At 36.6% G+C, this 47506-nt stretch carries 42 protein-coding genes; 14 read left to right on the top strand and 28 right to left on the bottom strand.

Going from position 1 to position 47506, the window contains the following annotated elements; all coding sequences use genetic code 11:
* The first annotated feature begins 117 nt into the window (after positions 1–117).
* Positions 118–702: a sensor histidine kinase gene (locus EKM66_RS09545; RefSeq protein WP_125763998.1), complete on the top strand. Its 585-nt coding sequence runs from the start codon at positions 118–120 to the stop codon at positions 700–702.
* 1 nt (position 703) lies between these two features.
* Positions 704–1309 (top strand): response regulator transcription factor, encoded by a 606-nt coding sequence (locus EKM66_RS09540; RefSeq protein WP_125763996.1) that lies wholly within the window; start codon positions 704–706, stop codon positions 1307–1309.
* 44 nt (positions 1310–1353) lie between these two features.
* Here the strand turns inward: EKM66_RS09540 and EKM66_RS09535 are convergent, their stop codons facing one another.
* The 4 genes from EKM66_RS09535 to dnaE form a co-directional block, all read right to left on the bottom strand.
* Positions 1354–2151, bottom strand: coding sequence for a DUF4931 domain-containing protein (locus tag EKM66_RS09535; RefSeq protein ID WP_125763994.1), 798 nt, complete (start codon positions 2149–2151; stop codon positions 1354–1356).
* A 104-nt stretch (positions 2152–2255) separates the two neighbouring features.
* Complete coding sequence (gene pyk, locus EKM66_RS09530) at positions 2256–4025, bottom strand: pyruvate kinase (RefSeq protein ID WP_125763992.1); 1770 nt, start codon at positions 4023–4025, stop codon at positions 2256–2258.
* A 46-nt stretch (positions 4026–4071) separates the two neighbouring features.
* Positions 4072–5031, bottom strand: a complete 960-nt coding sequence (gene pfkA, locus EKM66_RS09525) for a 6-phosphofructokinase (protein WP_125763990.1) — start codon at positions 5029–5031, stop codon at positions 4072–4074.
* Positions 5032–5131: 100 nt separating this feature from the next.
* A complete protein-coding gene (gene dnaE / locus EKM66_RS09520; protein WP_125763988.1) occupies positions 5132–8458 on the bottom strand; it encodes a DNA polymerase III subunit alpha in 3327 nt (1108 codons plus the stop codon).
* A gap of 93 nt (positions 8459–8551) precedes the next feature.
* Here dnaE and EKM66_RS09515 point away from each other — a divergent pair, with 93 nt between their 5' ends.
* Together EKM66_RS09515 and EKM66_RS09510 are read left to right on the top strand one after the other, a co-directional pair.
* Positions 8552–8743, top strand: a complete 192-nt coding sequence (locus EKM66_RS09515; protein WP_125763985.1) for a YjzD family protein — start codon at positions 8552–8554, stop codon at positions 8741–8743.
* Positions 8744–8788: 45 nt separating this feature from the next.
* Positions 8789–9175 (top strand): VOC family protein, encoded by a 387-nt coding sequence (locus tag EKM66_RS09510; protein WP_125763983.1) that lies wholly within the window; start codon positions 8789–8791, stop codon positions 9173–9175.
* Positions 9176–9217: 42 nt separating this feature from the next.
* Here the strand turns inward: EKM66_RS09510 and EKM66_RS09505 are convergent, their stop codons facing one another.
* From EKM66_RS09505 to obgE, 7 genes are all read right to left on the bottom strand, one after another.
* Entirely contained in the window at positions 9218–9952 is a 735-nt protein-coding gene (locus EKM66_RS09505; RefSeq protein WP_125763982.1) for a hypothetical protein, read from the bottom strand.
* 51 nt (positions 9953–10003) lie between these two features.
* The gene (rpmF, locus tag EKM66_RS09500) at positions 10004–10186 is read right to left on the bottom strand and encodes a 50S ribosomal protein L32 (protein ID WP_125763980.1); all 183 of its coding nucleotides are present in this window, start codon (positions 10184–10186) and stop codon (positions 10004–10006) included.
* 87 nt (positions 10187–10273) lie between these two features.
* Complete coding sequence (locus EKM66_RS09495; protein WP_125763978.1) at positions 10274–10594, bottom strand: LapA family protein; 321 nt, start codon at positions 10592–10594, stop codon at positions 10274–10276.
* A gap of 12 nt (positions 10595–10606) precedes the next feature.
* Positions 10607–11404: an SDR family NAD(P)-dependent oxidoreductase gene (locus EKM66_RS09490; protein ID WP_125763976.1), complete on the bottom strand. Its 798-nt coding sequence runs from the start codon at positions 11402–11404 to the stop codon at positions 10607–10609.
* A gap of 33 nt (positions 11405–11437) precedes the next feature.
* Complete coding sequence (rnz, locus tag EKM66_RS09485) at positions 11438–12367, bottom strand: ribonuclease Z (protein WP_125763974.1); 930 nt, start codon at positions 12365–12367, stop codon at positions 11438–11440.
* A gap of 14 nt (positions 12368–12381) precedes the next feature.
* Positions 12382–14304, bottom strand: coding sequence for an acyltransferase family protein (locus EKM66_RS09480; RefSeq protein WP_125763972.1), 1923 nt, complete (start codon positions 14302–14304; stop codon positions 12382–12384).
* 15 nt (positions 14305–14319) lie between these two features.
* On the bottom strand, positions 14320–15594 hold the full coding sequence (obgE, locus tag EKM66_RS09475) for a GTPase ObgE (RefSeq protein WP_125763970.1): 1275 nt from the start codon (positions 15592–15594) through the stop codon (positions 14320–14322).
* Between the two features lie 212 nt (positions 15595–15806).
* On the opposite strand from obgE, the gene EKM66_RS09470 reads away from it, so the two are divergent.
* The 4 genes from EKM66_RS09470 to EKM66_RS09455 all read left to right on the top strand — a co-directional run bounded on the left by EKM66_RS09470 (position 15807) and on the right by EKM66_RS09455 (position 20235).
* Positions 15807–16559 carry a DeoR/GlpR family DNA-binding transcription regulator gene (locus EKM66_RS09470; protein ID WP_125764000.1) on the top strand — a complete coding sequence of 251 codons (753 nt, stop codon included), beginning with the start codon at positions 15807–15809 and terminating at the stop codon, positions 16557–16559.
* Positions 16560–17483 (top strand): 1-phosphofructokinase, encoded by a 924-nt coding sequence (pfkB, locus tag EKM66_RS09465; protein ID WP_125763968.1) that lies wholly within the window; start codon positions 16560–16562, stop codon positions 17481–17483. It abuts the gene before it with no gap.
* A gap of 15 nt (positions 17484–17498) precedes the next feature.
* Positions 17499–19451, top strand: coding sequence for a PTS fructose transporter subunit IIABC (locus EKM66_RS09460; RefSeq protein WP_125763966.1), 1953 nt, complete (start codon positions 17499–17501; stop codon positions 19449–19451).
* A 112-nt stretch (positions 19452–19563) separates the two neighbouring features.
* Positions 19564–20235 carry a DUF3862 domain-containing protein gene (locus EKM66_RS09455; protein ID WP_125763964.1) on the top strand — a complete coding sequence of 224 codons (672 nt, stop codon included), beginning with the start codon at positions 19564–19566 and terminating at the stop codon, positions 20233–20235.
* Positions 20236–20404: 169 nt separating this feature from the next.
* On the opposite strand, the gene uvrC is transcribed toward EKM66_RS09455, so the two are convergent.
* Complete coding sequence (gene uvrC, locus EKM66_RS09450) at positions 20405–22222, bottom strand: excinuclease ABC subunit UvrC (protein WP_125763962.1); 1818 nt, start codon at positions 22220–22222, stop codon at positions 20405–20407.
* Between the two features lie 216 nt (positions 22223–22438).
* On the opposite strand from uvrC, the gene EKM66_RS12580 reads away from it, so the two are divergent.
* Positions 22439–22591 carry an SPJ_0845 family protein gene (locus EKM66_RS12580; protein ID WP_155832091.1) on the top strand — a complete coding sequence of 51 codons (153 nt, stop codon included), beginning with the start codon at positions 22439–22441 and terminating at the stop codon, positions 22589–22591.
* Positions 22592–22737: 146 nt separating this feature from the next.
* Here EKM66_RS12580 and EKM66_RS09445 read toward each other — a convergent pair whose 3' ends face one another.
* The 3 genes from EKM66_RS09445 to EKM66_RS09435 all read right to left on the bottom strand — a co-directional run bounded on the left by EKM66_RS09445 (position 22738) and on the right by EKM66_RS09435 (position 24816).
* Positions 22738–23217 carry a hypothetical protein gene (locus tag EKM66_RS09445; RefSeq protein ID WP_125763960.1) on the bottom strand — a complete coding sequence of 160 codons (480 nt, stop codon included), beginning with the start codon at positions 23215–23217 and terminating at the stop codon, positions 22738–22740.
* Between the two features lie 135 nt (positions 23218–23352).
* Positions 23353–24063 carry an MgtC/SapB family protein gene (locus tag EKM66_RS09440; protein WP_125763958.1) on the bottom strand — a complete coding sequence of 237 codons (711 nt, stop codon included), beginning with the start codon at positions 24061–24063 and terminating at the stop codon, positions 23353–23355.
* A 33-nt stretch (positions 24064–24096) separates the two neighbouring features.
* Positions 24097–24816 carry a GntR family transcriptional regulator gene (locus EKM66_RS09435; protein WP_125763956.1) on the bottom strand — a complete coding sequence of 240 codons (720 nt, stop codon included), beginning with the start codon at positions 24814–24816 and terminating at the stop codon, positions 24097–24099.
* 160 nt (positions 24817–24976) lie between these two features.
* Between EKM66_RS09435 and EKM66_RS09430 the strand changes: the two genes are divergently transcribed.
* On the top strand, positions 24977–26317 hold the full coding sequence (locus EKM66_RS09430; RefSeq protein WP_125763954.1) for a PTS sugar transporter subunit IIC: 1341 nt from the start codon (positions 24977–24979) through the stop codon (positions 26315–26317).
* Positions 26318–26340: 23 nt separating this feature from the next.
* A complete protein-coding gene (locus tag EKM66_RS09425) occupies positions 26341–28962 on the top strand; it encodes a glycoside hydrolase family 38 N-terminal domain-containing protein (protein ID WP_125763952.1) in 2622 nt (873 codons plus the stop codon).
* 123 nt (positions 28963–29085) lie between these two features.
* Here the strand turns inward: EKM66_RS09425 and ltrA are convergent, their stop codons facing one another.
* Complete coding sequence (gene ltrA / locus EKM66_RS09420) at positions 29086–30468, bottom strand: group II intron reverse transcriptase/maturase (protein ID WP_125763950.1); 1383 nt, start codon at positions 30466–30468, stop codon at positions 29086–29088.
* Between the two features lie 564 nt (positions 30469–31032).
* Between ltrA and EKM66_RS09415 the strand changes: the two genes are divergently transcribed.
* Positions 31033–32220 carry an MFS transporter gene (locus EKM66_RS09415; RefSeq protein ID WP_125763948.1) on the top strand — a complete coding sequence of 396 codons (1188 nt, stop codon included), beginning with the start codon at positions 31033–31035 and terminating at the stop codon, positions 32218–32220.
* Between the two features lie 21 nt (positions 32221–32241).
* Here EKM66_RS09415 and EKM66_RS09410 read toward each other — a convergent pair whose 3' ends face one another.
* The 10 genes from EKM66_RS09410 to EKM66_RS09365 all read right to left on the bottom strand — a co-directional run bounded on the left by EKM66_RS09410 (position 32242) and on the right by EKM66_RS09365 (position 42802).
* A complete protein-coding gene (locus EKM66_RS09410) occupies positions 32242–33522 on the bottom strand; it encodes a glycoside hydrolase family 125 protein (RefSeq protein WP_125763947.1) in 1281 nt (426 codons plus the stop codon).
* A gap of 130 nt (positions 33523–33652) precedes the next feature.
* Positions 33653–34357, bottom strand: coding sequence for an MgtC/SapB family protein (locus EKM66_RS09405; protein WP_125763945.1), 705 nt, complete (start codon positions 34355–34357; stop codon positions 33653–33655).
* Complete coding sequence (locus EKM66_RS09400) at positions 34358–35185, bottom strand: PTS system mannose/fructose/sorbose family transporter subunit IID (protein ID WP_125763943.1); 828 nt, start codon at positions 35183–35185, stop codon at positions 34358–34360. It lies immediately after the preceding gene.
* Positions 35182–36027, bottom strand: a complete 846-nt coding sequence (locus EKM66_RS09395) for a PTS mannose/fructose/sorbose/N-acetylgalactosamine transporter subunit IIC (RefSeq protein WP_125763941.1) — start codon at positions 36025–36027, stop codon at positions 35182–35184. Before EKM66_RS09395 ends, EKM66_RS09400 begins: the two co-directional genes overlap by 4 nt.
* A gap of 18 nt (positions 36028–36045) precedes the next feature.
* Complete coding sequence (locus tag EKM66_RS09390) at positions 36046–36540, bottom strand: PTS system mannose/fructose/N-acetylgalactosamine-transporter subunit IIB (RefSeq protein ID WP_125763939.1); 495 nt, start codon at positions 36538–36540, stop codon at positions 36046–36048.
* A 17-nt stretch (positions 36541–36557) separates the two neighbouring features.
* Entirely contained in the window at positions 36558–36971 is a 414-nt protein-coding gene (locus EKM66_RS09385) for a PTS sugar transporter subunit IIA (protein WP_125763937.1), read from the bottom strand.
* A gap of 135 nt (positions 36972–37106) precedes the next feature.
* Positions 37107–39689 carry a sigma 54-interacting transcriptional regulator gene (locus EKM66_RS09380; RefSeq protein ID WP_125763935.1) on the bottom strand — a complete coding sequence of 861 codons (2583 nt, stop codon included), beginning with the start codon at positions 39687–39689 and terminating at the stop codon, positions 37107–37109.
* Positions 39690–39806: 117 nt separating this feature from the next.
* Positions 39807–40733: a 1-phosphofructokinase gene (gene pfkB, locus EKM66_RS09375; RefSeq protein WP_125763933.1), complete on the bottom strand. Its 927-nt coding sequence runs from the start codon at positions 40731–40733 to the stop codon at positions 39807–39809.
* A gap of 75 nt (positions 40734–40808) precedes the next feature.
* Complete coding sequence (locus EKM66_RS09370) at positions 40809–41099, bottom strand: helix-turn-helix domain-containing protein (RefSeq protein WP_125763931.1); 291 nt, start codon at positions 41097–41099, stop codon at positions 40809–40811.
* An 821-nt stretch (positions 41100–41920) separates the two neighbouring features.
* Positions 41921–42802, bottom strand: a complete 882-nt coding sequence (locus EKM66_RS09365) for a LysR family transcriptional regulator (protein WP_125763929.1) — start codon at positions 42800–42802, stop codon at positions 41921–41923.
* Between the two features lie 112 nt (positions 42803–42914).
* On the opposite strand from EKM66_RS09365, the gene EKM66_RS09360 reads away from it, so the two are divergent.
* Together EKM66_RS09360 and EKM66_RS09355 are read left to right on the top strand one after the other, a co-directional pair.
* Positions 42915–44540: a malolactic enzyme gene (locus tag EKM66_RS09360; RefSeq protein WP_125763928.1), complete on the top strand. Its 1626-nt coding sequence runs from the start codon at positions 42915–42917 to the stop codon at positions 44538–44540.
* 41 nt (positions 44541–44581) lie between these two features.
* Positions 44582–45544 carry an AEC family transporter gene (locus EKM66_RS09355; RefSeq protein WP_125763926.1) on the top strand — a complete coding sequence of 321 codons (963 nt, stop codon included), beginning with the start codon at positions 44582–44584 and terminating at the stop codon, positions 45542–45544.
* Positions 45545–45652: 108 nt separating this feature from the next.
* On the opposite strand, the gene EKM66_RS09350 is transcribed toward EKM66_RS09355, so the two are convergent.
* Both EKM66_RS09350 and EKM66_RS09345 read right to left on the bottom strand, forming a co-directional pair.
* Positions 45653–46117 (bottom strand): DUF7679 family protein, encoded by a 465-nt coding sequence (locus EKM66_RS09350; RefSeq protein ID WP_125763924.1) that lies wholly within the window; start codon positions 46115–46117, stop codon positions 45653–45655.
* A gap of 423 nt (positions 46118–46540) precedes the next feature.
* On the bottom strand, positions 46541–47350 hold the full coding sequence (locus EKM66_RS09345; RefSeq protein ID WP_125763922.1) for an HAD family hydrolase: 810 nt from the start codon (positions 47348–47350) through the stop codon (positions 46541–46543).
* Between the last annotated feature and the right edge of the window lie 156 nt (positions 47351–47506).

Genomic DNA, 47506 nt, shown 5'->3' with positions numbered 1-47506 from the left:
TGGCACCACGGTGATACTGTGTTAAAGTAGATATGCTCATAGTAAATGTCTTCTTTCATGGTCTGTTTAGTCACTACCATTGTAAAACATTTACTATGGGTATTTTTTTTTGATTAGGTGTTCGGATTAATTTTACAATTCACGATTGCCAAAGATTTACACGATAATCTCGGACAATCATTTTCACTGATAACCTTGAAAGCTGAGTTAGCTGACAAGCTAATAGACAAGAATACTGAACAGGCACGTCAAGAAATCAGGGATATCGCTACCACTTCTAGAGAAGACTTAACTTTAGTCCGACAAATAGTTAGTGGCTTAAACCAAAAATCAATTGCGGAAGCGATGATTGAAGAAGAAGAAAACTTGCGAATCGTAAATATCATTCAACAATCAAACAATGAAAAAATATCCGTTGCTTGGCCAATCAAAGTTCAAAACGTTTTGGCAGCAATTATTAAAGAAGCATCAACGAATATCATCAAATACAGTAAAGCACACTTAACCACCTTTGACTTTGATGAAGACGACGATTGCTACACTTTGAACATTAGTGACGACGGTGTCGGATATAAAAAAATTAGAAAAGATTCATTTGGATTAACGGGAATGTCACAACGCTTATCTGATATTAATGGAACTATTGATATTAGTTCAGATCACGGAACTATTTTAAAAATAAAAGTAAAAAAGGCAGATTAAAATGACTACAATTTATTTAGCAGAAGATCAGGAAATGTTAAACACTGCTTTAGCAACTTTATTAGGACTTGAAGATGATCTTGAAGTAATTGGAACAGCACCCGATGGTCAGACCGCTCTATCAGAAATCATTTCCAAGAAGCCACAAATTGCTATCTTAGACATTGAAATGCCAAAATTATCTGGGCTTGATATGGCTGAACAAATCAATCTACTGGGCCTTCCAACTAAGGTAATAATTCTAACAACTTTTGCCAGAGCAACCTATTTTGAACAAGCGGTAAAAGCCAACGTTAATGGTTACTTGTTAAAAGACAACCCGACAGATCAGTTAGTCAGAACGATTCATGAAGTATTAGATGGCAAAACAATTTTCTCACCAGAATTAGTCACGACAATCATATCGGCCGAAAAGAACCCATTAACTAAACGAGAATTAGACGTATTAAGAGAAATTAAAACTGGTAAAAATAGTAAAGAAATTGCTAAATCAGTTTTTCTATCTGACGGAACAGTTCGTAATTATATTTCATCCATTTTAAGTAAGACTGGAACTTCTTCTAGAATAGAAGCCTTAAACATTGCTGAAAAAAATAAATGGATCTAAAAAGAAGCTGAATCTCACTTATTATTAGTGAGATTCAGCTTCTTTTATTTGAGCTCGTCACAATCAGCTTCATTTTTAAGCTTATTCAAAACATCAGTCGCAAAACTCTCCAACGTATCCCGGTTATCACGTTGTGGTAACTTATAGCCCACAAAATATGGAGATGCCACAAATCTAGGTACGATCTTGCAGATAATGTCACCATCTTCATCGTAAAAGAAAATATTATACGATTCACACGTGCCATTATGAAATTCATTCAATAAGTATCGAACAGTGATTCTTGCGAATTCAGCCAGATCATTTAAGTGCTTTGCATCTTTGATTCTTATATTAAATTCAACAAACCCCATAATTGGTTCCTGAGATAAATTGAAATCAATATTATCTGATTTCCAAATTTCATACCCCGTAAAATTATGTTTACTGATATATTGATAACCATCAACATTGTCCAATCCAACGATTTGAAAATGAGGGTGTCTAAGACTTCCTCCAGACATCGGTCCGAAGTTCTTGTACATCAATACACTTTTATATTTTTTTGTTTTTAATAATTCATTCCAGCAATCAAAAATAAATTGAAAAACTTCAGAATTCTTCTTAACAGAATAAGTTGAAATATCAGCATCGTGTTGGCTTGATTCAATTAATACTGTTTGATAGGTATCCTTTAAGGTCCTAAATTTATTTTCAAGCCAAATCATGTCACCCTTCTGTCTAATAATATTAGTCAAATTATCAGTATCACAGAATGGACAAACCGCTGCCTTCTTCTTTGTATCTCTTGGTTTTCCTTTCGCCACATCTAGTTGGAAAATCAGTAAATCTTTTTCATCCAAGATAATACTCCTTTATTGCGAGTATACAAAAATACTGAAAAGGACTTGATCAGAATCCCCTTCAGTATTTTTTAATACTTATTAATTAATAATTTATTTGTATATTATAGTGAGCGTGAAGCACCCTTGTAAACAACACCACGTCTTGAATCAACTGTGACTGTTTCGCCATCATTGATCAAGTTTGTAGCATCCTTAGCACCAACAACAACTGGTAGACCCATAGCAATACCAACTACGGCTGCGTGTGAAGTCAAACCACCGTTTTCAACAACTACGGCACTAGCTTTTTCAAGAGCTGGAAGGTAATCCTTGTCAGTCATTTCTGTAACAAGAATGTCTCCTTCTTTAACCTTGTCATTAGCTTCTTTAGCTGAATGAGCAACTACAGTGTTACCAACAACAGATTCTTCACCAACGCCTTGGCCCTTAACTAACTTTGAACCAATTAGTTGAACCTTCATAACGTTTGTTGTACCACTTTCACCAACTGGAACACCAGCAACGATAAGAATTAAGTCTCCCTCTTTAGCAAAGCCAAGTTCTTGAGCTTTCTTAGCAGCAAGGTCGAACATTTCATCTGTATTAGCAGGCTTGTCAGCAACGATAGGTTGTACACCCCAGTTAACTGTTAGTCCACGTTGTGTTGTTTCATCAAATGTGATAGCAAGAATATCAGCACTTGGACGATACTTAGAAATCATACGTGCTGTGTAACCTGACTTAGTAGCTGCAACAATTGTGTTAATGTTCAATTCTTCAGCAGTTCTAACAACAGATTCACCGATTGATTCTGTAACATTTGAGCCTTTGTATTCTTCAAATCTTTGAATAGCCAATTGGTTACTCTTGTCTAATTCTTTTTCTGTACGTTCGTCAATCTTAGCCATAGCTGCAACTGATTCAACAGGGTAATCACCGTTAGCACTTTCACCAGAAAGCATAGTTGCATCTGTACCATCAAGAACAGAGTTAGCAACATCAGTAACTTCGGCACGTGTAGGACGTGGGTTTTCTTGCATTGAATCAAGCATTTGTGTAGCTGTGATAACTGGCTTGCCAAGTGCATTACACTTTTGGATCAAGCTCTTTTGAACGAATGGTACGTTTTCAAATGGAATTTCAACACCCATGTCACCACGAGCAACCATCAAACCATCTGAAACCTTCAAGATAGAATCGATGTTGTCGATACCTTCTTGTGATTCGATCTTAGGGAAGATTTGTACTTGTTCCATATGTTTTTCTTCAAGGATTTCACGGATATCAAGAACATCTTGTGCTTTACGAACAAATGAAGCTGAGATGAAGTTAATATCATTGTCACAACCAAAACGAATATCGCTGGCATCTTTTTCTGTGATACCTGGTAGGCGAATTTCAACACCAGGTGCGTTAACACCCTTACGTGAACCGATCATACCATCGTTTTGTACTTCTGTAACTAATTCACGGTTCTTGTCATCTTTTTCAGTAATCTTAAGATCAACAAGACCATCATCGATCAATACGTGACCACCAACATGTGTATCATCGTACAAACCAGGATAAGTAACAGCAATCTTTTCTGGGTTACCTGTTAATGAGTCATCCATTGAAATACGGATAACATCACCGATTTTAGCTTCAAACTTGCCGCCATCTTGAACAGTTGTACGGATTTCAGCACCCTTTGTATCAAGAACGATACCAACTGTCTTACCTGTAATCTTTTCAGCTTCGTGAACCATGTTCATACGTGCTAAATGTTCTTCATGATCACCATGTGAGAAGTTGAAACGAAAAATGTTTGCGCCTGCTTCAATTAATTTTGTAATTGTTTCAACATCATTAGATGCAGGTCCAAGTGTACTTACGATTTTTGTTCTTTTCATCGAAAAATCTCCCTTTTCTTTATGTGTTCGTCTTTATTGTAACAAACTATCTGCTTAATGATTGATTTAAATCATATAAGTCCAAATCAGGTTTGTGCTTATTATCAAATAGATCAAGCATATTGTGGTATGTCAACTTGTTGTCTTCGATACCAATAGCTACTCCACCCTTGCCTTCTTCAAGAAGGTCAACAGCATAAGCACCCATTTTACTTGCTAGAACACGATCTCTAGCTGTAGGTGAACCACCACGTTGTACATGTCCTAAAACAGTACTACGTACTTGGAAGTCACCATAAGAATTAAGCTTATCGGCAAATTCTTGAGCATGCATAACACCTTCAGCAAGAACAACAAGCATATGCTTCTTGCCCTTCTCACGGCCTTCTTTGATACGTTGTGCAATTTCTGCAATATCAAAGTCACGTTCAGGAACGACGATTTCTTCAGCACCACCAGCAACACCAGACCATAAGGCGATATCACCAGCACCTCTACCCATTACTTCAATAACGAAAGTTCTTTCATGGGAAGTAGCTGTATCTCTGATCTTATCAATTGATTCGATAACTGTACTTACAGCTGTATCGAAACCAATTGTGAAATCAGTATAAGGAATATCATTATCAATTGTACCTGGTAGTCCAACAGCATTATATCCATGCTCCGTTAAACGCAAAGCACCGTGATATGAACCATCACCACCGATAACAACCAATGCATCAATTCCAAATTTCTTAAGTTGTTCAATACCCTTAAGTTGACCTTCTTCTTTGGCGAATTCAGGATATCTTGCAGAATACAAGAAAGTTCCACCACGTTGAATACGGTCAGATACATCGGAAGCTGTTAGTGGGAAAATGTCCCCAGCAACCAATCCTGCATATCCATAATTGATACCAAACACTTCAAGTCCTTTATCTAGGGCTCTACGTGTGACTGCTCTAATAGCAGCGTTCATTCCAGGGGCATCTCCACCACTGGTTAAAATACCAATCCGCTTCATTTGTTCACACTCCAAATTTATTTGTTTCAAAAACAAAACCTAATAAAATATAACATTTTTATAGAATACTTTGTAGGGCTGAAAACGTTTTATGGTGAAATTAGTCACTATTTTTAATAAAAACGTTCTTCTCACCTAATAAATCTTCCAAATCGTGCTTAATTTTGTCAGAAAAGTCGATCCATCGATTTGACTTCAAAATAACTGCTTGCTTAGTTTTTTCTCGATAAAGTATCACTGGTATCTTACCAGGCGAACTTTCGATCAATCGATATAAAACGGACAAATTGTCTTCAGTGTCAAACGAAGTCTTTAACCTCAAATACAATTTTTGCTTGGGCAGCTTAACCGTATACTGTTTTGGATCATTGAATTTGTCAGCAATAAATTCCAAATCGCCTCTCATTCCGTTGTCAGCATGACCAACTATCAAGAAGATTTTTCCTTCAAGTTCAGAATTTTCTAATTTTTGGAATAGCTTTGGGAAAATCGTCACTGAAATCGAACCAGTTTCATCCTCAGCTGTCGCAAAACACATTCTTTGACCCTTCTTTGTTCTAATAACACGCGGTCTTTTGATTAAGCCAAGTATAGCGACATTTTGTTTTTTATAGTTTTTCAGGTTAGATATTTTTACGGTGTTCGTATTCAATAATCTTTCCCGATACTTCTCAACTGGATGTCCTGAAACATAAATTCCCAAGAATTCTTTTTCCTGATTCAATTTTTCTGTTAGTGAATAATCATCTACTACGTGTTTTTTTGGATCTAATACATCAAATAATGACAAATTACTTCCTGCCAGCTGCATACTTTCAATTAGATCCTTAAAATCTAATACCAGTTCATGCCTATTTTTATTGAAAGAATCAAAAGCTCCCGACAAAATCAATGGATTGATGTAATCATCTTTGACGAAGCGAATATCAATTCTTTGCAAAAAATTCAAAGCACTAGTAAATTCACCATTCTTCTTACGTTCGTCAATAATCTCGGCAACAAGATCACGTCGCATCCCTTTGACACTCAAAAATCCAAATCGAATGCCCTCGCCATCAACTTCAAAGGAAGCATTACTTTTATTAATATCAACATTTTTAATCGCAATACGCTGATCTTTGGCAGCTTGTACATATAAAGAGATTTTATTTTCACTATTCAAATTTGCATTCATCAAACAAGTAAAGAATATTTGTGGAAAATGTACTTTGATATACGCCAGCCAAAAGGCAATCATTGAATACGCTACAGAATGAGACTTATTAAAACCATAATTACCGAAAGTTTCTATATATTCATATACTTTTTCAGCTGAATCACGATTGTGACCCTGTTTAACAGCACCTTCAACAAACTTCTTATGATTGGCATCCATCAAAGCCTCATTCTTCTTGCTAATTGCACGACGCAAAATATCAGCGTCAGCCAATGAGAATCCGGCCATTTCTGACGAAGCCTGCATAACTTGCTCCTGATAGACCAAAACACCATAAGTTGGCTTCAAAATCTTCTCCAGAGATGCATCGGGATAAGTTACTGGCTCTTCGCCATGCTTTCTAGCAATGAAAGTAGAAATATTTTGCATCGGACCTGGACGATAAAGAGCATTCGTCGCAACAACATCGTTAAATCCAGTAGGCTTCAGCCGTCTCAACACGCTTCTAATACCATCAGACTCAAATTGGAAAATACCATCAGTATCGCCTCTTTGAAATAACTCCAAGGTCTTTTGATCATTCAAAGGAATCTTCTCAGGTAGGAACTCTCGTTGGTACTTTTGAGAAATCAACTTAATGGCTTGATCCAAGATAGTCAAATTTCTAAGTCCCAAGAAATCCATCTTAAGTAATCCGACGCTCTCAACATTATTCTTAGTTTGCTGAGTCAAGTTGATTCCATCATCCTCAAGTTGAACGGCAACAATATCAGTCATCGGCTGACCACTCAAAACAATCCCAGCTGCGTGAGTTGAGTAATGTCTAGGAATACCTTCAATTCTCCTTGCAACCTTAAAAATCAAACGATTTTCTTGAGAACTCTCAATCAGTTCTTTTAGTGTGTTAGATTCTTTGACTGCCTCTTCCAAAGTAATGTTGAACTTACGAGGAATGGCATTCGACCATTGTGTCAGTTGAAATGATGTTTGACTAAAAGTTCTAGAAATATCACGTAGAGCCATCTTTGTCGCAAGCGTACCAAAGGTAATGATCTGTGCCATATGATCTGAGCCATACTTGTCATGCATGTACATCACCATTTCGTCTCTTCGGTCATCTGGGAGATCCAAATCGATATCGGGCATATTGACACGTTGAGGGTTCAAAAAGCGCTCAAACAGCAAATCATACTTAATTGGGTCTACTTGAGTGATCCCAAGGGTATATGAAACAAGTGAACCAGCAGCTGACCCACGACCAGGACCAGTCTTGATCCCAACTTCATGTGCATGTTTAATAACATCCCAAACGATTAAGAAATAATCAGAGAATCCCATTTTGTCGATAACGCCAAGTTCATATTTCAATCGCTTAACGTAATCCTGTGATACATCACCATTCAATCTCTTATTCAATCCACGAGTTGTAAGATCTCGTAAAAAGTCCACAGAACTCAATCCATCAGGAGTTTCAAATTTAGGAAGCTCAGTATCTTTGAATTCAATTTCAACATTGCATTGATCAGCAATCTTATTAGACATCTCGACTGCATCCTGCATATCTACTCTAGCAAAGTCACTAGCGAACACATCAGCATCACGCAAATAATGATCACCATTCTCAACTACTTGATTGATACTTTCAAATTTCTGACCAGTCCGCAAGTAATTCAAAACTTGAAATGGCAGATGATCATCTTCATTAATATATTGAACATCCCCCAATGCTGCCATGGGAATGTCATTACTATTTGAAATCTCTTTGACACGTCTAACATTGTCAATCTGTCCGGAATACAATCCCACGCCTAAGAATATAGAATCTGGATCAGTAACTTCTTTAATTTGTTCGAAATAATCTTGCGTATTTTCTGAAACAAATACTTCTGATTCAGTTGCTGGAGTTATAACAAAAATATTTGTCATAAAGTTTTTTATAGATTCAAATTCAATCGGATCCTTTGACGACATGATTGCTGAAGATATTTTGATCAGATTATGATACCCCTGATCATTCTTTGCCAACAATATCAGTGAATACGAACTGGCACTATCTTGAATGCCCGCAATCGAAGCAACCATCCCAATGATTGGTTTAATTCCGGATTTTTTGGCATATTTATAAAAATCGATCGAACCATATAAATTGTCTATATCTGTTAAAGCGATTGAAGAATAGCCACGCTTACTAGCCTCATCAACCAACTCAGGAAGTTTTATGGGACTGTGCAACAAACTAAAACTGCTCATAACTTGTAATTGTGTTTGCATTTTGTCGCCCCCTTTGGTTAAAATTATATCAAAATCAGACGGAACTTTATTGGGCAAAGTCTATTTTTGTGCTAAACTACTGAAGAAAGTGAGATGGAAGAAATGAGATATGTTGCTGTAATTTTTTGGGCCGTTTGTTTAGGTCAAGTTGCCGGATTTATCGGTGGTGCTTTGAACCAACAAACATTTAGTCCATCACAAACAATGATTGTAACAGTAGTATTTGCAATTATCTTCAGCATAATTCCATTGCTGCTAGATAGTGATAAGAAGAATCGCGCTTAGATATTAAGCGCTTTTTTTGTGCTCTTTATATTGGAGGAATTAAAATTGAAAATAAAAAATATTGATCATTTAGTATTAACTGTACACGATATCTTTGTAAGTTGTGACTTTTATTCGGAAATACTTGGTATGACGGTTATAACATTTGGTGAAAATCGAAAGGCATTGCGTTTTGGCAATCAAAAAATCAATCTTCATCAGCTTGGTCACGAATTTGAACCTAAAGCTAACACACCTACACCTGGATCAGCTGATCTATGTTTGATCGTTGAGGATAGTATTCCTGATATCATCAAACAGCTAAATAAATATTCAATTGAGATTGAACAAGGTCCCATTGAAAAAAATGGTGCTGAAGGTAAAATTGAATCAGTTTATATACGTGACCCTGATATGAACCTAATAGAATTATCTAACTACAAACAAAAATGAGACTACATCATCGATGATTAAAATCGATGAATAGTCTCATTTTTATTTGGTGATATACATATAGAAATCACTAGTTGCTAAATTAACATTGTAATGAACACCTTTAGAAGTTATTTGCTTCATAGTAGTTGTACCACCCTGAGCGTCTTTAACTTCCTTACCAAGGTCTTTAACGACTTGCTTGCCATCTGCACCTACAAACTGTGAAATCAGCACTAGATCAGTACCAAAGGCTCTCATACCCCTTTTAGACTTCATAGTCTTATAAGTAATATTCAAAGCAATACCCATCAGTTGTCCATCTTGAACATTGATTCTTAACTTAGTTCCATTAGAAGTTGTATATTTTAAAATACCATTTTTGGCAATTAAAGGTAGTTGGTCTGTCTGATTACCCATTTTCAAGTTCATAAAATTATACTGTTGAGCAAAAGTCGTGTAATCGATCAATGCATTGGACTTCTTAACTTTGACAATTGAAGTCTTAGTATCGTCACCCTTTACTGCTTTGATTTTGACATTTTGCGACTTTGTTGCAACAGGAACTGAAATAGCAAAGTGGTCATCACTAACAGTAACCTTCTTAGTTACTCCACCCACTGTATAAGTAAGTTTGTCATAATCAGTTGCTTTACCTTTAACAACAGCAACTAGACCATTTGCGGAATATTCGCTTTTAGTCGTTGAAAGACTTAACTTGGAACATCCGGTCAATAGTATGAAGAATACAGGAACTAACATTAAAAATAAATATTTTAACTTTTTCTTCATCATCATGGTTTCCCCGTTTATTAAAAAAAAGCCAAGCATAATTTACTTGGCTTTTAATTAAGCTTCTTTCTTTTCGTCGATAACTTTTTCACCCTTGTACATACCTGATGGTGATACATGGTGACTGATACGATATTCACCAGTAGCAACGTCGAATTGCATGTTTGGTGTATCTAATTTAATGTGTCCACGTCTTTGACGTTTTCTTTGTTTTGATGTTTTTCTCTTTGGAACAGCCATATTTAAAAACTCCTTTATTTATATTACTTAATCAAATCTAACGTTTAATATAATACTATCATAAAAACGTTTGAGCAAGCAAAATTACTATTTTGTTTGTTTTTTCGTCTGATTTTCCTTTAAAGCATCAGCAATTTGACTATCATTTGATACTTTTACATTAGAAATTTGTTTCTTAGCACTTCTAGATAATTTGTCATTATCCTTCTTACTCTTACCCGAACCAGCCAAAAGCATCGTAATAACTGCTCCCAATAATAATGAAACAATTATTAGAACGATCAATGGCAATTGAACGTGCGTGAATCCAAAGCTAACTGTAACTGGATTAACATTTAAAACCGCAAAAATAACAACAATCAATGTGATTACTAATCCAATTACAAATTTTGCTTGTTTACTACTCATAAAAGTCATCCCCTACTTTCGATTTCCAAGAGTCGCTGCAAAATAATCCCCAAGACTTGGTGCAAGCTTGTAAAGAACTGCTCCCAATTCCATAAGACGTGGTCGATTGATCTCGCGCTTATTCGTATTGAAGGAATTAACAATTTCCCAAGCTAATTTATCTGGATCAAGAACAAATGCCCTGACTGAATCCAAATAACCGCCCTTATGATCAGCAATATTGAAAAAGTTGGTTGCCACTGGTCCAGGATTGATAGTTGTAACTTTAACAGCAAATGGTTTAAGTTCCAACCTCAATGCGTCAGAAAATGCGATAACTGCTGCTTTTGTTGCAGAATATGCAGCAGATTTTGGTGTAGGCATCTTGCCAGCCATAGAGCCAACATTAAGAATATGTCCGTGACCGTTAACAATCATTTCACTCGCAACTAATCTTGTCATTAACATCAATCCTAAGACATTGACACGGAACATTTTTTCAACTGTATCGAAATCAGTTTCCAAATAATTTGAAAAATCACCAAATCCAGCTGCATTAACTAATATATCAATATCTGGGGAAATTTCAAATGCTTGGTCAACACCCTTGCTGATTTGATCAGGATCACTCATATCAATCAAGATATATTCGTGATGTGATGATTCAGCACCGACACGAATACATTCATTCTTAACCTTGATGAGCTTATCTTCACTACGAGCCACCAAAATCAAGTTTGCACCTAATTTTGCGGCATTGATTGCAACATCCTTACCAATTCCAGATGATGCACCAGTGACCATAACTGTTGGATTCAATAAATTACTCATTAATTTGCCCTCTCTTCAAAAATATTTCCGACTCTATATTTTAAATGGTACATCATAAATATCGAAATCGTTGACTACTTTCGTATTTTTAAAAACTTTTTGAGCTTCTTTTTGTAAGATCAATGATCCCTTACCAGTATAACGAGCAGAAATATGTGTCAACAGCAGGCCCTTAGCGTTACATTTCTTTGCAACTTCAGCGGCTCTAGTGGCCGTTGAATGATAGTAATTATAAGCAAGTTGTCTCTCATCATTAGAAAAGGTAGACTCATGAACAATAACATCAGCATCTTGCGATAGTTTGTCAATTTCAGGTGTATAACGTGTATCTGAAATTATCGTAACGACCTTGCTTGGTTTATCAGGACCAATAAAGTCCTTGCCATTCAATACCGTCCCATCGTCCAAAGTTACCGTCTTACCAGATTTTAATTGGCCAAAAATAGGGCCATTTGGAATGTTGTATTTTTTCAACTCATCAACTAAAAGTTCCCCAGTACGAGGCTTCTCAGTTACACGATAACCGAAACAAGTAATTCTATGCTTTAATTTTCCAGCAACTACACGGAAAGTCTTGTCATTGAATATTTCTCCGCCATCTTTTAACTCGATATATTTGATTCGATAATTAAGTTTGCTTCCAGTAACTCTAAGAGAAGTTTCAACAAACTCCTTAATACCGACTGGTCCGTATATTTCAAGAGGTGATAATCCCCCTTGATTGGCACGACTAGCAAGTAATCCAGGCAACCCAAAAATATGATCACCATGTAAATGAGTGATAAATATCTTTGTGATCTTCCTTGGTCGAATCGTTGTTCTCAAAATTTGATGCTGTGTGGCCTCGCCCACATCAAAAAGCCAAACTTCGTTTCTTTCATCCAGCATCTTCAACGCTGTACTAGAAACGTTACGACCCTTTGATGGAACACCGGCACCTGTTCCTAAAAATTCTAATTCCATATATAAATCCTATTCTACTTTTTATCTAAGTCTTTTAATATTTCCTTTGCTACAAATGAAGTGTAGTACATTGAACCATCAGGATTTGGATGAACATTATCATCATAGAACCAATCAGTATGTCCATTTGAATAACTATTCCAATCAATAACCGTCAAGTTCTTATACTTGTCACTAGCTTGGCTCAAGACACCATTAACTGTCTTCTCCCAAGGACGAGTTGGAACATGTACATTGATCCAGAATACTTGTCTTTGAGATCCAACCAATTTCATAATTTGATCAACTTGTTGCATATTGAAAGGACCATTTGTACCCAATCCAATCAATACATTGGGAGCAAGTACGCCTTGATCTTTATAATTTTGCAAAATTGTAATACTTGCATCTAATTGACGACTAACTGCGGCATCGACAACAACTTTTTTATCATCAAATAATTTCAAGAAGTTATCTGAACCATCAGCCATAACTGAATCACCAACAGCCGTTAATGGAACATCCTTTAATCTTTGAAGCTGAATTTGTGTCAATCCATATTTCTCAAAATCCTGGTTGATTGGTGCATCTTTGGCTTGTTTCTTATATCTAGCCATATCTGCTGCACTAACTTTGCCATTAGCTTGAGACTTCTTGTTTTTCTTCAAATTCTTAATAGCTTCTTGGTTCTTTTTCTTAGTAGCTTTTTCATTCTTATTAATCTTATTTGCCAATTGACTGTGGTTAATATTTGGGTTTGGTGCATCTACGGCTTTAACAACACTGTAGCAACCAGTAATTGTAATCATTGCAACTAACAGAGCAATAACTTTTTGATAACCAAGTGAATTCTTAAAGAAATTCTTGATAGAATTCCAATTTGCATGTGCCAATGGTTGTTCCACATATCTAAATGAAAATTCAGTTACTAGAACGATCAATATAACCTCTATCACTGGATAAAGGATCGGATGGTCGGCAATATTCTTGAACTTTGATTCAAAGAAAATCATAACTGGAAATTGATACAAATATAATCCGTAACTTCTACTACCAATGTAATGGAAGACTTTATTGGACAATACTTTATTCCAGAAGGCATCCGGGTGAGCCACTACTGCAATCAAAATACATGTAACAACGGTGAAAATGAACATTCCGCCACGATACAGGAACGGATCATTATCCTTAACCGTGAAAATCATCAAAATCATTAATGCAATTGACAAAGCCCCAATAAGGTTAAGTTTAAGTTTGTCACCTTTCTCTAGTCCTGCTTTTAATCTTTCAGCGGGCCAAATCAAAGCTAGTCCACATCCCATTAAAATAGAAAATAGACGTGTGTCAGTACCATAATAGATTCTACTTGGATCAACACCTGGCTTAAATAATATTGCCATCCAAATAGCGGATGCAACCGAAAGTACTAGTGTGAAGCCAAAAATGCGGCTCTTTTTAACACCAAACTTAATAAATAATAGCAATAACAAAGGCCAGACAATGTAGAACTGACCTTCGATTGATAATGTCCACAAATGTGTAAATGGTGATTCATTGTTCGCAAATCTTTCAAAATAAGATTGACCATTAAATATTTGCCACCAATTATAGACATTCAAAACATTAGTTAAAACAATTTGATCCAAGTGATACAGCAAATTCTTCAAGAAGAAGAAAATGTATGCACCAGATGCTAATAATACGAATAGCATCCCTGGATATAATCTTTTCAAACGTTTCCAATAGAAATTCTTCAAATCAAACTTCCCACCAAAATCAGTAGTGTTGAAAAAATGGTCAGTTATCAAATATCCTGAAATTAAGAAAAAAATTGGAACTCCTAAATATCCACCGGAAAAGACGTTAGGATTCAAGTGATACATTATGACACCTATAACCCCTAAAGTACGTAATCCGTCAAATCCGCTTATATATCTTCTTTTCGGTGATTTATTCATTATGTTTATTTACCCCTAAATGAAATCAAAAGTGAAGTCAAGAATTGTTACAGAATCTCCTGATTGTGCGCCAGCCTTCATCAGACCATCTTCAATGCCCATACTCTTAAGTTGACGAGCAAAACGCATAATACCATCTTGGTGATCAAGATTACTTCGTTTAAGAAGCAATTCAACATCATGTCCTTTAACAATAAAGCTGTGTTCATCTTCTTTTTCAATAGTAAACTTATCAGCTTTTGTCTCGTAATTGTATTCTTTAGTTTCATCTGACTGAACATCAAAATGAATTGGTTCCGCCTTAGCAAGAACCTCACTTGTATGATTCATCAAATCTTTAATACCTGTGTGTTGAATACTTGAAATTGCAAATATATCAGCATCTTCTGGAAGTTGTTTCTTAAACTCTTCCAATCTTTCTTCAGAACCAGGAATATCCAACTTAGTTGGTACGATTACTTCTGGTCTGCTCAATACGTTCTCATCATAGTTACCTAATTCTTTACGAATTGATAAGTAATCTTCGTATGGATCACGTCCATTCTCTGGATCCATATCAACAAGATGAAGAATTACTCGTGTACGCTCAACGTGGCGTAAGAATTGAATACCAAGTCCAACACCATTTGAAGCACCCTCAATAAGTCCAGGTAAATCGGCGATAACGAAATCTTGTCCATTATCAAGTCTAACCATACCTAGATTAGGTGAAAGCGTCGTAAATTGATATGCAGCAATCTTAGGCTTAGCTGAAGTTGCTACAGATAATAATGTAGACTTACCAACTGATGGGAATCCAACAAGTCCAACATCGGCAATCAACTTCAATTCAAGACGTAAATGAATCTCCTGACCAGGTTCACCGTTTTCGGCAACTTCTGGTGCACGGTTCTTAGAGTTAGCAAAGTGGATATTGCCTCGTCCACCGTCTCCACCTTTAGCAACAACTAATTCTTGATCATGTTCAATCAAGTCACCGATTAATTTGCCGGAATCTTCATCATATACAGAAGTTCCAGCAGGTACTGCAATATATACGGGATCAGCTTTATGCCCATACATACCCTTTATTTGGCCGTTTTGACCGGGTTGTGCCTTAAAAATACGTTTGTATCTGAAATCCATCAAAGTATTCATACCTTCATGGGCTTTCAAAATAATGTCGCCTCCGCGACCGCCGTCTCCTCCAGCTGGTCCGCCTAAGGGAACATATTTTTCATGGCGAAAGGCTACTGCTCCATCTCCACCTTTACCAGATCTAACGGTGATTTTAACGTTATCTACAAACATTAAAACTCCCCTTTCTACTCATAGTTATCATTTTTAAATTTTAGCACAAAAATTGACATCATAATACTTAGAATATAAACAATTTGTTTAAGCAAATTGAAATCACAATGATACAGTTTAACCGTTTTTGAAGTTTTTTGAAAGAATTTGAACGAATTTGGTTGATTTTGAATGAATTTGATGTATTATAGTTCTCGTGAGGTGATATGAAAGTGCTTACTGAAGAGAGACAACAAATTATACTCGAACAATTAAAAATTCATAATATTGTTAAATTGCATGATTTGATCCCCCTGACAGGGGCATCTGAATCCACTTTAAGACGTGATTTACAAGATTTAGAGAATTGCCATAAGTTATTACGAATTCATGGTGGAGCTCAAAACGCAATTTCTTTACATGAAGAACCGGCACTTTCCCAAAAAGCTACTGTTCACTTAGATGAAAAGAAAGCAATTGGACGAACAGCTGCTGGCCAAGTAAGAAATCAAGAAGTCATATTCTTAGATTCAGGAACCACGATTCAGTTTATGATTCCTTATCTAATCGAACATAAAGACTTACTTGTTATCACCAATAGCGTGGATAACGCCTCAATGTTGGCTGATTACGACATTGAAACCTTCCTGCCTGGTGGAAAATTAAAATCATCTACCAAAGCATTAATTGGTTCAACCATGATTCAAACGCTAGAAACATATCATTTTGATAAAGCGTTCTTAGGAACGAATGGATTCTCAATGGATTCTGGATATACAACTCCGGATCCAGAAGAAGCTGCAATCAAGACGCTAGCAATGAAACGATCAAATCAGACCTTCGTACTTTCTGATAGTTCCAAGTATTGTCAAGTCAGCTTTAGTAAATTTGCCGACCTACAAGATGCTACCTTAATTACGGACAAACTACCAGAAAAAGAATCGGGATTATTAAATAAGAAGACAAAAATCATGGAGGTAAACTAATTGATTTATACAATCACTGCTAACCCTTCAATTGACTATGCACTACAATTGAAGACTTTAACAACTGGTGAAGTTAACCGAACAACTAGCGACGTGAAACTTCCTGGAGGAAAGGGAATCAACGTTTCTAGAATTCTCAAAGAATTGAATATTGATTCTACTGCTTTAGGATTTGTTGGCGGAGCCACTGGTGAAATGTTTAAGAGTTTGTTAGCTCAACACGACTTAAAAACTAATTTCACTAATGTTTCTGAGGATACTCGTATCAACGTCAAAGTTAATGCGGTCAAACAAGATGAGGAAACAGAGATCAACGGTACTGGTCCTGCTATTTCAGAAGACGAAAAATCTTTATTTATGAAACAACTTGGATCTGTAGGAAATGGTGATGTCGTTATCATGTCAGGCAGTCTTCCAAAGAAACTTCCTGATACATTCTACTTAGACATTGCCAAGATGATCCAAGCTCAAGGTGCTGATTTTGTCATTGATACAACTGGTCAAGCATTGTTGGATACATTACCATTGCATCCCCTAGTTGTTAAACCAAATCACCACGAATTGGCAGAACTGTTCAATACAACATTCAACTCTGACCAAGAAATTATCGATCATGCTAGAAAGTTATTGGACCAAGGTGCTAAACATGTATTAGTTTCAATGGCTGGAGATGGTGCATTATTAGTTACAAAGGATCACGCATACAAAGCTAATGCACCAAAAGGAACTGTCATTAACTCTGTTGGTGCTGGTGACTCAATGATCGCTGGATTTGCTGGAACATTCATGAAGACAAATGATCCGATTGAAAGCTTCCATATCGGTGCTGCCTGTGGGTCAGCCACTGCATTCAGTCAAGATATTGCCATCAAAGCAAAGATTGACGAAGTTTATAACGCCATTAGTATTTCGGAATTAAGTTAAGGGAGGGACTTATTGATGGATCTTAAACAATTACTACTTAAAGACGCTATGATCATGGACCTTAAAGCTACTACTAAAGAAGAAGCTATTGAGGAAATGGTCGACAAGTATTATCAAGTCGGCGTCATTAATGACAAGGATTTATATAAATCTGATATTTTAAAACGTGAAGCTCAAACAAGTACTGGTATTGGTGAAGGAATTGCTATGCCACATGCTCGTGATAAGGCTGTACAACGTGCTACTGTACTTTTTGCTAAGAGTGCCAAGGGTATCGATTATCAATCACTAGACGGACAACCAGCATACCTATTCTTCATGATTGCTGCTCCAGACGGTGCTGACAATCTTCACTTACAAGCACTTGCTGCTCTTTCATCACTGCTTATCAACCCAGATTTGGTAGCAAACTTGAAAAAAGCTACAACTGCTGACGAGGTTCAAAAATTATTTGATGATGCAATGGCTGCTAAAGAAGCCAAAGATAAAGCTGACGAAGAAAAACAAGCTAAAAAGGCTGCCGCAGCAAAAGCTGCTGCTGATAACGGAACAACAGAAGACGAAAAGCCTTTCGTTGTTGCTGTAACTGCTTGCCCTACTGGTATTGCACATACATACATGGCTGAAGCTGCTCTTAAAGAACAAGCCGAAAAGATGGGTGTAGATATCAAAGTTGAAACAAACGGTTCTGAAGGTGTTAAGCACAAGTTAACATCGGACGAAATCAAACGTTCTGTCGGTGTTATCGTTGCTGCTGATAAGAAAGTTGATATGCCTCGTTTTGATGGTAAGCACTTGGTCAATCGTCCTGTTTCAGATGGTATCAACAAAGCTGAAGAATTGATCAACCTAGCCACAGAACAAAAAGCACCTGTTTTCCATTCTGAAGGCGGAGCTGTTTCTGACGATGAAGATTCAGCCGAAACTAAGTCACTTTGGTCAAAGATCTACGCTGACTTAATGAATGGTATCTCAAATATGCTTCCATTCGTTGTTGGTGGTGGTATTTTGATGGCCATCTCATTCTTACTTGAAAACTCAGTTGGAGCACATTCACAATGGTTCTTGTTCTTCAACAACGTCGGTAACTATGCATTCAGCTTCTTGATTCCTGTTTTAGCAGCATACATTGCCGTTTCAATCGGTGATCGTCCTGCCTTGCTACCTGGTTTTGTTGGTGGTTATATGGCATCACAAGCTACTGCATCAGTTGTTTCATCTAAGAGTCCTGCCGGATTTATCGGTGGTTTACTTGCTGGTTTCATCGCTGGTTGGACTGTCATCTACTTAAAGAAGGCTCTAAAGAACCTTCCTAAATCACTAGATGGCTTGAAACCAATCTTGCTCTACCCTGTTCTAAGTCTTCTGATCGTCGGTGCAATCATGTACTTCGCTGTCGACCCAGTCTTCGCCGTTGTTAACCATGCTATTACCGCATTCCTTGAAACTATGGGTACTGGTAATGCCGTTGTTCTTGGTACATTGCTTGGTGGAATGATGGCTATCGATATGGGTGGCCCATTCAACAAAGCTGCTTATACATTCGCTATTGGTACATTTACTGCTACACAAGATGGTGCTTTGATGGCTGCTGTTATGGTTGGTGGTATGGTACCACCTCTAGCAATTGCCATTGCTACAACATTCTGGAAGAACAAGTTTACTGAACAAGAAAGACAAGCTGGTCTATCTAACTACGTTCTAGGACTTTCATTCATTACTGAAGGTGCCATTCCATTTGCTGCCGGAGATCCACTTCACGTTATCGTATCAAGTGTTATTGGTTCAGCAATTGGTGGTGGTTTGACACAACTTTGGGGCGTTAACGTACCTGCTCCTCATGGTGGTATCTTCGTTACACCATTAGCCAACAAACCTTTGATGTACTTATTAGCTGTTATTATCGGTGCTGTAATTTCCGGAGTCATTTACGGAATTTGGAAGCCTGCTAAAAAAGCTGCAAAATAAATATTAATTCTATAAAAATAGGGAATGTAATCCAAAATCGGATTGCATTCCCTATTTTTCTACCCTGATTTACTGTTATCATAGTAATAATCGATAACTTTTGAGGTGAATAATGAAACGTAGTGAATTCCGTCATAGAAACAATCGACGTAATAAATTAATAACAAAATGGTGGTTCTGGCTGATAATCGTCTTAGTACTAGGTACAGCAATCTTTATCGGCTATAAATTCACTGCACAACCTCAATATATCCAAGACCGTATAGTTATCCCTACTAGAAAACATACAAAAGTTTCTAAACCATCAAAAAATGACAATACGGTTACGTTAAAAAAGTACAACAGTATTTATCTAGATCTCAAAAATGGTATTTCAAGCGATAGTGCTCAAAAGATATTCGGTAAATTTACCTCAAGAAAAACTAGTACGATCGGTGATATTGAAACAACGAGATATGTCTGGAAAAACCAAAGCAACCGTATGACTTTAAGCATCGGATTCACAAATAACCACGCTATCAGTAAGTCTATATCAGGTTTGAAAATAGATCGTCAGCAAGAAATAAATAATATATTGTACGGACAAATAAAAAATGGTCTGTCAGTAGAAGCAGTAACCGCCCTACTTGGCAAACCAAATGGTTATTCTGAAAATGTATTAGAGAGCAATCACTCCAATGTATTCTCATATACTAATGATTCACTTGGTAAAATGGACAAAAACTTAGTAATAACCTTTACCGATGGAAAAGTCAGCGGTAAAAACTGGTTGAGTTTACAATAAAAAAAGTGTGACGAAACATGGTCAGCTTTCAAGCATTAAGGCAAAACAGACTAGTAATCCGATCTTGGATTACTAGTCTGTTTTGTTTTAAGCGGAAAAAGCTATGTTTTGGCGCACGATTACGAATTACATAATAAGCATCTGGCAAATAGTTAAGTCACAGCTTTTTTTAACCCTTAGAATATTTTTTATGAAAGTCAGTACTTGCCAAAGTGATTTTGATTGTTTGCGCTGTAGTCTTTGAAATTCCTAGTTCAGTAAAATCATCAATTGACGCATCCTTCATCTTCTTGACTGAGCCAAATTTCTTCAATAACTTATTACGTGTCTTTGGTCCAACACCTTGGATGCCATCAAGTCTTGATGACAAGGCATTCTTACTTCTTGTTTTACGCTGAAAGGTAATAGCAAATCTGTGAACTTCATCTTGAATTCTTTGCAGTAAATAGAATCCTTGGCTTTTACGATCCAATGGCACTATCTCGCCGTCTTCTCCAAAGATCAAATGCGAAGTATTATGATGATTATCTTTGACCATACCAGCAACAGGAATATTAATACCTAGTTCATTTTGCAATACATCCATTACCGCACGGAGTTCAATAATTCCACCATCCATCAAGATTAAGTCAGGTAAATTACCATCTTCTTTGATAAGTCTAGAATAACGACGATAAATAACTTCACGTGTATTGGCTGCTTCATCAGCACCTGATTGATGTTCAACTTCACCTTTGATCTTATACTTACGATAACCACTCTTCTCAGGACGGCCATCTTGGAACATGACCATTGCCGAAACAGGATTGGTACCTTGGATATGCGAATGGTCAAAAGATTCAATAACGTGCCCATATGGCAATCCTATAGCATCAAATATTTGCTTCTGTGCACCATAAGTTTGGCGATTGTCCAGCTCCATAAGTCGGAACTTCTCTTGCAACACCAATTTGGAATTATCAGCAGCCATATCCATCAAGTCTTTTTTCTGACCACGCTGTGGTGTTCTAAATGGAACATTCAAAACTTGTGATAACGTGTCTTTATCTAGATCTTCTGGTACAAGAATCTCCTTAGGCATAACCTGATTTCTTCTATTATAAAACTGCAAAATAAAAGTCGATAATTCTTCTTCAGGAGTATTAATACATGCGAAAACTTTTTTCTCACGTTTCATCAACCGAGCTTGTCTGATAAAGAATATTTGAATAGAGATCCAGCCTTTTTCGACATAATAATTGAAAATATCACGAGGTGTATTATCATTCGAAATAATCTTCTGCTTCTCAACCGTTGTTTCAATATACTTTATTTGATCACGTAGTTCAGCGGCCCGTTCAAATTCCAGCTTCTTAGATGCTGTTTCCATTCTTGATTCAAGACTAGACTTAACTTCACCAACACTACCGCCAAGGAACTTTTTGATTTTTTCAATTTGCTTATCATACTTTTCCTTAGGAACTTCCTGGAAACATGCACCAAGACATTGTCCCATATGGTAATACAAACAAGGACGTCCCAAATGACCTTGACAACGTCTCAATGGATACACCTTTTGTAGGAAGTTTATGGTATTTGTAGCAGCCCAGACATTAGGATACGGACCAAAATAATATGCGCCATCTTTTTTGACCAAACCAGTGATCTCCATCTTAGGATCACGTTCATTAGTTATTTTAATATATGGATATCCCGTACCGCGCTTTAATTTGATATTGTAATAAGGCTGATGCTTTTGAATCAGAGTGATTTCTAACAAAAAGGCTTCTTTATCATTAGAAGTAATAATCGTTTCAAAATCACGAATCTCTGATACTAATCGTTCCGTCTTCCCTTCATGGGAGCTCTTGAAGTATGAACGAACACGATTTTTTAGATTTTTAGCCTTACCAACATAAATAATTTTGGAATTTATGTCTTTCATTAAATAGCAACCTGGACGAGCTGGTAATAGACTTAATTTATGTTCAAGATATTCTGTTGCCAAGAAATATCTCCTTTCTATATGTTTCTCTTAACCTATCCATTAAAATATAATTATTACATAATGTCCACCAATAAGAACAAATGTTCATTTAATATTAAAAAAGTTCATTTTTTTAAAGATAAATTAGAGTAACAATTTGAGATTTACTTCAAAAGGTCTTATAATGTAGTTAATTAAAAGATAAATAATAACTCAACCTGAAAGGGGCTGATACCGATGGGCCTAACAGTGAAACGCGAAGAGAATTTTGGTAGTTTATTTGACAAGTTTGCTTCACTTCCCGATGATGTCAAAAAGAACGTAGATCGAGTAGATTCTGCGGACAAGAAATCTTCTAAAAACGATAAAGATTCTAAAAGTAAAAAATAACTTCTCATATTTTCAACTCTTCATCCTACATTGAAGAGCAATGCCATTTATATTACCGTCCGTTACAAATATAAAAACCCTTTTGATAGTAAAAGGCACCCGCCAGAGAAATTCTGACAGGTGCCTTTTTTATATTCTCAAATTTATTAAGAATTAGCATTTTGAATAAATTTAGCGTTAATGACCGGGCGAGTTATCGTACGACCTTTTTCATTTGTATAATTCTCAACACTATTAAATTTACCGAAAACCTTAATTCTTGACCCTACTTCTAATCTGGACATCCCTTTGGATAAAGTACTCAAATCATACTTTATCTTAACATCCTTAGAATGGTCTCTTCTATCAAGCGAAACTATCGCAAAATCATCATCAGATCTTAAAACTGATCCCTTTTGGTAAATTTTAGTGTTCTTATATATCTGTGGATTTTCGTATAAGTTGTCAAAAGATACATAAATGTAATTATTCATCTTCGACTGAAATTCCGCTTCAGTTAATTGGCTGGACAATTCTTTTGAATCTTGCTTTACTCTTTGAACCCCTTCATCAAATGCACCAAAATTCATAACCACGGCCACACCAAGAAATAAGAACAGTAAAATAGCAGTAATCCTTTTTACCATTAAATTCCCCCAATAAAAAAACTTTATCAGATAGGAATACTTATTTCAATGTAATCTTATCATTTAAATAATTAAATAGTGATATATTAATTGACAAATAAAAAATGACCACCACTTGGTGATCACCATAGTCATTTAACCTAAATTAATCAATTGAACTTTTGTAATATTGTCTCCTGCCGAGATTCCTTCAACAACATCTGTATATTTCATATTATGCGGTAATTTAATCTCATATACATTTGTATATGTGTATGAACCATCCAACGCTTTATTAGCTCTGAAATTAACATTACTAATACTGATAGAATTTTCCTTGAAATAGCCCATAATGAACTTCTTACCTTTGTTCTTATCCAAATATTGAATCTCAATTTTCTTAAGTGGATTAACACGGACAATTCTCTTTAGGAATGCAACAACACCATAAACCACGACAAAACTTGCGACAGCAATCAAGTAGTTTCCCATACCAACGGCTAATCCGATACAGGCAACAACCCAAAGACTAGCGGCTGTCGTCAGTCCTTTGATTGAGTGATGCTCAACAATAATAGTACCAGCACCTAAGAATCCAATACCACTGACAACCTGAGCAATAAGTCTGGCCTCATCAGCCCTGATAACTCCCTTATATGCTGGAAAAGCACGTGCCATCTCAATGGCATCAAATCCGATTTCCTTTTGAATCATGGCAATAATACATGCACCTAAACAAACTAAGATATGTGTTCTAATTCCTGCAGGTCGATGCTTATGAGCTCGATCCCATCCGATAACTCCGGACATTAACGTTGCTAGAAGCAAACGAATTGTAACTGTTAATATGTCTAAATGTAAACTCACGTCTCCCCACCTCTAATAACACCTTACCACAAATTAAAAATCAGATTGCGGACGATGTACATCTAGAACAAATTTGCTCTTTTCATTCTTAAATTTAGAGATAGAGTATTCGAACGGACGGCCTGACTGGTCATACCCCACCTGTTCAATACAAAGTACGGCATCACCATTCTCGATATCCAAAGCATGACTGGTCTCATCATCAGCTGAATCGGCAAAAACGATTCTTCTAGCATCAGTTAAACGTATTTTATGATCACCCAGGTAATCATAAATTGAACCTGCAATGACTTTTTCATCCAACGGCACAATATCTGTCGGCATAACCGTGTGCTCATAGCTATAATGTTCCCCATTCACAAATCTGGAACGTTTAATCTCATAAACCGGTTCATTTGATTTAATACCCAGATTCTTCTGTTCATTTTCATCTGGCAATCTAGCACCGAAATCAATCACCTTACTAGTGATTTTCTGATCACGATGCGAATACGTCACACCAATGGGCAAATCTAGTGGTAATAGCTCATCGTCACTTTGTTCTATCTGTTTCCTGACATATGTTCCCGATCCCTGCTTACTAAAAACAAGTCCTTCGTCTAGCAATAGATTTAGGGCTTTTTTTAATGTTAATCGACTTACATCATATTTTTCTGACAGAACTTCTTGTGTTGGTAATGGAGTGCCAGCGCGATAATGATTCGTCAAAATGTTCTTTTTGATATCAGAATATATCTCTCTGTATCTATACATATTTTCACCTCATATTCTGAACTTGTATAAACCAATTATACCACATAAATTAATTTGTATAGTCAAATTCTAAATTTGTTGTTTACAAATTCTAAAATCCATATATAATAAAACTCGAAAGTTGGCGCTTACTTAAAAAAATATTTGGAGGAAATTCCCCATGAAACTTGATTTGGATAAAATCCAAGGTCCATTGTTAAAAATGTCATCTTGGGTTGAGAAGAATAATATTCTTCAAGCTATCAAGAACGCCTTTGTTCGTACTATTCCCTTTACCGTTGTTGGTTCGTTCTCGAACCTGATCAAAATGCAACTGGATGCATTGATCAGAACACAGAAGTTGGATAGCCCCTGGCTAACTAACCTGAGTGACCTATTTGGCTACGTCGGAACTGCCACACTTGGTATTGTAGCCATAATTGTTGTTATTTCGTCAGCCTACTCATATGCCTTGGAGCTAAAAGCCAAGCCTCATAATGAGAAGCTAAACCCTATCTTAGCAACACTATTATCTTTAGCAGCATATTTCGTCATGGTTCCAAACAATGTTAACTTTGCAGACCCAAAAGCCAAGGTTATCGAAGGTTTCGCCTCATCATTTTTCAACTTTGAGGGAATGTTTACCGCTCTTATTGTTGGTATGTTAGCTGTATTCATGTACAACAAGTTCACTCACAGTAAGTTCACCATCAAAATGCCCGGAAACGTACCACAGAATGTTTTTGATTCATTTTTTTCTTTGATTCCTATTACTGAAGTACTATTCATCTTCGGTATTGTCCGTATTTTAATTGAAACACTCGGATTCACTTCATTGATTGAAATTATCTCAGTTGTATTGATCAAACCAATGCTTAGTGTTGGTACAGGTTTACCAGCAATCATCGTCGTAATTCTTTTAGAACAAATTCTTTGGTTCCTAGGACTTCACGGTTTCAATATCGTCTGGGGAGTTGTTTCAGCTTTCTGGTTACCACTATTTCTACAAGACGTTGCAAAATTTGCGAAGACACAAAGTTTTGCTGATGTATCAATTGCTCCAAATACTATGACTAACGTTTACGCCATGATCGGTGGTTCAGGTGCAACCTTTGGATTGATCATTGCCATGTTAATATTCACCCATCGTGGAGAAAAAGAACGTGAAGTAGCAAAACTTGCCTTCATCCCTGGATTATTCGGTATCAATGAACCTGTAATTTTTGGATTGCCAATTGTACTTAACCCTATCATGTTCATTCCATGGGTAGTTGTACCAGTATTCAATGCAATTGTTGCTTACACTGTTACAAAGATTGGTTGGGTCGTTCCACTAGTTGTCTTGAACTCTGGTAATGAGCCTATTTTCCTAAGTACCTGGATACTAGGCGCCTTCCACATAAGTCCAGTTATTCTAACCGCTGTTCTAGTTGTATTTGATATTATGATTTACGCACCATTCGTAGTTATTAACCAACGTAGTGAACGTGCTAAAGCCGAAGCTGAAATGGCAGCCGCATAAAATAGTTATTAAAAGAGGTATTCATGAAAAATATTCACGCAATTGCTCATACACACTGGGATTTTGAATGGTATTTCACTCGTCAAGAAGCAAGAGTTCAATTTGCCTACCATATGGACGATGTCTTCGAAGCGCTTGAAACAAATAAGTTAAACTATTATTTGCTGGATGGTCAAATGTCCATCATTGATGATTATCTAACTAATTTCCCTGAGAAAAAAGATTTATTTACAAAATTCATTACTGCAAAACGTCTCTTTGTTGGTCCATGGTACACACAGATCGATGAAATGGTAACTTCTGGTGAATCCATCGTTAGAAATCTTTCACTTGGTACTAAGCTGGCTAATGAGCTTGGTGGTGTCATGAAAGTTGGATACCTACCTGATTCTTTTGGACAAGGTCAAGACATGCCCAAGATTTTCAACGGGTTCGATATTTACAACACCGTATTCTGGCGTGGTATGCCAAAAGAAAAAAATTGCCGTTACTTCTACTGGAATAGTAACGACGGATCTAAAGTTCTTACGGCGAATATCAAAAATGGTTACTACGCTGGTGTTGAGTTAATTGAAAAAGACGATTTTAATACACTATTTAACAATATCTCAACTGACACTGACGCCACAGAACTTGTTTTGCCGGTTGGTGGTGATCAACGTGCCATCGACTTCAATCTTAAAGACAGAATCAAGCAAGCAAATGAGAAATCTAGCTCTGATTTTCATATCAAGGAAAGCAACTATCCTAAATATTTTGAAGAACTCGCTAAATGTGAAAACTTACCTACATATAGTGGAGAATTCATTGACCCTTCTGCATCCAAGATCCATCGTGGAATCTACTCATCTCGTGCAGATCTAAAACAAATTTACGACAAACTTGAACGCCGAATGACTTATCAAGTCGAACCCCTAATCGCACTTGCTGCACAATTCGGTATTCCAAACAAACAAGGTCTTGTAGACGATATCTGGAAAACAATTGCTCGTGGTCAAGCACACGACAGTTCTGGTGGTTGCAACAGCGACAAAACCAACTCCGATATTCTTCATAGAGCAAAAGTTGCTGATCAATTATCTTACTCAATAATTGATTACCTAGTTAGAAAACTTAGCATTTCACAAAATACACCGTTTGACTTGTTCCTCTGGAATCCCCTGCCAGTATTGATGAATAAAGTACAAACTGTGGAAGTTTCAACAAAAAACAAATCCTTTGAATTGCAAAACGAACATGGTCAAAAAATCGAATTTGATATAATCGAACAATCCCAACAAAATTCCGCCCCTCTTCGTCGTAACTTGAAAGAACGTAAGCAAGAATTGTACTACGTTACAACAATTAGTTTTAAAACAGTGCTAGAGCCAATGAGCTGGCAAGGTCTACAAATCAATGAATTAGAAAATAAGTGCACTAATCAACTACATAACAGTGACAACATCGAAAACACTTATTACAGAATTTCAATTGATAATGGTGAACTGACTCTTCTTAATAAGGATACCAAGAAAACATTCAACAACTTTCTTACCTTTGAAGACAGTGGTGATGATGGTGATACTTATGATTACTCTCCTATGTTCAACGATTGGGGTATTAACCTCGATTTCAAGAATGCAGATGAGGTTCACTTCGTTAACGGAACAATCCAAAGTAAACTAACGATTACTGGTTCATGGAAACTTCCACTCAATTTGAAAACACGTGAAGAACGAGTATGCGATACACAACTACCATATAAATTAGTGTTGATTCTTAACACTGATTCCCCTGTTATCAACTACAATTTGGAAATTGACAATACCGTGCTTGATCACAGATTAAGGCTCGTACTCAACACTGACGTTTCGGCTGAGAATTCATACTCCGACACTCCTTTTGGCACTATTGCTAGACCAGTCAACGATCTACACTTAAACGATTGGCAAGAGATTGGCTATCGTGAGGAACCCACAAGCATGCGTCCAATGATCCATTTTGCTAACACTCATTCGAATCAATCTAGTTGGACCTATATCGGACTCGGTGCTAAAGACTTCCAAATTATCGGTGATAATTACGACATGCTTGCTATCACAATGTTTCGTGGTATTGGATTCTTAGGAAAACCTGATCTGTTGCGTCGTCCTTCAGACGCATCTGGATTAGAAACACGTTATGTGGAAACTCCAGAGAGTCAGCTTCAAGGCAAGAATGAATTCAACGGTGGGATTATAATTACTGATAATTACAGCCCTGCCGAAATTCAGGCTCAACATCTTCAACTTTCATCTGGTACCCTTTATTACCAAGATCAAAGCTTAAATCGTTTTACTAATCCCCTAAGGTATTTCATGATGAACGAATTGGATGAACCAATTACCCACAAGAAATTCTTCAATCTTGATGCTGAGAAGTTAGTTCTAAGTTCCATTTCAACGACATCAGCTGGTACTGGATTCGAATTGAGATTGTATAACCCAACTGACGAAGTGATATCTGCCCCCGGATATATCAACTTCGACACCCCTGTCAGCCTTGCTTTACTAACTCTTAATTCAGAATTTAAAGAATCACTTGATTCAGAGGTTCAACAACATCAAATCAATGAATTCCAACCTGGTGAAATCAGAACTTATGGAATTTACTTGCTTAATAACTAATATAAATAACAAGACGTGTGGCAAAACACATTTGACCTATAAATAATCGAGTAGGAGGTAACTTTTAGTTACCGACCTCACACACCACCGTACGTACGGTTCCGTATACGGCGGTTCATTAATTTAAGCATTCTGAATAGACTGGAGTTTCTTGGACATATTTATTAGTCCAAGAGATTCCAGTTTTTCATTTGTCAAAGTGTACAACAGAGTCTTACTATGCGCTGTTCGCCAATACCCCTTACGGGTGTTGGCAAAGATTCTAGCTTGAGTTCTTGTCATACCTAGTTTTGTCAGATTTTTAAATCTGGTTTTTATTTTCTTCCACGACTTCCATATATATTGTCTGATTCTAGAATGCAGCCATTCATCAAGTGATTTAATGAATACTTTCATCTTTCCAATTCCATAATAGTTAAGCCAACCAACCATCTTCTGATTGATCTCCTTGAAGAGTTCATCAAGGCCTCTGCCTCGATTTCTCTTCGTTATTTTCTTGAGTGATTGTTTAACTCTCCTTTTGGCTTGTTGGCAAGGACGCACGTAAGTGCCCTTGCTCGACACACCTAATGAGAATCCTAAAAATTTTAGTCTTAGAGGAGAGCCAACTTTGGTCTTCTTCTGATTGACTGTTAGCTTTAGATCTTTCTCAAGAAACTTGGAAATGCTATCCAGAACTCGATAGCCTGCACGTTTGCTTTTGACATAAATATTACAGTCATCAGCGTAACGGACAAACTTGTGTCCACGAACGGTTAGTAACTTATCAAGTTCATTTAGATAGATATTGGCAAGTAATGGAGAGAGGTTGCCACCTTGTGGCGTGCCTTTCTCAGACTTCTGAAACATCTGTCCGTCCATTACACCACTAGTAAGAAATTTACGAATCATCCTTAACAGCCATTCATCATCAATATATTGTTTGATGAATCTCATTAGTAAATCGTGGTTGACCGTATCGAAATATGCCTTTAGGTCAAGGTCTATCACACAGTGGTAGCCTTGGTCATAAAATTCTGTGACACGTTTTATAGCGTCATGGGCGCTGCGATTTGGTCGAAAACCAAAACTATTATCTGAAAAGGCCTTCTCAAACACAGGCGTCATTGCTTGCGCAATTGCCTGTTGTATCAGGCGGTCAATGACCGTTGGTACTCCCAGTTTACGTTTAGTTCCGTCAGGCTTAGGTATTTCTACTCTTCTGACAGGACTTGGTTTGTATGAAAGGTCTCTCAATGATTCAAGAAACTGAGATTTATTCTCTTTAAGGTAGTCCAAAAGTTCATAGACAGACATTCCATCTATTCCTTCTGCACCTCTATTTCCATATACCCTTTTGTAAGCTGTATTGAGATTATCTCTATCTAGTACTAGTTCTTTGAAAGAAATGCCACTCCTAATCGTACTTTCACCAGAGGCGGTACTACGCGCCTCTGATTGTCTTTGGTCTTCCAGACCTATCTTCTTCAGATGGTCAGCTTGTTCTGTTTTCTGCGATTGTCGCACCGCTTCCACCTCCAATATCGACAAGAGTTATTAATGTTCGGTCCTTCGTCGCAAGCGACTACTATGACCTCGGCTGACTTCTGTACCATTCAGCTAGACATCACTGCCTAGTTTGTTTGTAGGATACATTTCGTTTCCTTGCCAAACATATGGAACAGACCTCCCCAGGTAAGAACGCTAACTTTCATACCATGTAGCTGTTGGCTTTACTGTACTTATTTTCGAGTAGTATTGGACTTTGGGTTGAGTGGCACCCTTATCCAATAAGCACAGCCTTATAGCCACTTCTTGTACATCAGCTCAGTATTTTGTTTTAGACTTCCTTCAGATTCTGCCTCGCAACAGACACCCTTGTCCTCAACTAGTGATTCCGACTACTACGGCTCACAGTGGACTTTCACCACCAAGTTAGCGCCCATGCCGGGCGCACCACCCTAAAAAAGCAGACTAAGCAACTTAGTCTGCTTTTTTTTACCTTCTTCTAACTAACTGAACATTACCTATATTCAAAAAATCGGATATAATTGTAAATACAACTATTCAAACTTTTGGGGGAAATATTAAATGAACAAATATCGCTGGCAAGCCAGTGCTTTAGTCCTGGTGTCATTCATGCTGGGATGCAATGAATTCATGGTTGTCGGAGTAATATCAGATATTGCACGATCACTACGTGTAACTGTCGCTACCGCCGGTTATCTAGTAACTATTTTCGCAATTGTTTACGCAATCAGCACACCCATTGTTACGCTGTTTTCCAATAAATTTGACCGCTACAAGGCTTTAATGATTCTTATGGTCATCTTCTTTATCGGTAATACCGCCAGTGGATTCGCAACAACATATAACACATTTCTAATTTCACGATTACTAACAGCCGTTGTCGCTGGAACAATTGAATCATTAATTATACTGTTTGCTAATGACCTAGCTCCTCGAAACAAACGTGCCATACTGATTTCTTGGATTGCCGCCGGATTCAGTATCGCCTCAGTTATCGGATTACCAATCGGAACGGCCATCAGTACCGCCACCAGTTGGCATATGGCTTTTCACTTAATTTCACTTTTAAGTCTATCTACCTGTATAGTCTTGGCATTTATTTTGCCACGTAATTTACCTAAAGCACAGGAAAGCAGTATTAAAGGACAATTGGTGTTATTAACTGATCGACGAGTTTATCTTGGAGCAATACTAATTCTTTTTTCAGCAGCTGCTTTGTACGCCTACTATACTTACATTCGTCCAATATTAACGACCGCACTTGGATTCAACACAATGGCATTGAACTGGTTGCTATTCGCACTGGGAATCATGAGTATCTTAGGTAACCGTCTTTCCGGAACCGTTGCGGATCGTCATGGTCTGACTACTATGCCCCGCTTTTATATTACAGATATAATTCTACTATTAGGTCTATCTTTTTCATTGACTAACAAAATCGCAGGAGTTAGCGTTTTGCTAATTTTATCCTTAATTATTTCAGTAGTGAATTCACCTATTCAGATTCATTTCTTAGACGTTGCTGAAGCTGATTATCCTCAAGCAACATTACTTGCCTCTTCATTGAATGCCATATTCTTCAATATTGGTATTTCGATTGGATCAGCAACGGCCGCTGGAGTATTGAAACACAGTGGATTGTTCAATTTGGGATATGGTGGTGCAGTATTTTCTGTGCTAGCTTTATTAACGGTCCTAGTTCTAAACCGTACTATTGCTCATCATAAGCAAAACAGCTTTCAAAATTAATTGAAAGCTGTTTTTTTCGTCTCAAATTTTATATGTAAGTCTCAAATAGTGAAATACTAACTGGCAGAATGTCATATTAGCCCATGAGAACCATTCCCTAGTGTACTGTGACACATCATCGACATTGACACCTTCATGACATTGCATTGTATCGTCATCAATTTGGGATACTAGTTTAATATCTGCCTTAATTGCATCAACATCATTTGACGTTAATCCTTCCATACATTTGGAAATAGGCCAAACATATCTCTCTGGGGTATGAGCACTACCGATCCCACTAAATACTTTACCTGAATAATAGTAAGGATTATCACTACTCAAAATAAACTTGCGAGTATTGAGATAGACATCATCTTCCACATCACAATAACCTAGAAATGTTGCAGATAACAAGCTGGGAACATTAGCATCATCCATCAAGTTGTAATTTCCAAGACCGTCTACTTCATATGCAAAGATTTTTTTGCCATCTTTTTCAACGATACCATAATCATCGATACCCTTTTGAATTTCTAAGACCAAATTTTGAACCTTATCCAATAATTCAGCAGCCTGATCATATTGTCCAAGCATATCCTTCAACTCATTCAAAATAACTACTGCGTACATGTTAGCTGGAATCAAATATCCATATTTGCAGGCATCGTCACTTGGTCTGAATCCACTCCAAATCATCCCTGTATACGAAACCGGACTACCTTTGCCATCATGTGTCAATGTGTCTGAAGGTGGACAATCAGTTCTATTGAAGAAGTAATCTGACTTCTCATGATGCTGTTCTTTGATAAAAGTATCAACAATTATTCCTGCCACTTTATAAAATTCATCAGTCAAATGTGCTGTATAACCTGTCTTGTACAATTCATAAGCAAGATGTATTGGCGCACATAATGAATCCACTTCAAATTTACGTTCCCAAACCCAATCAGGAATTGGAATATTTGATGCATCCTCAGTCCAATGTGCACCTGATTCTGATTGATTAAATGCATTAGAATATGGATCAATTTGAACATAGAACAATTGTTTCTTAATGACACCTGCCACAAATTCTTTTAGTTCAGGGATCTTTTCCGATATCTCCAAATATGGCAATACTTGAAAAGTAGAATCACGCAACCACATTGCGGGAATATCACCTGTGGCAACAAATACTGAACCATCTTTCTCGACTGTAACTGTATGTTCTATCGTATCTACTAAGCAATTCCGAAATAGCCTAGTTTCTTTTTCGCTATCCAATTTGACTGTTTTAGAATAATTCGTAATTTGTTCAATTAATTTCTTTTGATCGATCATTTTACACCTCGTTATTCTTCTCTTAGGTATATTTTACCAATAATTGTAAGGGCTTTTAAGAAGAAGGCTCAATTATAATTTAATAAATATAACAAAAAACTCGATGAAAACTAATTCATCGAGTTTTGTTTTAAACATTGATCGTACCGACCTTCATAATATTCTGATTCGAAGAAAGGTCTTCAACAATATCTACATAATTCATTTTTTTATCCATATCAATCGAGTAAACATTGGTGTACATATATTCATTCACTTGCTTAGTTGCCTGAAATCTTACGTCTTCAACCGTAATATTATTCTTCTCAAAATATTCGTTGATAAACTCTTTGGTCTCAGCCTTGTGTCTATACTGTACCTCAATTTTTCTAACGGGATTGACTCTAATAATCTGTTTTAAAAATCCTACCACACCATACACCACCAAAAAGCTGCAAATAGCCATAATATAGTATCCCATCCCTACAGCAAGTCCAACACAGGCGATAACCCAAAGACTTGCGGCAGTCGTTAACCCACGAATGGAATGATGTTCAACAATAATTGTTCCAGCACCTAGAAATCCGATACCACTAACCACTTGTGCAATCAATCTAGCTTCATCAGCACGGAGAATTCCACGATACTGAGGATATTCCTTCGCCATTTCAATGGCATTGAATCCTATTTCTTTCTGAATCATCGCAATGATACATGCCCCCAGGCAAACCAAGATATGTGTTCTTAGTCCAGCTGGACGATGCTTATAAGCTCTATCTAATCCGATAACTCCAGAAATAAATGTTGCAAGTAATAGACGAAGCATTATCGTCCAAATACTTAATTGTCCAGTCACCTAGACCACACCCAATAGACCTAAGACGATTGCCAAGATAAGTACTCCTAAAAGAATCCAGTTAACATTAACTTTTTTACTTAGTAACCAGTAGCAAAGTAATGTAATACCAAGTGGAACTAGACCTTTGAACAATTGATCCATATATGTTTGGATCAAGATTGGCTTACCACCAGTAATAGGAACTGACAGCTTACTTTCGAATTTAACCATACTTGCAGTCATACTACCGATCATGATCAAACCAAGTGTACTTGCGGCTTTGTTGAGGATCTCCATACTACCATTAGCGTAGATTCTTTCAATAAATGTCGAACCAAGAGAGAATCCCATATATGTTAGGTAGTATCTAGTTAAGATAGAAGGAATATTGTAAATCAATAAGAACAAGATTGGTCCAAGAATTGAGCCTTGTGATGCCAAACTAATACCAACACCAGCAGCAATAACACGAAGAACTCCCCAGAATATCGAATCGCCAATACCTGATAATGGACCCATCAATGATGTCTTCAAAGCGACGATGGATTCAGCATCAAAATCAGCCTCTTCAGAATTCTTCTTCTCCATCGATGCCGTAAGTCCCATAACAAAGGTACCAACGTTTTGAGTAATGTTGTACCAAGTTGTATGACGCATCAACGCTTCTCTTCTGCCTTCAGGATCATCTTTATAATATCTGTTCAAGGCAGGAGTAATTGAGTACATGAATCCTGGCGCATGAGTCTTTGTAGCACCAGCACGACTGGCAAATACGGTAAATGAACGCCAGAAGATTCCGTTTAGCATCTTTTTATCTTCTTTTGTCATGTCTTGAGTTAATTTCATGAGAAAAAGTCCTCCTCTTCTTGTTCAGCTTGTGTCTCATTACCAGAATCCGTTGTACCGGATGCTACTACTGGTCTATTTTCTAATTCTTTTTGTTTATTCTTCATATCAAGTAATTGTTTGTCTTTGAAACTTGTAACAAGAACAAGAATGATACCCAAAGCTGCAACAGCAACTGATGGTAATTCAAGATATGCTACCAAAATAAATCCTAAGAAGAAATACGGAGCAAGTTGCTTACTCCAAAGCATTCTCATCAAAATTGCGAAACCAACAGCAGGAAGTAATCCACCTGTGGCGGCAAGTCCTGCCATCAAGTTATCTGGAATACTGTTAACCATTTGTTGAACTGGTTTGGCACCTTCAAGAACACTAAAGAATGTGATCAGTGAAAAGATAAAGTAGTTAATAAACCACATCGAGAAATGCATAACCGCTATTGCTCTTGGTCTGTTCTCTTCGGCATATTTATCAACTAGTGGAGCGAATAAGTTCATTACAACGTTCTTCATAAACATAGATACAAATGCGGCTAAAACACCGATAGGAACTGCTAATGCAAGTGCGGCCTTTTCATTAACATTCAATACAATAGCGAAAGTTGTTGCTAAAACTGTAGCTGTTACTGGTTCTGCGGATAGAGCACCACCAATATCAACAGCTCCCATGAAGATAGCTTCTAGTGAAGCTCCCATAATAATTCCGGTTCTCATATCACCGAAGATCAATCCGGCAATCATCCCTACAACTAACGGACGTTCAATCATTGTTTGTCCAAATAACCAATTACCACCGTAACAGATGAATACCGTCAAAGCAGCTAGAAACGCTTCTCTAAACATAATGTCTTCCCCCTATATTTACTTATTCTTCAATAAGTTTGTAATTGAAACCTTGGCATTACTTGGAACTACTTGCTGGAATACTGGAACGTCTAACTTATCTAATTCTTTCAGTGCATCAAGTTCGCTTGGGCTAAGCATCAAAGTACTTCCAACTTGAATAGGTTCACCCTCACTCTTGTCGGCAAAACGCCCAACATTAGCAACATTGATACCTTCAATATCTTCAACATTTTGAGCAATCTTCAATGCATCCTTAACACAATTCGTCAAAGCAAACATACGCATTCCTTTACCCTTAGGATTATTGAAAACGGTAATGGCATCGTCCACTGAACGAATCAATAACTTTTTCCCAGTTGGTGTTGCCATTTTCAATGTCATTTGAACCATTTCATTACTTGCAGCATTGTCGTTAGCAACGACGATTCCTGGTGTATCCAATTCCTTTGTCCAAACAAGTGCAACCTGTCCGTGTATTAGTCGATCATCGACTCTTAATTGTACGATCATATTTTTCCCCTCCGTTGTTATGATAAAAAGCTGTCATCTGATAAGTCGTCATCGTTAGGTTCTACTTCAACCAATTGAACCTGACTCATTCCGATCAGCTCTTCCAAATGTGATTTGGTAAGTTCTTGTTCATCCAATAGAACTGACAGAACAATTGGTAAATTAGTGCCGCTGACAACGAAGATATTGTCGTGTCCAGCTACTTCCAACATAACTTTTTGATTAACACTTCCACCAAACAAATCTGTAAAGATTATCGCTGGATCATTGCCAATCTCTTCAACGTACTGTTTGATATCGGCAACATAATCGTGCTCATCAACGTATGCATCAATTGTTGTTATTTCGTCTGTCATTCCTGTCAAAATCTGAAGTGAACTTTTAATCCCACTTGCAAGATGACCATGACTTGCAATCAAAATTTTCTTCATACTCATAACTTCCTTAAATTAATATTCATCTTTATATAAGCAAGTACCGTGCCAACTTGTGTAAATACTGCTATAACAACAAAAAGGGATTAGTGTTTAAACTCTTAAACACTAATCCCTTAAATTATTGAACACTTATAACAGCTGTTTGAACACTTCAAACATCAAAGACAATTCATATTCATTAACTTCAACGTTGTATTTCAATTCCAATGGTTGGAAGATACTCTTCGATACATTAATGAATTCCAATTCTGCGTCATCTGGCTCTACTTTTGGTAAGTTTGTATTCTTTCTAACCATTAGTCGTTCGATCATTAACGCAATATGCATGTACAAATTCAGTTTGACCTTACCATCAAGTTTAAGATGATAGTAATTCTCATACTTGAAAATAACCGTCTCAACTTCTTTAATGATAACTTTGGGATTCAAGAAGCTTAAACGCTCACCGACACCTTCAATCGAGAAGAATCTCAATAATTCCTTATTAAGACTGTCGATCGAGTTCTGATTAAGATATGGCTGGAGCCACTTACTGATTTGTCGTTCACCACTACTATCCAGAATATTATAGATATTTATATTCGGGATGTTGAAACTACCCGGTAAATCAGTCGTAGTTATCACAAAAATTGTTTGATCAAAATAATGATTATTGTCCTGATGAATATTAGATTTCAAATCTGTATAATCCATCGTAATAATTTTGATTTTATCAGGGAAATATGGCTGCATAGTTTCCTTGATTTTTTGCGAGATACCCAATCCAGATATACAAGAAATAATAATATTCTTATCCTGAGAAAATCCGGCAAAGTATCGAGAATTTATCTTATACTCTGTCGATGCCGTCTCAGCAATCTTCTTGAACGGCATCTTCTGTTGAATCTTCAAGCCAATATCTAGTGCAGTTGCTGTAGTCAAATTATCAATAACCAGCAAGTCGCCATCCAGATGATGTTTGACCGCATTATAAAGTTGTCCCAAAGAACCCATGTCAACTAGCAAGACCACACCACCAGTGGTATCGAATGAATCCAGCAATTTTTTAGTTTTGATCACAATGTCGGGCAAGCCAGTATCAATCGGCATATCGATGGCATCAAAGACGTATCCACCACAAAGCTGATTAACCACAGCTTGAATACTAGTTGCAGTATATTCACCATGTGCCACCAACAATCCGTGCATAGTTAACGATTCATCAACATAATCGCTCAACAAGACAGTCGCCAATAAACTAGCAGTATCATTATTCAAACTGATTTTTTGTTCAACCTCTGAAGAAAATGTTTTAGCAACATAATATGTCCGAGGATAAACTGATAAAATCTTAGCTTTTAGTTTATCAATAAGCGCTTCGTCCAATTCAAAATCAGCCTTAAATAGTTTAAACAAGAACTCACTTAAATACTCAGCTTGTTTCAATCCATATTGACCGCAAACAATCCGCTTATACAAATAATTGAATTGAGAATAAATTGGTGCATCCATTTCTTGCAGTTTGATTACTTTATCTAACTCATACAATTGCTCAACTAGTGTACCGTGCAATTCCTTTGATTGAGTAGTATCTGCGATAATAATTTGATTAATTAACTCGGTTAATTTGTCACCTTTGATATCCAAAATATTATTTGAACTTAGATTCAACTTTTTTCTCGGATCAATAATGATATCTGACATTTCTGATTCATCATCGATTTCAACGGCAAAATATTGATCGTTCAAAACAATTTTGTCCAAGTTCAATTGATCTTTATAAGCATTGGCACAACCAACCTTGATCAAGTTCTTCAATCGGCCAATATTACCGTCTGACTTCAAGTTAAGCAGTGAATTAATAACTCTACCGTCAATCTTCAGAGTTTTGCCGATACGTGTTGCTTCGTTATGGAAAATAGAATAAATCAGACTCAAACGCTCATTTTGTGGGCGATCACTATAGCTCGGTAAATGGACCGAGATTGAAATTCTTCGTCTGAAGGTTTCAAGTAAAACTTCATTAGTGTCTTCAGTTGTCGCAAACAATAGTCGTACCTGTGAATGTTCAACTTTTTCATTCTCACCCATTCGTCTGAAAACACCACTATCAATGAAATTGAATAACTTCTCTTGATTTTCACTATTTAATCTATGAACTTCATCTAAGAATAAGTATCCACCATTTGCTTGCTTCAACAGTCCATCCTTTTGTTCATTGGCACCAGTAAAGGCGCCACGACTGTAACCAAACAAAATACTTGAAAGTAACTCTGGATTATTAGCATAGTCAGCGCAATTCAATACCAAAAACGGCGCATCTGGTGTAATAACCTTAGAATCCACCGCATATCTATAGACTCGATTCGCCAAATAACTCTTACCAACACCACTATCACCAGTAATTATCATACTCAATCCATTAGGTGGATAATGAACTGCCGCTTCACACTGTGAAATAACTTGCTTAAGGCTGCCATTAGCTCCAATGAAGTTGTCAAAGCTCTTAATTGTTCCTTGATTCTGTGGCTTCGAATTAGTCAAGCTCCACAAAACTGGACGACCATCCTGCTTTATAACGATTCCATCATCAACTAATTGATTAAGATAATGACTAGTAACTGAACGACTTAAGTCCATTAGTTCCGATAGATCTGCCGTATTGATCGGTAGTTTTTGATTCTTTTCAAGTTCTTGTAGTTTAATTAAGACATTTTTCCTTGCGTCAGCCAAACTGCATCCCCCATAACTGATTGTATCTGCTTACATTTTTATTATTATTTACCTTATCATGAATTTGGGCAAAAAAAACGAGAAATCAACACAAATTGATTTCCCATATATATTTAACTATTTAATTTTGGATATTTTGACTTGTTTCAACAAATCATCAACATCACTGAAATCAGTCAGTCCTGATCTTGCTGCAGTTGAACTGGCAGCACAGAGGCTTCTCTTCAAGTTATCTTCAATATTCAGTTCTTGTTCCATACCCGCGAGAAAGGTTCCCAGCATAGTATCTCCTGAACAAGCAGTATTTTTTACAACTACGTCTGGTGGATTGCCAAACCAAATACCTTGCTCGTTACCAAACATTGCCCCCTTAGCACCTAATGAAAGCAAAATATTTTGTGCGCCTTTGTTTAATATTTGTCCTATGTAATCTGCCAAAACATTCAAATCAGCCGTCGGCTCAGCATCCAACCACGATAGTAGTTCACTATCATTTGGCTTCAGTAAATACGGATCAAATTTCAAAGTATCTAATACTTCGGGATAACTAGTATCAATGATCAACTTGAACCTATTTGCTTTTGATAATTCAGCAATTTTAACAATAATTTTGGGATCAATACCTGAAGTAAAACTTCCTGAAACTACTAACTTGTCACTACTTGTCAGTTTACCAACCAAATTCAAGAATTCTTTAACCTTTTGGTTACTAACCTCTGGTCCCTTATTTACTTCTTTAAATTCGTTATTCGATTTCAAAACACGTGTAAAAACATTAATCCTTGATATTCCATCAATATGGGTAAAGTTTGTCTTAATTCCTTTATTGTTAAGAGATTCTTCAATGAACTGATTAGTAAATCCACCACCAATTCCTAATGCTGTGTTATCAATATTTAACATCTTCAAAATAAATGAAACATTAACTCCCTTGCCGTTAGGAATAATGTCATAACTATTGGTTCGATTTACAAAATTTGGTTTTAACTCATCTGTTTCAATGAACAAATCTATTGCCGGATTCAGCGTACATGTATAAATCATTCTTGTTCTTCCCTTCAAAAATACTTCAAAAAAAAAGACGATAGAAGTGTCTTCTACCGTCTTAACTATACTATATTACTTAATTAGTCCCAATCTGCGTTTAACATCTTCAAGTTGTGCTTCAAGATATGGATCTCTTCTACTCAAAATGTCCAGTGAACTAGCCACTGGTTCATCCTTTTTAACATTCTCTTGTTTCTTAACAGTTTTCTTAGTAGTTTGTTTTGAAGTCTTGTTGTACTTTCTTACCCATGCTGAAACTTGTTGGTAAGAAATACCATACTTCTCTCCTGTAGCTTTGTAGTCATTGTCATGTGCAATGGCGTAATTAACTATTTCTTCTTGTTGTTTCTCACTGTACTTCATGCTCAAAAACTCCTAAATGGCTTATTGTTTAAAATTATACCATATTTAAAGGGGTTAATAATAGGTACATCACAGTGGTATTTGCATATGTAAAGAAATTTTTAAATAAAAACATCTAAAAAGCAAAAAAAGAGCGACCCGGGGAGGTCACTCTCTGCGCAATGAGGATCGGAATTTGACCGCATACCTCAATGCCATATTATCATATTATGTAAATAAAATCTCAAAAAAAAAATGGCAGCTCAGGGAGGAACTACCATTCCAATAACAGAAATCTGTTACTTAAACATGAAATTATCAAAGAAGAGGAAATGTAGGATATCTCCTCTCCAACATTTAATATATCATAAATATATATATATATTAGTAATATTTTCTTGATTATCAGGTTATAAATATCAATTCCTAGCGGTTATGAACGTTGATATATCAGCGTTCCTGGAGCCACTTATAATATCTTGCTGAATTTTACCAGCTTATTATTAATATATTGCCATAATGTCAACTTCTAAAAATCAAAAAGAAGCCACCTAAGTGACTTCCCAGAGTTTGGTAAATAAATTAAACATAAACTATCCCATATGAAATGAATAATTGCTAAAACCCTATGAAAATGAATGAAAGAAATCGGAATATATGGAGGAGTTGAGAGGTTTTGGATGAGAAAAAATTTGGTTAATTAATTTCATTCATAATCATTTTGATGTTGTCCTGAGCTACAGGACTGGATTAATCCGTTTGATATCAACCGGTAATTTCATTGTACCTTAATTGGACTATACCGTACACTATAAATTATTAATAATCCTTTACCGATATATTTATTCTTGGTTGTAAATATGTGTGAAAATATTAATGGTCTTTCTGAAATCAGGTGTTTCCAGTGTATTGGTCCGATATATCAATAATATATAAAATGGTGGTAATTCCAAATTATTTACTTTAACTTCCTGTATTCCTTCTTCATGATAAAGAGCCGTTTCAACAATGAAGCTTATACCCTTGTTGGCTTTGATCAAATTCAACAATAAGTTATGATCTGATGTTTCAAAAATAACATTTGGCATGACATTATATCGGTCCGTAAATCTTTTGAACACCTGGCGATGCACAGAATTATCATCAGTCAAAATAAAGTCTTCCTTTAATAAGTCGGTCAAATCGATAGGACCATCGAACTTTCTTCGACTTGATGCAATCAATTTAAAGTGATGAATTTTGATAACTTTATATTTCAATTCTGCATCTTCTGGCAGACGTGTCGTCCCTAACAAGGATATATCAGTATGCCCTTGCTTCAATTCCTCTAGCAATTCCTTTGACCCATCAACCACTGGTTCAATGTTGTTCAACAAATCTGCATCACGTAATTGATCAAAAACTTCAGGCAATAAATAATTAGTAATTATGGGAGGAAGTCCCATTTTTATTTTTTTTTCTTTAATTCTGGACAAATCTCTTTTAGTTAGCTCATCTTCACGAAGAATTCGCTTAATATGTTTTAACAATTGTTCTCCAGAATACGTTAATGTAAGCGAATTAGCATAACTCTTGCGGTCCACCAATTTAACACCATATTCATCCTCCAATCGCTTGAGGGAGTACGTAATCGTCGGTTGGCTAACATGAAAATGTCTGGCTGTATCAGAGAAGTTTTTTAGCTCACTTAACTTTTGAAAATATTGACCATCTTTTATATTCATATGCTCACCTATAAATTATTTTTATCAATTATAACATATTTGACTATAATTTTTATCAGGGTATATAGTACTGTACGAAAGTTAAATAAAACTTATTTCAGGAGGCATTTTTATGAAAGAATATAAAGGTTTAGATCTACTAAACAATCCATTCTTAAATAAAGGCACTGCTTTTACAAAAGAAGAAAGAAAAGAAAACAATATTGAAGGTTTGCTACCTCCATTCGTTCAAACACTTGATCAACAAGTTGCTCAAGCATACGAACAATATGGTACAAAACCAACTCCATTAGCAAAACGCATGTATTTGATGGACTTATTCAATGAAAACCGTACATTGTTCTACAAGTTATTCAGTGAACATGTATACGACTTCATGCCAGTTGTATATGATCCAACAATTGCTGACACAATTGAAAACTACAGTCACTTTTTCTTAGATCCACAAAACGCTGCTTACTTATCAATTGATGATCCAGATACAATCGAAGCTACATTGAAGAATGCTGCTGGCGACCGTGACATCAAGTTGATCGTTGTTACAGATGGTGAAGGAATTCTTGGTATTGGTGATTGGGGTCTACAAGGTGTAGATATTTCAGTTGGTAAACTTATGGTTTATACAGCTGCTGCTGGTGTTGATCCTAAGTCAGTTCTACCTGTCGTTCTTGATGTTGGTACAAACAACAAGTCACTATTAGATGATGACTTATATCTTGGTAACCATCACGAACGTGTTACTGGTGACAAGTATTATGAATTTGTTGATAGTTTTGTTGCTAAAGCAGAAGAATTATTCCCAGACATGTATCTTCACTTTGAAGACTTCGGTCGTGACAATGCTGCTAATATCCTAAACAAGTACAAAGACCAAATCTTGACATTCAACGATGATATTCAAGGTACAGGTATTATTACTCTTGCCGGTATCCTTGGCGCCTTGAACATCTCTAAAGAGAAGTTCACTGATCAAGTTTACATGTCATTTGGTGCTGGTACTGCTGGTGCTGGTATTGCAAAACGTATCTACGATGCAATGGTTGAAGAAGGTTTGTCAGAAGACGAAGCTAAGAAACACTTCTATCTAGTTGATAAGCAAGGTCTATTGTTTGACGATACTGAAGGTCTAACACCTGAACAAAAGCCATTTACAAGAAGTCGTAGTGAATTTGCTAATGCAGACGAACTTACAACTCTTGAAGCTGCTGTTAAGGCAGTACACCCAACTATTCTTGTTGGTACATCAACACAACCTGGTTCATTTACAGAACCAATCATCAAGGAAATGGCTGCTCACACTGCACGTCCTATCATCTTCCCACTATCAAATCCTACAAAGCTTGCTGAAGCAAAAGCTGAAGATCTTTTGAAGTGGACTGACGGTAAAGCCTTAGTTGCTACTGGTATTCCTGTTGAACCTGTTGAATTAAATGGTGTTAAATATGTCATTGGACAAGCTAACAATGCACTTGTATATCCTGGTCTTGGCCTTGGTGCTATGGCTGTTAATGCTAAGTTACTTAGTGACGGTATGATCAACAAAGCTGCTCACTCATTGGGTGGAATCGTTGATCCTAGTGAAGCTGGTGCTGCTGTATTACCTCCTGTTTCAAAACTTGATGAGTTCAGTATGACAGTTGCTATGGGCGTTGCTCAACAAGCAATTGACGAAAAACTTACAGATGCTAAAGATGCTAAAAAAGCTATCGACGACATCAAATGGGAACCAAAATATTAATCTTAGGAATTAAAAAGTTATAAGAGAAGGGGAATTATCTCATGGAAGCATTTATCACCTCACTTGAAAGTGTTGCTGAAATCGTAATTGTTATCGCCCTTGGCTACTGGTTAAGAAGCTCAGGCCGTTTGGGTGACGAATTTAAGGGAAACATCTCATTTATTATTATGAAAGTCGCCCTACCCGCATCAATCTTCGTCTCAGTGTTGAAGTATTTGACACGTGACAAATTATCTACATTGACTGGCGGATTGGTTTTTGCCTTTGCCAGTTTTGCATGCAGTTACTTACTAGCATGGATCTTAACAAAGGTATTCCGTATTAAAAAAGGTCGTCGTGGTACATTCATTAACATGTTTGCCAATGCTAATACAATTTTCATTGGACTACCACTTAACATGGCATTGTTCGGTACAAAGAGTTTGCCATTCTTCCTTGTTTACTATGTTATGAACACAATTTCTACTTGGGCCGTTGGTGTATTCTTCATTTCATCAGACGATCCAACAGTTGAAAAAGGCGCTAAAAAAGACTTTAACTGGAAGAAATTACTACCTGCTCCACTCGTTGGTTTCTTAGTATCACTAGTATTCTTGTTGTTAGCTATTCCTGTTCCAGAATGGATCAACAAGACTCTTGATATGGTTGGTGGTATTGTTACACCAATGTCACTTATCTACATTGGTATCATCTTGGCCGATGCAGGTTTGAAGTCAATTGGATTCGACCGCGATACTATCCTGGCATTACTTGGTAGATTCGTATTTGCTCCAGCAATTATGATCGGCTTCGTATTATTAGGTAAGTCAATGGGTAATCCAATGCCTAGTCTTGAAAGCAGCACATTGATCATTCAAGCAGCTGCTCCTGGACTTGCTGTTCTACCTATCTTGGTTGGTCAATCACATGGTGACGTCGAGTACGCTACTAACGTGGTTACAACATCAACTGTCCTATTCGTTGTTGTTGTTCCAATCTTGATGCAAATTGTTAACTTCATCTAGTTGACAGACTAATATTTGTGAAACTATTCAATTCATCCTCCAAATGAATTAAGCATGTCTGTTCACATGCCTAAAAAGTATTATATATAGCAAAAGAGCTAGAAGAATTCATTTTCTTCTAGCTCTTTTTAGTTTGTAATAATAAATTTTAGTACGTAATTTTGTTAGTAACCAAATTAACTTGCTGGATTTACTACACTTCCAGAAATTAATATCATTTCTGATTTCCAATCGGTTCAATAAAGAGTAGTCATGATGAAGATAACCATATACTTGGCTAATGCTCATACTGCCGTCCCAACTATCATGACTGATAAATTGGCTACGTGTACTCTTAAACTTCCTATCGACTACGTAGACACCAAGCACCATGGCAGTAGTTATAGGCGGCTGTAGATTGGTCGTATGAGGTGCCATTTCAATATTAATCAAAGCACCTTTCAAAATCCCCTTCCAATCTCCTCCATGATTTCTGTGCTTAGCCATGGCGGATTGCAGATCCTTGGGCAATTTAAAATGTAACTTTTTACCATCAATTCTTTTAACTTTAACCGCAAAATAAGTTCGTGTCATTTTTTGCTCCATAGTGGTTATGTCTTATAGACTATGGTACCGATAACTGTAGCTGGTTTCCAACAAGATAATTTATAATTGAATACTTATATTGTTGTTGGGTAGGCCTGGACTTATCTTTATTCAGCTCAACTTTACGACCATATTAACTCACTTCGTACATTCCAAATAGTGTGCATTCTAAATCCTAGCAATAACTACACAGACATTAACAGCAACAATTTGTTCATTAGCCGGAGGACCCAAAACATTTTATCAGCCGTGAAGGTGGCGTTTGAACGGTGGTTTCCCGTTCATTACACCACGGGACGATCTTTGAAATTTGCGAAGCAAAGCTTAAAGTCGAAGTTCCAGACCGCACTTCGGCTGGAACAGGTCCCCACGGCAGATAAAATATTTTGGGACCAGAGGCGGAAAAATCATCTATCCATTAGAAACCTCAGCAATTAACTTATCCAAAACCTGAAGCACACCATGCTCATCATTAGTACCTGTACGATAATTAGCATACTTCTCCATACCCTTACTACCATTCGCCATCAGATAGCTATATTTGACCGCCTGAAGCATCTCTTTATCATTGAATGTATCTCCAAATGCCATCATTTGTGACGGATCAATATCCAAGTACTTACCAATAGATTTGATTGCTCTACCTTTATCTATTCCCTTGTTCATAATATCGATCCAAACTTCACCACTGACAACAACTGAGAAATCATTCCCAAATTGTGGTTCAAAAATCTCCTTATAATACTTTTGGCTGTGTCCATTTGGAAAATAAATCGTAAATTTATTTGAGTCTGCGTCAATTGTTCTTAAATCATCGACTAATTTAACCTTAGTATAGAAGGTCTTGAAAAATGGGACATACTTTTCATATTCTTTATTAACATATGCTGTGTCCAGCGCACAAATAATTGGTACACCATCGGTGTCATCCTCGACAAAGTGAACCATCTTCTGATAATGTGGGACATCTATCAAACTCTTAAACAATACCTTGCCCTTATAGCTCACCAAACCACCATTATCACAAATAAATGTCATGTCATTTTTATATTTGGGAAACAGATCATTCAACGTATAAATTGGTCTACCACTGGCAATCCCAAAATTAATGTTTAAATCTAATAATTTATCAATTATTTCATCAATCCCTGCTGGCAATTTACTGTTACTCTCTAATAATGTCTTATCCATATCGGATGCGACAAATTTTACATCTTTCATCTAGGAATCTCCTCAAGTTTTTCTTTCTAACAGTACTATGTTAGCACTTTCATAGATTTATGAAAATTTAAAATTTCTAACTCCAACATATCAAAATAAAAAGCAACAAAGTAGTTAATTTAAGAACTATATACTAATTATTTGTATAGGAGAATA

Source organism: Companilactobacillus hulinensis, assembly GCF_003946555.1.
GTDB classification, from domain to species: Bacteria; Bacillota; Bacilli; order Lactobacillales; family Lactobacillaceae; genus Companilactobacillus; species Companilactobacillus hulinensis.
The sequence above is the reverse complement of the archived record's forward strand: the minus strand, read 5'-3'. Positions and strand labels throughout refer to the sequence as shown.

Bases quoted from the DNA above. Each gene is read 5' to 3' on its own strand.
- EKM66_RS09540 (WP_125763996.1), top strand. From the start codon at position 704: ATGACTACAATTTATTTAGCAGAAGATCAGGAAATGTTAAACACTGCT.
- pyk (WP_125763992.1), bottom strand. From the start codon at position 4,025: ATGAAAAGAACAAAAATCGTAAGTACACTTGGACCTGCATCTAATGAT.
- pfkA (WP_125763990.1), bottom strand. From the start codon at position 5,031: ATGAAGCGGATTGGTATTTTAACCAGTGGTGGAGATGCCCCTGGAATG.
- dnaE (WP_125763988.1), bottom strand. From the start codon at position 8,458: ATGCAAACACAATTACAAGTTATGAGCAGTTTTAGTTTGTTGCACAGT.
- EKM66_RS09515 (WP_125763985.1), top strand. From the start codon at position 8,552: ATGGAAGAAATGAGATATGTTGCTGTAATTTTTTGGGCCGTTTGTTTA.
- EKM66_RS09505 (WP_125763982.1), bottom strand. From the start codon at position 9,952: ATGATGATGAAGAAAAAGTTAAAATATTTATTTTTAATGTTAGTTCCT.
- rpmF (WP_125763980.1), bottom strand. From the start codon at position 10,186: ATGGCTGTTCCAAAGAGAAAAACATCAAAACAAAGAAAACGTCAAAGA.
- EKM66_RS09495 (WP_125763978.1), bottom strand. From the start codon at position 10,594: ATGAGTAGTAAACAAGCAAAATTTGTAATTGGATTAGTAATCACATTG.
- EKM66_RS09490 (WP_125763976.1), bottom strand. From the start codon at position 11,404: ATGAGTAATTTATTGAATCCAACAGTTATGGTCACTGGTGCATCATCT.
- rnz (WP_125763974.1), bottom strand. From the start codon at position 12,367: ATGGAATTAGAATTTTTAGGAACAGGTGCCGGTGTTCCATCAAAGGGT.
- EKM66_RS09480 (WP_125763972.1), bottom strand. From the start codon at position 14,304: ATGAATAAATCACCGAAAAGAAGATATATAAGCGGATTTGACGGATTA.
- obgE (WP_125763970.1), bottom strand. From the start codon at position 15,594: ATGTTTGTAGATAACGTTAAAATCACCGTTAGATCTGGTAAAGGTGGA.
- EKM66_RS09460 (WP_125763966.1), top strand. From the start codon at position 17,499: ATGGATCTTAAACAATTACTACTTAAAGACGCTATGATCATGGACCTT.
- EKM66_RS09455 (WP_125763964.1), top strand. From the start codon at position 19,564: ATGAAACGTAGTGAATTCCGTCATAGAAACAATCGACGTAATAAATTA.
- EKM66_RS12580 (WP_155832091.1), top strand. From the start codon at position 22,439: ATGGGCCTAACAGTGAAACGCGAAGAGAATTTTGGTAGTTTATTTGAC.
- EKM66_RS09445 (WP_125763960.1), bottom strand. From the start codon at position 23,217: ATGGTAAAAAGGATTACTGCTATTTTACTGTTCTTATTTCTTGGTGTG.
- EKM66_RS09435 (WP_125763956.1), bottom strand. From the start codon at position 24,816: ATGTATAGATACAGAGAGATATATTCTGATATCAAAAAGAACATTTTG.
- EKM66_RS09430 (WP_125763954.1), top strand. From the start codon at position 24,977: ATGAAACTTGATTTGGATAAAATCCAAGGTCCATTGTTAAAAATGTCA.
- EKM66_RS09425 (WP_125763952.1), top strand. From the start codon at position 26,341: ATGAAAAATATTCACGCAATTGCTCATACACACTGGGATTTTGAATGG.
- EKM66_RS09415 (WP_125763948.1), top strand. From the start codon at position 31,033: ATGAACAAATATCGCTGGCAAGCCAGTGCTTTAGTCCTGGTGTCATTC.
- EKM66_RS09410 (WP_125763947.1), bottom strand. From the start codon at position 33,522: ATGATCGATCAAAAGAAATTAATTGAACAAATTACGAATTATTCTAAA.
- EKM66_RS09400 (WP_125763943.1), bottom strand. From the start codon at position 35,185: ATGAAATTAACTCAAGACATGACAAAAGAAGATAAAAAGATGCTAAAC.
- EKM66_RS09395 (WP_125763941.1), bottom strand. From the start codon at position 36,027: ATGTTTAGAGAAGCGTTTCTAGCTGCTTTGACGGTATTCATCTGTTAC.
- EKM66_RS09390 (WP_125763939.1), bottom strand. From the start codon at position 36,540: ATGATCGTACAATTAAGAGTCGATGATCGACTAATACACGGACAGGTT.
- EKM66_RS09385 (WP_125763937.1), bottom strand. From the start codon at position 36,971: ATGAAGAAAATTTTGATTGCAAGTCATGGTCATCTTGCAAGTGGGATT.
- pfkB (WP_125763933.1), bottom strand. From the start codon at position 40,733: ATGATTTATACATGTACGCTGAATCCGGCAATAGATTTGTTCATTGAA.
- EKM66_RS09370 (WP_125763931.1), bottom strand. From the start codon at position 41,099: ATGAAGTACAGTGAGAAACAACAAGAAGAAATAGTTAATTACGCCATT.
- EKM66_RS09365 (WP_125763929.1), bottom strand. From the start codon at position 42,802: ATGAATATAAAAGATGGTCAATATTTTCAAAAGTTAAGTGAGCTAAAA.
- EKM66_RS09360 (WP_125763928.1), top strand. From the start codon at position 42,915: ATGAAAGAATATAAAGGTTTAGATCTACTAAACAATCCATTCTTAAAT.
- EKM66_RS09355 (WP_125763926.1), top strand. From the start codon at position 44,582: ATGGAAGCATTTATCACCTCACTTGAAAGTGTTGCTGAAATCGTAATT.
- EKM66_RS09350 (WP_125763924.1), bottom strand. From the start codon at position 46,117: ATGACACGAACTTATTTTGCGGTTAAAGTTAAAAGAATTGATGGTAAA.
- EKM66_RS09345 (WP_125763922.1), bottom strand. From the start codon at position 47,350: ATGAAAGATGTAAAATTTGTCGCATCCGATATGGATAAGACATTATTA.